A 57,671-nucleotide genomic window follows, 5' to 3' on the forward strand; every position below is an offset into this window, starting at 1 on the left:
TCAAAATCGACTCTACAAGCTGATCCAGCCGCTTCTTATGCTGATAGCCAAACACATGCCCCGCTGATACACCAATGGCGAGACTAATAATGAGTAAAATACAAAAAAACGGGATGCCGAACCACCGCGTAGACAGCAAAATCATGGGATCAAGCTGGTAATAAAAAAACATTGGGAGTGTCGTCATGATGACAACACCAAGCGAGATACCGACTGCAAGACGAACAGATTGCCACTGGATGCCTAAATGCAGTTTCCTCATAAGTACCTCACATCCACATCCCCAATCAGGAGAGAAATGGAGATTTTCACTTTTCGCTTGCTCTCATCATAATCATTTGTCATGACATACACTTTACTGCCGAACCCGCTTCTTTTTTCATCAATGATTTTCATATCACCAATCGCAGCCGAAGCACTCACACATACTTCAATATCCTGAGGTACATAAATATCGACATCTCCGATGAGCCCACTAATGACGATCGTGCTCTCTTCCTCAGCAATGATGGCCTTTGATAAGTCGATTTTGACATCGCCAATAAAACCTGAAATGGTCAAATCGCTTAATTGAAATGGTTTTTTCATCAGCCTGACTTCACCGATGAAGAAATCATGTTCTTTGCGCGGCTTTGTCTGGCTTTTTGTTTTCTTCTGATCGCCCTCTTTTTCAAGATTGACTTTCAGTGAAGGCTTTCCATCGTCTGATGATTCCTTTTTATCGACATCAAAAACAGGTTTGTTTTTCAATAAACGATAGCCCGCATAGATCAAAAAGGCAGCAAATAAATACCCAGTCAAACTAAACGTGATATTTAGTAGAAACTTCAAGAAGAGAAAGCCTGCAAAAATATAGGAAACCGAACCGAGCCAACGTTTAGATCGAGAGTGCAGCCAATAACCAGCTAGAGCAAAAAACACTGGCCAAAATAGGTCTGCCCCAATCCCAATAATTTTGAGAAAAAGATTTATACCGAAAATCACCACAATGATGCCTAAAATTTGATTTCTAGAAAAACGCAGTTGACTCGCCTCCTTCCTTTTTACGTTTGTTTACCGCAATTTTAAGTTTCCGCTTGTCATCTCAATATCGACTAAGTGTGTCCCTTTCCCATGCGTGCCTGTAAAACCTCGGCCTTCACTATCCGCTTGGTCAAAATCATACGAATGATCAATACGTCCACTCGTTTTTTTCACTTGGACTTTGAAATCTCCCTCATCTGGCAAGTTAAATTTCGCACTGCCTGATGTCATGTGAAAGTCGACTGGTGAATCAATTGTATCAAAGCTTGCTGTCAGCCTGCCGCTTGTCATGCCTAATTGCAGCTTTCCTTTTACATCTTGAATATCAGCACGACCAGAAGTGGCACCAATATCACTTTCCTTCGCATCAATATGAGACACTGAAAGTCTGCCAGAAGTCGCTTTGATTTCCACACGATTTGCTGAGAAGTTCTCAGCTGTGAGGTTTCCGCTCGTTGATTTGAGCGTCACATCTTGAAGAGACAGCTTTCCTTCGCCATTTACTTCGCTCACGCCGATTCCACCTGTTATTTTCACATCTTTATGATAATCTGTTGGAATTTTGACTAAGAGTTCTCCTTTTTCAAATGCAGAGAAAAACAAAAATCCTTTATTTTCAGCACGGACTTTGAATGTTCCGCCTGTTTGTTCCGCATACATTTTCCCTTTTCCATTCACAACCATCACAGAAATATCCGAACGATCTTCCGGCTTCACCTTGATGCGAAATCCAGAAAGAGAGATATCTAATTGTTCAACCTCATCCTTTTTCGCTGAAGCTGTTGTGACAGCTTTATCACGAGAAAAGCTCAAATGAAAGAGATCTCCATTTTTGAAAAGCATCCCAATCATCAAAAAAACACCAACAAGTATACAAATTAGACCAATGAACCGTTTCATTTATATCATCCCTTTATCCTTTGACCTTTTTATTATAAGGAAAAGCGAAACAGAAAGAAATCAAATAACGGAAGAAAAATCCTGTTTTTCTTCCGTTTTGACACATTTCCATTAGTTTGCCGGCTGTTTCTCAAGCTGCTTTGATCGCTTAAGCTTTTGCCATTCCTTTTCAACCTCATCAGCGTAATCAAGATGAGCATAAGCACCCTGATCGGCAAATTGTGCATAACTACCCGCTTTTGTCTCCATTTCCTCTATACGGTTCTCCATGCGTAGAAATTCTTTATAAGCACTTTCACTATCAACCTTATTCATAGATTCATTCATATGCTGCTTTGCCTGTGCGGCATTGGCTCTTGCAATCAGCGCTTGCTTCTTGTCTTTAACATCACGCAGCTTTGTTTCTAGATGCTGCAACTGTTCTTTCAGCTCTTTCAGCTGTTTAACAGATTGCTGATAGGCTTCTTGATATTCGTTGTGCTTTTCTTCAAAATACTTCATTTCAGTCAGTGCTTTCCGTGCAAGTTCTTCTTCTCCTGCATGAAACGCCAGCTCCGCCTGTTTCTTTCGCTTATCAGCAAATTCTTCTGTTTCTTCTGCTTTTCTCAAGAAACCTTGCTGAATGGTTTGCTGTTTAATGATCGCATGCTTCGCTTTGGCAATATCGTCCTCCATATCACGAACATATTGATTCAGCATGACACGCGGATTCTCCAATTTATCTAAGCCTTCATTGACTGTTGCAACAAACATATCACGTACTCTTCTTAATACCATTTCATATTCCTCCCTTTATTTTTTCTTTAAAAAGTCTTCCCATTCTTGATCAAATGACGTGTGCATAGATTCTTCCATGTTCGGTGCCGTGTTTGGCTCCATATATGTTGTTCTGCCGGATGATTCCTTTGCAGATTCACCATTGATCATCTTCCAACCAAAGTAGAGAAGTACTCCAGCAAATGCGATTCCGAGTAAAAATGGCAGTGACTGTGCGACGAGCAATACACCGATAATAGAGAGTATGACCCCTGTTGTTTTACTGCCTTTATCATATTTTTTGACACCTACATAAATGAGCCACGCCCCAATCAAAGTCGGGATCAGCCCGCCCAATGAACCACCAAAGAAGATGGATAAACCGATAAACATCAGGATTGAACCGATGATGGTTTTACTTGTGATTTTCATCTTCATGCCTCCTTTCTTGCTCCTTGCTTTAACTATAGTCAAAAAAGGAAGCCGACAAAACGTGTCGTAGATTGATCTTTGATTGCGACCAGAGTCGTAACATGGCTCAGACTGAGCGGTTGAATCTATAGAAAAAGCACTCTTCGACTAGAAGAGTGCTCAGATTATTGACAAAGGGCTAAAATGAACTTGATTTTAGCCCTTTGTCTTCTTTTCAGCGTGATAGAAAACCTTTGCAGTCTAGGAAGAACGAGTACTGGCGCGGAGCGAATTGGACATTCGTGAGCACCGGCACGCAGGACTGACAAAGAATGCGAGGGTTTGCCTACACGCTGAACACTCTTCGACTAGAAGAGTGCTTTTCCTCATTAAGAACGAAACACGTCTGCACTTCGTTCATATTCAACATCCGCTTCACCAAGCCGATGATTCACAATACGGGCGGCAGCAAATAAATAATCGGATAGACGGTTCACATATGTGAGCGTAACTGCTGGAATTTCCTCCTGCTTTGCGAGTGTCACAATATGCCGCTCGGCTCTCCTGACGACTGTTCGCGCTACATGTAAGAGGGCAGCACCTTCCTGGCCGCCAGGTAAAATAAATTTAGTCAGCGGCGCGGCTTCTTCTACATACACGTCCATTCGCTTTTCAAGGACTGTGACAGATTCTTCTTTTAACTTGCCTTCTTTCGGTGGTTTCACCGCTGCTAAATCACCGCCGCAGTCAAACAGTTCATGCTGAATGACCATCAGCTCAGATAGAATATCTTGAAACAATTCGCCATGCTGCCTTAAGTTTGCATGGGCTAGTCCAATCAAACTATTCGCCTCATCTAATGTACCGTACGCTTCTACTCTTGCGTCATCTTTATCAGCCCGCCCGCCAATCAAGCCTGTTTGACCTTGATCTCCGGTTTTTGTATAAAGTTTCATTGAGGTTCCCCCTTATCCATTGCTTGTTCCTTTTAGTATACCCTGAAGTGAACAGGATGTATTTGTTTTACTAAAGTCACTGATTTAAATATAAAATCATGAATCCCTAAGCAAAAAAGTGAACCAACCGGTTCACTTTTTCATGGCATTCAATGTATGAAGAAGATGCTTCACTTTCAGTCTGACTCTTTCATGTAAATGAGCAGTATGCTCCTTTTCTTCTGCATTGGCAGCAGCGATACAAAGATGATGTACCTGGATACTTGTCTCTTGTTTAATGAAGTGCATCAGCTCGCCCATTAGCTGGACAGACGCACCATCTGATATCGTTCCTTTCAGCACAAGCCAAACGGACAGCTCTCCTTCTTGATGCATCCCATAAAGAAGGACATCTTCATCATCATCTTCAGCGGCGTATTGCTTCGGCCCATCAGATTGACCAAGAAATAAATTCCCTTCCTCATCATCCAGCATGTCATGGAGTGCTTCAGTTCCAGTGCCAAGGGATCGTGTCCAAAAGAAACCCCCGCTTTTCTCATGTGATGAAAGGATGCGCAATGGCTGATGAGTAGAAAATGTCATTCCGTTTGCGCCATATGTTTTCCACCCATCCGCTAAGTTCAGCCTTGAATGTTCAGAGATGGACGCAGGTTCAATTACCAGCTGAGGGTTTGCCCGCAGTGGATGTTGGAGAGGTGTTACATCCGTTTCATACACCCGGTTCACCCGTTCGGTGGTCAACACATGATGCGGTTCTCCCAGCATGTCCGTCTTTCCTTCATTCAGCAAAAGCAGACGGTCACAATACAAACTGGCAATGTTCACATCATGAAACACACCGATCACCGTTAAGTTAGAGGAAACCGTCTCTTGTTTAATCAAATCGAGTAACTCTTTTTGATAAGCTAAATCAAGAAAACTGGTTGGTTCATCCAGCAATAAATAGTCAGGGCACTGAGCCAGCGCTTGAGCTAAGTAAACCCGCTGCTGTTCTCCACCGCTTAGCTCATGGATGGATTGATCCTTAAATTGAGCAATATCTGTTTGGTCCATCACCTTGCTGACAATCTCGATATCTTCTTTTGTAACAGATTGTAGCCACCCTTTCTGATAAGGATGACGCCCAAACTGGACCGTTTCTTCCACTGTAAATGAAAAAGCTTGATCGGTCTTCTGGGGGAGAACCGCCAATTTTTGCGCAAGTGCCTTTGGCCGGTAGGATTGAACTGGATGGCCACTTAGTGTTACTTGGCCGCTCTCAGGTGCTAAAATACCTGCGATCATTTTAAGTAGCGTCGTCTTACCGCTCCCATTTGGACCAAGGATGCCGAGGAATTCCCCTCGCTCCACTTCAAAACTCACGCCATGAATGACCTCTTTTTCACCATATCCTCCTCTAACTTCCTTCACTTGAATCATAGATGCGTCCCTCCTCTATATCTGCGGATGAGGATGATGCCAAAGACAGGAGCACCAATTAACGCCGTAATGATGCCAATAGGCAATTCAGTCGGTTCAATGATCGTACGGGAGAGCACATCTGCTAAAACGAGAAAAGAAGCACCATTCAGCATCGACAAAGGCAGCAAATGACGATGATCCGTAATGGATAAAAGACGGATAAAATGTGGAATCACCAATCCTACAAATCCGATCGTTCCTGACACAGCCACCGCACTTCCAGTCAGAATCGAACCAGCAAGCAGCACCACATATTTGCTCCGTTTCACATGAACCCCTAACAGTTTTGCCTTTTCTTCGCCATATGTCATCACATTTAAATCTCTTCCCATCAAGATCAATGCAAATGTACCAATGAGGAAAAAAGGAAGAAAAAGAGCAATATATCGCCAGCCTCTCATAGACACACTGCCTAGAAGCCAATGAATAATCTCTTTTAAATCATCACCTGTTAACGCAATCATTAATGAAATGAGGGCTCCTAAAAAAGAGCTAAAGATGACCCCCGTCAAAATTAAAGAAGAAATGCTCATTCCTCGGTGAACCATACGGGCAAAAAAGAGGACGAGACATAGTGTGACAAGCGCTGTTGTCATACTCAAAAAAGGCAGTGTAAAACTGCCAAGCAAAGGAAACTGCAAACTGAAAAACAATGTGGCTACAGCCCCCACAGATGCCCCTTGAGATACCCCAAGTGTATAAGGGTCAGCGAGAGGATTTTTTAATAAACCTTGAAAGGCTGCACCAGATAACGCCAGAGCTGCTCCGACTAACGCCGCTAATATCACTCTCGGCAGCCGGATATTCATCATAATATTGCGGTCAATTGCATCAATGGTTCCGGCCTGAATTCCAAATACTTCATGAACAAAGATCCGAAGTATAGAAGGAATGGGAATCCCTAAACTGCCAAATGAGATTCCCATTCCAATGCTCACCACAAGAAGTAAAACACTTGCTGTGTATGCGATGATGATTTTATTTGAACGTGTCAGGATAGATGCTTTTCGCAAGAGCCTCCACTCCTTCAACCAATCGCGGTCCCGGTCTTGATGCCAGATCCGTATTCAATTGAAAGACTTGTTTTTCTTTGACTGCTTTGATCGCCTTCCAGCCGTCTCTTTTTTTCAGATCAGCTAAACTTGCGCCATCAATCGTAACGATAGCATCAGGATTTCGTTTAATAATTGATTCTTCCGTCATTTGCACCCAGCCTGTTTGGTCGCCAGCAGCATTTTTTGCATGAATGACAGACAACATTTCGTCCATAAACGTTTGTTTACCTGTTGTATAAATTTCAGGCGCACCCGATACTTCGACAAAAACTGTTTTTTGTTTGTCTTTGGAGATGGATTCTGCTTGTTTTTTGATGTCATTCAGTTTTGATTTCATCTCATCTACAAGCTTCGTTGATGCCTCTTTTACGCCAGCTGCTTCACCAATCATATTAATAGACTTATACACATCTTTGAAAGAGGCTGCATCATTAACAGTCAGCACTTGAATACCTGCATCTTCAAGCTGTTTAAATCCGTCTTTTGAACTCATTTGTGATGCATGTGCTAAGACAAGATCAGGTTTTAAGGAAATAACCTTCTCTACATTGAAATCAAGACCGCCAATCTTCTCGACCTTTTCTACTTCCTTTGGATAGTTGTCAAAGTCTGATCTACCAACGATTTTATCTCCAAGACCAAGGGCATAGGCAACCTCTGTATTACTTGGAATTAACGAAACAATTCGTTTAGGCTGTTCTTTGATTTCAACTGTTTTACCAGCTGCATCTTTGATGGATACAGGAAATGCCGCAGCCGCTGTCTCTTTAGGCTTTGAACTGTTTGTTTTTTGGTCCGTTTCCGCACCTGCACACCCTGCTAAAACACCGATCACAAGTAATAATGATAGCCAAATACCAGTTAACTTCTTCATCAATAAACCCCCTGCTTTATGTACTGCTTGACGTCATCTCTTTCGTCAATTCTTTTCTAATTTCGGGAATATTATACTACAGTGCAGATAGGTTGTATATGTGATTCCGAATACGTCTTGTCTGTCCTTATAAAAGAAAAACAGCCTTTGACGTGGCTGTTTTCACTTCCGCTATTGGTTGATATGTTCACCATTAATGACAACTTTCTGAAATGAAGGAGATACTGCATGTTCCAATGAAAGAGGGTACGTGACATCGTCAATGACACAGCCTTTCATTTTAAAGTGTGTGACCGGGGAATGTGAGTATGCGGCGATCTTGACACCATATCGTCCTCCGCTGCTTTTTAACCCTTCTACTTCAATATGACGGACTACAGGCCTATGCGGACCGGCATCCCCTTCCTCATACATCATGTCGATACAGACCACCTCATGCTTTAAGCTTTTCACTAGATTGTTTTTAAAATAGATGTGTTCAATGGTACCGCCCCTGACAGAGTTGGTCTTAATGCGCAATGCCCTGTCGAGGTTCGGACTGTCCATGACATTATCCTCTGCATATACATACTTGACGCCTCCAGAGATTTCACTCCCGATCGTTACTCCGCCATGACCATCACGCATCGTATTTCTTCGAATGACGATGTTTTCAGATGGAACACCGATTCTCCGGCCGTCCTCATTTCTGCCCGATTTAATGGCAATACAATCATCGCCATTATCAAAATAACAATCTTCAATGAGCACATGTCGGCACGACTCTGGATTCACACCATCTGTATTTGGGCCATGACCGATGATATTCACCCCACGGACGATGACGTTTTCACTTAACACCGGATGGACTTGCCACATCGGTGAATCCTTTACTGTTACTCCTTCAATGAGAATGTTTTGGCAATTGTATGGCTGGATAAAGCTTGACCTTAAATAATGTCCTTCGCCAAACACTCTTTCTTCCACTGGTATTCTTTTTTCAGCCATTTCAAAAAGAAGCTGACGATCCCGATCTTGAGAGGGTTGACCATTTGTTCCATACTTCCAAGGCCACCAGTGGTGTTCATCCCCCCTCCCGTCCAGCGTGCCTGCTCCTGTAATCGCGATGTTTTCTGCATGATGGGCATAAATAAGTGGTGAATAATTATAAAGCTCAATTCCTTCATATCTTGTTAGAACAAGCGGGAGATAATCACGTGTATCTTGGCTGAAGGTCACATAGGCGTTTTCATGAAGATGAAGCTCTACATTGCTTTTCAATTCTAGAGCGCCTGTCAAAAATGTCCCTTCAGGAATCAGCACACGCCCTCCTTTCAAACGATGTGCATCATCGATGGCAGACTGAATAGCATTTGTCGAAAGCTCTATCCCTTTGTTATCTGCACCATAATGAATGACATTGAATTCACGATCTGGGAACTTTGGCGCTTTTATCTGCTTTAACACATGATCTATGCCATTTGTTTCCTTGTCTTTTTTCCCTTGCTTTGCTAAACGTGCGAGTCCAATTCCTGTTAGTACTGTTCCTGCTGTCACATACATCAAATTCCGTTTTTTAGACATTTCCTTATCCCCCAGACGTCTTAAAGTGTCACACCTGTTTTAAAAATGGCCAGCTCTCTAAAATTGTTTTTTTCATGATTTAACAGCTTTCCACTCGCCACATCAATCACCGTGGCAATGAATTTCTCTAGCACCACATCTTCTGGTACATCTTCAAGCAATTCCCCCGCATTAAAGTCGATCCAATGTTTTTTTGTTTCATATAAAGCGGTATTGGTCGATACCTTCATCGTTGGAACAAATGTGCCAAACGGTGTGCCTCTGCCTGTTGTAAAGAGGACGAGCTGACAGCCAGACGCTGCGAGAGCAGATGAAGCAACCAAATCATTCCCAGGCGCACTTAATAAATTCAATCCTTTTCGTTTTAGCAGCTCCCCGTATGTTAAAACATCCTTTATAACGGAAGTACCCGCTTTTTGTGTGCAGCCGAGAGATTTATCTTCTAATGTCGAAATTCCTCCTGCTTTATTTCCCGGGGAAGGATTTTCATATACTGGCTGTCGATGATCCATAAAGTATTGTTTAAAATCATTGATCATCTGCACAATATTGTCGAATGTCGCTTTTGATTCCGCTCTCTCCATTAAGATCGTTTCAGCCCCGAACATTTCCGGTACTTCTGTTAAGACGGTGGTTCCACCTTGAGCCACAATGAAATCGGACAGTCTACCTAAAAGTGGATTTGCGGTAATGCCTGAAAACCCATCTGATCCTCCGCATTTCAAGCCAATTTTCAGCTCAGATAACGGAATGTCTTCACGCTGATCTTCTTTCGCTGCGTCATAAATTTCTTTGAGCAAAGCGACACCTGTCTCAATCTCATCCCCTACTTCTTGGCTTCTTAAAAATTTCACCCTCGTCTGGTCATACTCCCCTAATGTAGCTTTAAAATCCTCAATATCATTGTTTTCACAGCCAAGCCCTAGAACAAGAACCCCTCCAGCATTTGGGTGCTTTACGGTATTTTGTAAGATGGTTTTTGTGTTTTCATGATCATCCCCAAGTTGTGAGCATCCATAATTGTGTTTTAATACTAACGCCGTTTCAAAAGGATGGATGCTTCCCCCCATTTCAGCGGTAAATATTTGAATGATTTGATCGGCAATGCCATTGACACACCCAACTGTTGGGACAATCCAAAGCTCATTTCGTATACCACTTGCGCCATTTTTTCGTTTATACCCTTTGAATGTCAGATTCGTTTTTTCATAGGGGTTATCTGTTAAAGAAGGGCGGTATTCGTAATCGAGCTTACCTGATAGATTCGTTTTGATATTGTGCGTATGCACCCATTCTCCAGTCGAAATTGCAGTGGATGCATGACCAATGGGGTAGCCATATTTGATGATATTCTCTTTTTCTTTGATCTCAGCCAATGCAAATTTATGACCTTTAGCAACGGTTTCTTTTAAAATGATTGTATGACCTTGGTGCTGAAGCTCTTCGCCTTGCTCAAGCACTTTTAAAGCGATGCCAACATTATCTGAAGGATGAATCACAACAAAGTCCCTCATGCCTTCTCCCCCTGACTTTCATATTGAAGTATTTGGTGAACAGCAGCTCTCATGCCATTTTCATGTATGCAGGTGAGCTGCTCGGCTACTGCATCCTTCAGCCCTACGATCCTCGTCAAATCCATCCCCCATAAAACTTCGTTTGAAAGAAGTTGATCGACCATTAATTCATAGGAATGGTCCACTTCCTCCCATGCTTCCTTCATGAATGTCATCACAGACTCATCATCCTTTATTTGATCTGCATGGACTTGATAAAAATAAATCAAACTGCTCAGTGAGAACATAAGCTTCGTAGGCAACTGTTTTTTTAGCTCTATATAATCTAGAAGAGACGGGAGAATACGTGCCCGAAATTTAGATACACCATTTAAGGCAATATCGAGTAATTGATGTTTGACAAAAGGGTTGCAGAATCGATCCCACACGGATTGTGTATAAAGAAGCAGCTCTTCTTCAGGAAGTGGCAAACTTGGCAGCACTTCCTCCTCAAGCATGCGGCGAATGAACACACCAACATGCTCATCATCCACCGCTTTTTTGACAGTGTCCAAGCCACACGAATATGCAATCGGCACCATCGCTGTATGTGCACCGTTTAAAATGCGAACCTTGCTCATTCGATAAGGAGCGATATCTTCCACAAAAAGTACGTTTAACCCTGCATCTTGAAAAGGAAGCTCTTTTTGAACAAACGGAGGTGCTTCAATGACAAACAGGTGGTAATATTCTGCCGTGACAAGCAATTCATCGATATACCCCTCTTCTTTTTGAACAGTCTCCGCTGCTTTCTGAGAAAAGCCTGGGACAATCCGATCAACTAACGTATTACAGAACGTGTTGGCTTCCTTGACCCAAGCCACAAAATCAGGCGGAAGATTCCACTCAGCTGCCATTGTGATCACATATTCTCTTAATCGATCACCGTTTTGTTCAATCAATTCACAAGGTAAAATGATCAAGCCCTTTTTCTCATCCCCAGAAAAAGCTTTGAAGCGGTGATACAAGAAGGCTGTCAGCTTTCCTGGAAAACTTACTTGCGGCCGATCTTCTAATCGGTCCTCTTTTCTTAACACAAGTCCTGCCTCTGTTGTATTAGAAAAGACAAAGCGCACATCAGGACTTTCCGCTACATGTAAAAAGGCTTCATAATCTGTATATGTGCTGATTCCCCTGCTGATGGATTGAATGACGATCCGTTCGTTCATTTCTTTTTGGTCATGAAATCCTTGAATACATAAAGTGTACAAACCATCTTGTTCATTTAGAGCGGTCACTGATCCTTTTCGAGGAGGAACAACCACTGCTCTTCCTTTAAAATCTGTACAGTCGTTTAGCTTCTGGATCTGCCAATTCATAAATCCCCGCATAAAGTTCCCTTCGCCAATTTGTAGAATGGTTTCAGGGTATTCAGCCACTGGGTACACACCTTTGGATAATCGTCTCAAACGCTTTTCCTCCCCGCATTTTTTGCACACGTGAACATTTTTATTTAAAAGATGCTGATTACTGCACCTTTTTTACTGAATCTCTAATCATCAGCTCTGTGTGGACATACACTTTTTCCAGATGATCGTCTTCTTGCTTTTCACCGTTGATGACTGAAAGGATGGCTTCTGCTCCAAGCGCACACATTTTTTCAATTGGCTTTTTGACTGTTGTGAGGGCAGGCGTTGTATAAGATGAAAATGAAATATCATCAAAACCGATAATAGAGAGATCATCAGGACACCTTTTACCTTTTGCAAACAATGCATTCATCGCACCAATCGCCATGTCATCGTTTGAGCAAAAAAGGGCAGTTGGCGGATCATCAAGAGTGAGTAAGGCTTCCATTGATTCATAGCCGCTCTTCATATGATAGTCGCCTGTGATCATGTATTCTTTCTTCATGGGTACATGATGGTCAATGAGCGCTTGCAAAAAACCAGCTTTTCTTTCCTGTGTGGATTTAAACCCTTCTTTCCCTTCAATAATGGCAATTTGTTTATGCCCTTGCTGAATGAAATAGTGTGCAGCTTGGTATGCACCTTCACCATCATCTGCTAATATATTCATCACTTGATTACTTTCTACACGGCGATTCAGTACAATAATGGGAATGCCCTGCTTTTTCACATGATGGATAAACGCTTCATCATGCTCGCTTTGACTCATGAGCAAAATACCATCATACCGCTGTTTATGAATGGTTGTGTAATCGTGAAAATCGTCAATTCCTCTTACAACCAAATGATAGTTTTCTGTTATCACACTGTTGACGCCTTTTAATGCATCAACAAAGAAACTTGAGGATGTGCCTTCTGTTAAACTCGTAAAAAACAGACCAATTGTAAATGATTTTTGCGAGACAAGGCCTCTGGCATGGACATTCGGTGAGTAATTCAGCTGTTTTGCAATCGACAAGATGTTTTGTTTTGTTTTCTCTTTAATAAAAGGACTATTATTCAAAGCCCTTGATACTGTGGTATGAGAAACGTTTGCCAATTTTGCTATATCTTTGATTGTGACTGTCATGCTATTCCGCCTTTTATGATTTTTTATCATCTTATCATAAAAACGCTTTCATATTCCTGCTTTTTGTTCATATCATCTTGCTTTTATGCGGAAGCTCATTTGCCCGTTCAAATTGAAAATACTGCTTTGCATTTTCATAGCTGATTCCTTTTACCATTTCCCCTAGCAAATTGAGATCATTAGGCGCTTCACCTTTTTCCACCCAATCTCCAATGATGTCACATAACAGTCTACGGAAATATTCATGTCTTGTGTAAGACAGGAAGCTTCGTGAATCTGTCAGCATCCCAATAAATCGGCTGATCAGTCCGATACTGGAAAGTGCCATCATCTGCTCTGTCATTCCCTGCTTTGTATCATTAAACCACCAAGCTGTTCCATGCTGCATTTTCCCAGGAGTCTTTCCATCTTGAAAACTTCCAGCTATCGTTGAAATCACCACATTGTCCCTTGGATTCAAGGAATAGAGGATGGTTTTTGGTAATGCATGTGCTTGTTCTAACCGATCTAATACGCGGCAAAGAGGTTTTGCAATGTCTTCATCATTCATTGCATCATATCCGGTATCTGGTCCAAGTCGCTTAAACATTTTCGAGTTGTTGTTTCTGAGCGCATTGATATGAAGCTGCATCGCCCATCCCCGCTGTGCATATGCCTGACCTAGTTCAATGAATGTGTGCGTTTTAAATTGAACCTTCTCCTTTTCCGTCAATGGATGTCCAGACATTCTTTTATGAAAAATGATCGTAGCTTCTTCTTCCGTCGTGTCTTCGTACGTCATTTCATTGATGGCATGATCTGAAATCAAACAGCCCTGTTCATGAAAGAAATCGATTCGCATATGAAGTGCTTTTATGAAGTCTTGATAGGATTCGATCTTGATAGATGAAACCTCCGCCAGCTGATGAACATACTCGATAAACAAGTCATTTGTGATATCTAATGCCTTATCTGGCCGAAACCCTGGCAGTACTTGCACAGAAAAGCCTTCTTCCCGCAGTTGTTGGTGATAAATCAGCGAATCAACCGGATCGTCTGTCGTCACAACCGTTTCAACATTTGATTTCACAATGAAATCTCTCGCACCAAATCCGTCTCCTTGCAACTTTTCATTTACTTTTTTCCAGATGATGTCTGCGCTTTCTTCATTCAACAGTTCTTCGACATCAAAATATCGTCTTAGCTCTAGATGGGTCCAGTGATAGAGAGGATTTCCAATCGTCATCGGAACGGTTTTCGCCCATGCTAAAAATTTCTCATAATCTGAGGCATCTCCTGTGATATGTGTTTCAGGTATCCCATTTGCTCTCATGGCGCGCCATTTGTAATGATCTCCGTAAAGCCATGCTTCGGTTATATTTTGGAACGTTTTATTTTCATAGATTTCTTTTGGACTTAAATGACAATGGTAATCAATAATCGGAAGGTTCTTTGCAAACTCATGGTATAGCTTTTCCGCCGTTTGACTGTTTAATAAAAACTGCTCATCTAAAAAGGCTTTCATCAAACTCCCCCATCTCTTATAATGATGAAAATCAATTTGTTCACGTTAACAATTTCATTGTAATCGTTTACAAAATCGATTTCAATCCTAAAACAAGAAAAAACGATCTCCTTTAGAAAAGAAAATCGTTTTTTGGCTATTTTACAGATGGTGTTTTCTTTAGGATAATCGCAATAGTTGTTCCTTGACCTAATTCACTTTCTACTTGAATATCGCCATCGTGCAGCAAGACAAGCTCTTTTGCAATCGCCAGTCCTAATCCTGTTCCATTTGTTGGATCATTCGTATTTGTCCCTCTATAGTAACGATTAAATAAATGATCCACCGTTTCTTGCGCCATTCCGCGTCCGTTATCTTTCATTTCGATCCGAACTTCATCATTTGTTTCAGATAGAACAGCTTGAATAAGAGTACCTTTCTGGTTATGCTTCACTGCGTTTGCCAGCAGGTTCTCAATGACTCGTCTAAACCAGGCTTTATCGATCTCAAATATGACACCCTCTGTTTGATCTTCAAAGGATGACATATAATCTTCAGAAAGCGTGCTTCTTGAAAACTCGTCCATAATGGAGGCTAAAAATTCACCAAGCTCAACAGGTTTTCGATTAATAGGCAATGCACCATTTTTCAATCGATACGTGAGGTTTAAATCCTCAATCAAGGTCGACATGTATTCTGATTTCTCACGAATGACTTGTCCCATTTCCATGACTTCTTCCTTGGACCATTGGTATTGATCTGATTCTAGCATTAATCCATAGCCGTAAATCGTGCTAAGAGGCGTTTTTAGATCATGAGACAGCCCTGCGATCCATTCTTCCCTTGTGGTTTGAATTTTTCTTCGGTTTGCTTCATTCTCTTTTAACGTATTGGTGAGCTGATCCATTGTTTTGAGGATATCCTCAAACAGCCGGTACTCCCGCTTAATACGGCCCTTTTTATTTTTACTTACTGGAATACCTTTTCTATTTGTTGGCTCCTGCAATTTATTTCTTGATAAGAAAATCAGCCAGCGGATAATGTGATAGATCGGTAGCCCATAGCGATACGAGTACCATAATGTCATAACGATAATAATCGTAAGCGCAAGACCTGCAATCAAAAGCGTTGTATATTGGTTTAAAGCCTCTGTCTCTTTATCATAAAGCTCGTCTGGGCTGTATACTTTGTTTGGCACCGAAACAATCATATACAGATCTTTATTCACTCTGATATAAGACAGGTCACTTCTAAACTCCCAAGGCTTTGATTGATACTTGAGCAGTTCAACATCCGTTACGTTATTTTTCAAATTATTTTTGGCTCGGATACCTTTTAAGTATTTTCCTTCTTCATTAAACAGATGCACCGATCCATTCATTCTTTTCAAAAATTCTTTTGTTTCAACTGAATATTGAGACAATGCAGCCAGATTTTTTTCATGCTGCTTGAGATAATTGGCTACCTTTGTGCTGTTCGTTTTAAATCCATATAAGACGATAAAGCTTTCTTGATCAATCTCAATTGGCCAGAAGTACATCTTGTAATCTTTAAATTGTCTTTTTTCAAAGATCTTGATCATTTCATCCTTTTGATAGGATGTTGGAATGTTTTTAGGAAGTTGATAGCTATAGACGTTGCGTTTTTTGGAATCAATCACTTGCAGCCAGCCATCACGTTTTTCCACTGCTTGTTTGAGCTGATCATCGGCTTCCATTTTTCCATCCTCGTTAAAATAAAGCCAGCTCATGAGTGTATCTCCATCTGCCTTCGTTAAACCAGTTTCAGTCATATTCTCATAGCGCTTTTGAAAATAAAGATTTTCAGAGAATGTTTGCCCGATCGTTAGAATGACGATGACAATAAACATTTGTCCCACAAAGTGAAAGAAAAGTTTTGTTCGTAAATTCATAAACTATTGAAGAACCTTCACAGGTTGGGGAATGAACTTATAGCCCATACCACGGATCGTCACAATATATTCAGGCTGACTTGGATCTAACTCTATCTTTTCTCTCAGCTTTCGGATATGAACCATGACGGTGTTGTTGTCACCATATGACGGAACACCCCATACTTTCTCATAGATTTGATCTTTTGAAAGTACCACATTCGGATGGTCACAAAAATACTTCAGCAAGGACAAAAGCTGAGCTGAGCAAGCCGTCACCTTTCCCCTTACTTTTAACTCGGCTGCATGAGGATGGTACGAGAAATGAGCATATTCATATTGACTGTGCGCTTCTTCCTGCTCCTCCTGTAAGGAGATATAAGTTCGGTTTAAGTGCGCCTTAATTCTAGCTACTAGCTCTAACGGATTAAATGGCTTTGTGATGTAATCGTCTGCACCTTGTGCAAATCCAGTCAATTTGTCTACATCAGACGTTCTTGCTGTTAAATAGAAAATCGGTGCCTTCGTCATTTTCCTGATTTCAGGCAGAACATCAAAGCCTGACTTACCGGGCATCATCACATCTAGAAGTAAGAGGTGGATGTCCTCGTTTTTGACAATATCTAATGCTTCATCTGCATGATAGGCTTTATAAATATGTTGAAACCCTTCTTTTTTTAATACGCGTTCAACCATTTTTACAATTGCTTCTTCGTCATCTGCAATCAATATTTTTGCTGTTTCCACGCATCTCTTTCCTTTCTAGCTATGATCTCTAACCGTATATTACCATTGTCCAAAGTAAAAAAGTACCTCTTTTCTGCATAAAAGCGAAAAAAGATCAACTGGAGAAAATGGCATAACAAGGTAATATCAAAAAATGCAAAAAAACCCGGTCATACATACCGAGTTTTTGTCCATCTATTATCCGTTCACAGCTTCAAGCTTTCTTTCATGATTCATTAAGTCATATGTTAAACAGATCGGCTTATTCGTTCTCGGATCAAGCACAATTTCTGCATCGATGTGGAACACCTGACTGAGCACCTCTTTTGTCATGACCTCATGAGGCGTACCATCTTTAATGACTTTCCCTTGATTGAGGGCAATCATGTAATGTGAAAAGCGTGCAGCATGATTCAGGTCATGAATCACCATCAACACCGTTCTGCCCTGCTCTCTGTTTAAGCGTTCTAATAGCTGAAGGATTTCCAGCTGATGAGCAAGATCTAAATACGTCGTTGGTTCGTCTAATAAAAGCAGCTCTGTTTCCTGAGCGAGTGCCATCGCAATCCATACACGCTGACGCTGTCCACCGGAGAGTGCTTCAATTGGCCGGTCATGAAATGCAATCATTCCCGTCTCCTCAAGTGCCCATCTGATGATTCGTTTGTCCTCATTTGATAAACGGCCAAATCCATTTTGATGCGGGAAACGTCCATATGACACAAGCTCATAAACGGTCAGACCACTTGGTGCTTCAGGCGTCTGCGGTAAGATGGCCATTTGTTTTGAAATTTCTTTTGTTGGTGTTTGATGGATAGCCTGGCCATTTAAATAAACAGCACCTTGATGGGATTTCATAATACGAGACATTGTTTTTAAAATCGTTGACTTCCCGCACCCATTCGGCCCAATTAATGTCGTTACCTTGCCTTTTGGGATGCTGATATTTAAATCGTCTACAATCAAACGGTCATGATAGCCAATACAAAGCTTTTCTGTTTCAAGTGATTTCATCTGTTGTACTCTCCTTCCTCATTAGTTCGTTTTCATCAATAAGTAAATGAAGTAAGGTGCGCCTAAGGCAGAAACGACAAGTCCAACGGGCACCTCTGATGGAGCAAGTATGACACGCCCAAGTGTATCTGCAAGTAATAACAGCAGTGCACCAATCATAGCGGACGCCGGTATCATTCCTTGATGTTTCGGTCCAACTAGCTTTCTTGCGAGGTGTGGTGCCGCTAACCCTAGGAACGATATACTCCCTGCAACAGCGACACTTGCACCGGCTAATGCAACTGCAATCAGCATGAGAAAACTTCTTTCTTTATGAACTGAAATCCCTAATCCATAAGATATCTGATCACCCAAATTCATGATATTTAAGTAGCGTGCCCTCACCATCGCTAATACAAGAAAAATCAGCATCCACGGCACGACTGATAAGACATATGTCCAGCTTGAGCCCCAAATACTTCCTGACAGCCACACAATGGCTTGGTTAAAATCATTTGGGCTCATCTTTAATTGAATGACCACAATTGCTGCAGAAAATGCAGCATTGATCCCAATACCAGTTAAAATCAATCGAACAGGCGTAATGCCCTTTTTCCACGCTAGCACATATATGAGAAATGCAGCAAAGGCTGCCCCTGCGAAAGCGAAAAGCGGCAGTACAAATATCGTAAAATCACCTAAGTTCGACATCGAGCCCTGAAAGGCAAAGATAAACAAAACAACCGCAAAACCTGCACCCGCATTTACACCTAATATGCCGGGATCAGCTAAACCATTTTGAGAAACACCTTGCCAAATGGCTCCTGATACAGCGATAGAAGCGCCAACAAGTAAAGCGATGACCATCCTTGGAAGTCTGAACTCGAATAATACAAGCTCATCCATTTCACTTCCGAGTCCAAAAAATGTTTTGAATGTATCCATCGGAGAAATCCTTATCTCTCCGGTATTTAAACTAATCAGGAACACAGCCACGATGGCTAAAAAGATCATGACCATCGTTCGTTTGTATTTCTTTTTCTTTGCCTGCTGCACCATTTCCATTTAAATTCCGCTCCTTTCACGTCTCGCTAAATATAAGAAGAAAGGAACGCCTATAATGGCTGTAATGGCACCAACTGGCGTTTCAAACGGCGCATTGACAAGCCTTGCCGCAATGTCTGCATAAATAAGCAAAATAGCCCCTAAAATAGCTGAGCAAGGGATAATCCAGCGATAGTCAACGCCGACCAAGAAACGCGTAACATGAGGAATCACAAGCCCGATAAAGCCAATAGAACCTGCAACTGACACGGCTGCACCTGTTAAAAGGATCACGACCAATATGCCAAGTACCTTTACTGTTCGTGTATATTGTCCAAGCCCTTTTGCTAATTCATCACCTAAGCTTAAAACCGTGATGGAGCGGGCAAGAATCATTGCGATGATCAGTCCTACAGCCGCAACTGGAATAATGATCTTAATATTGCTCCAATTCACACCAGCCACGCCGCCTGCGTACCAAAAACTCATATCTTGGGCGACGTCAAATCGAATGGCAATCGCTGAGGAGATAGAGCTTAAAAGTGCGCCAACAGCCGTACCGGCTAATGCCAGCTTCACAGGAGTAAGTCCCCCTTTTGATAGGGTTCCAACCCCAAATACAATAGAGGCGCCAAGTGCTGCACCCAAAAATGACCAAAGAATTAATGTAAAAGAAGATTGGCCTGGGAAAAAAGCAAACGCAATGGCAATCGCAAATGCAGAGCCATTTGTCACACCCATGATTTCAGGAGACGCAAGCGCATTTCTTGTCATGCCTTGCATGATGGCGCCCGATACTGCTAAAAAGGCACCGACAAGTGCGGCACCAACTGTACGCGGCAGCCTTAGTTCCCTAATGATTTGATGTGAGGTTTGTTGTGAGTCAAAATGAAAGACGGCTTCCCATACCGTGTGTAAATGAATGTTTGCCGCTCCTAACGATACTGATAAAAAAAGACCGAATGCTAAAGCAATGATTCCTATGATGACAACAGCTGCTGTACCAAAAGGCTTTGTCACAATATCTATGGCATCATCTTTAGCTGACAGCTGTTTATTCGATTGTGAGCCCAAAACCAGTCTCTTCCTTTCCGTTCATATCTATTCGTTATTAGTGATAATGATTATCAATCTCGGAGTCTAGTATATCACTTTCTTCACGTTTTGAAATCCTTGTTCTGATAAATTTCTTTATTTTCATCAAAAAACCGGGAGAATTTCACCATTTTCATTTTGGTCATAAAATAGCCGATGCATTTTTTCTTCTATCATGTTAAGATATAATCGCGAATGAGAATCATTATCACAAACAATTGAATAGGAGCGAACTTTTGTGAAAAAACGAACTGGACTTCTTTTGATTTCCTTCATGACCCTTATGATTTTTACTGCTGCTTGTGGCAGCACTTCCAATAAAGAATCGGGAGCCAAAAAAAGTGACACGATCACCTATCAAGATGTAAAGGGTGAAGTGAAACTGCCTCAAAACCCACAACGAATTGTGCTTCTGGCGGAAAGCTACTACGGGGATCTCGTCACACTCGGCAAAACCCCAATTGCTGCCACTGCGCCCATCTTTAAAAACCCTTTCTATAAAGGAAAAACAGACGGAGTGAAAAATATTGGAAAATCTCCCTCTGTTGAGAAAGTAGCCTCATTGAAGCCGGATATGATCATTGCTTGGGGAGAAGATGAGAAATTTGATCAATACAAAAAAATTGCACCTACAGTTGCCATTCAATACAATCAATATTCGTTTAAAGACCAGCTAAAAGAATTCGGTAAAATGACAGGCACATCAAAAAAAGCAACGGATTGGATCACAAAATGGGATGCCAAAATTGCTGAAGTGAAACCAAAAGTAACAAAAGCTGTAGGAAACAAAACCGTTTCGATCGTATCACCATTCGATAAGGGCATTTACATTTTCGGTAACACTTTTGCACGCGGTGGTGAAATCATTTATGACGAGCTGAAATTAAAAGCTCCGAAGGCTGTCCAAAAAGAAGCCATCGACAGTGGTGTCGGTTATGCAAACATTTCTCTTGAAAAGCTTCCAGAATTTTCAGGTGATTATATTTTCACAAGCCCATGGAGCGGTTCAAAAAGTAATGGCGATCAAGTGTATAAAAGCAGCATCTGGGCATCACTTCCTGCTGTACAAAACAAACGCGTATTTGAAACAGATACAGTCGGTTACTTCTTTAATGACCCTGTGTCACTAGAAGGTCAGCTCGAATTTATTGTGGATCGATTAACATCTGCCTCATAAAAAAATACGTTTCTCCAATGCTGGAGAAACGTATTTTTTAAACTGTACCTTTGGCAAATTTTTTGGACATGAATGGGTAGAGTAAAATGCCAACTAAGAACAATCCAATACCAAGACCAAATGTTTTGAAATCAGCTGTGCCTGAAATAATGACCCAAGCGGAATACCCCATGGCCACAAGCGCAATGATCCCGTCTCTTGTCCGGTTTCCTTTTTGGAGCTCATATGTGTCACCTTGCATGATGACCTTAAAGCTGTAGATCGATGACACGATATACGGAATGAGATACGCAAGTGTCGCTGATGTTGTTAAGAAAGTAAAGGCTTCATTAATCGTACGTGACATGACTGAGAAAATAAACAGCTGTGACATGATATTTGTGACAGTCAAAGCAAAAACAGGACTGCCTTTTTTGTTTGTTTTTGCAAACACTGCTGGGAAATCGCCAGCTTTTGCTGCTTGATAAGGGACTTCAGAACCAAGCAAAATCCAGCCAAGCATCGAACCAAATAAACAAATGATCGCAAGAAGTGCCATGACAATGCCGCCAGCCGGTCCGATAATGAGCTGAAGCACGTCTACGAATGGTTTATCAGAACCTTGCAATTGATCATGCGGCAGAACGCCCATTGTAATCAAGGTAATAATCATATAAATAGACAGTGCAATTAAAAGTCCTGTAATCGTCGCACGTTTGACATCACGTTGCGAAGAGGCTCTTCCTGATAAAATGACAGCAGATTCGATGCCGATAAATGCCCATAGTGTGGAGATGGCCGCATGATGAATTTGGCCTCCAAGTCCGAGCACTCCTTCATCACTTGCTGCTTCAACAGGGAAGTAATAATGTTCAAATAATGCGGTTTGGAATGCAAATAAGCCTGCGACAATAAAAAGGACGAATCCAAGCACCTTTGAAAAGGTCGTAATAAAGTTCAACTTACTTGCTGCGCTTAAGCTTGTAATTAAAATCGTATGAGTCCCCCATAGAAGGATTGTACATACGATAAACGTAGTGAGCTGACCAAGTGTGATCGCTTCTTTTCCAAAAGTAAAGATCTCCGTTTTCACGGTTAAAATTGGGAAAAAGGTTGTTAAATAACCAGCTAGGCTTGTGATAATGGCGACATTACTAATCCAGCTTGCCACCCAATATCCCCAAACCATTGTAAAACCGGCTGCTTTTCCTTTTTTCGGATCTTTAAAAAGCGCTCTTGCATAGCTTTGTGGTCCAGCTGTCAGCTGCGGTTTATGAATGGACAAATGTCCAAACACAAAGGCAATCATCAGTACGCCGCCACCTGTGACAAGCCATGCCATCGTCACACCTAAAGGACTTGCATGCTGGGCAAGTGTACTAGGCAGCATAAAGATGCCTGAACCCACCATATTTCCGACGACAAAAGCCGTCAATAACCAAAAACCCCATTTTTTTGTCTGTTCCATTTTCGTACCTCCGTTATATTCACTTTGGACCAGACCCGGCAGTATCTTCATTGATATATTTGTGAAGCAATGACTTGCATTCTTTATGTTCATGTTGGGTCACTTTCTTACCAGCATACCCTTTTCTTAGGCAATCAGAACATAAAAAAAAGCCTGAACAAAAGTCCATGCTTTTCAAAACATACACCTTGATCTCCGGATAGCCCTCCACGCTTCAAAGACGTGGCAGTCCTGCATTTGTTCAATGCAGACCCAGCATAAAGAAAGTTGGAGCTCTCTCTACACTTCGGCGCTGATGCCTTTTTTCTCATGATCAACGATTCCATCTCTCCCATGAGTGACTCATCATCCGCGCAACCTCTACCTCACTGAGACATAGCGTGAGGATTTCTATTCATTTTTACTACACGAAGGTTATCAAACATTCTCATATCTGTCAAAGGGAAAAACATAGAAAAAAGGCAGAGAAATGATTCTCCGCCTTTTTGTCAGCTTATTGATGGTTGTTTTTCTTCTTTTGGACAGCTTCCTGAAGCGGATCGCCTGCTAGTTCTTTACTTGCTTCTTCTAACAGCTGATCAACCTGCTGATGGTCTTTCTCGCTTTTCGCCTTTTTATCCTTTTGGAAAAATGACATCGCTATTTCCCCCCTTTTCATAAAATGCCTTTGCCTGTTTAATTTGTGCTACAGCGCTCAGCATTATACAAAGAGGAGCGGTTCATTCATCGTGAAAGGTCTGTCTCATTTTTTGCAAATACGTTAGAAAGGTCTTTAAGTCTTCCTCTGTGAAGTCTGACATCATATGCTGAATCACCTTTCCAAAAAGACGTGTATGCTTTTCGTAAATAGCCAGCCCTTTTTCCGTGGCTTCTAGCCGGACAAGGGAATGATCGTCCTTGTCCCGTTCTCTCTGAATGTAGCCTTGCTCACATAATTTATTGAGAGCTATGGAAGCGGCACCTGGGTTGAGAGAGAGTCTTTGTTTGAGCTCTTCAGCATGTGATACTTTTCCTTGTATCAATATAGAAAGAGCATATATCTGTGGAGGCGTGATGTCTTTTTCTAACTCAAGTAACTTGCGGTTTAATTTACGGCTGACTTCATAATGTACAAGAACAATTTCTTTTAAAATGTCTGCATTACTCATCCGAATCGCATCCTTATCGTTAGTGTCAACATGACTTCCTTCTTATTATAGAATGTTTTTCCAAACAGCCAACTATTTTATCCCATTTTCTTTAGAAATAAGCCTTGCTGAATGGATTCACCCTTGATATAGTGAGTACTTGAACAAAAAACAGAACAGGAGTACGCATCATGACAGGAAAAACACATATTATGGGCGGAATTGCCGCCTCCACAGCCGTCGCCTATTATTACGGATTCGAACCAGTGACGATGGCTGCTGCTGGATCAGTAGGTGCCCTCATCCCAGATCTATGTCATACGAAAAGCAAAATCGGCAGGAAATTCCCGCTCCTTTCCACACTGATCAGTAGTGTATTCGGTCACCGCACCTTTACACATAGTTTATTATTTCTGCTGATCATTTATTTTATTGCGACAACATACATTCCAAATGACAGCCTCAGTACCGGGTTACTAGTTGGGATGGCAAGCCACCTCATCCTTGATGCAGGCACAGTGAACGGTATTAAATTTTTGTTCCCTGCAACCATGAAAGTACGTCTCCCCTTTTATGTCAAAACAGGCAGCACAGGAGAACAAGTCGTACTAGCTGCTCTGACCATTGTCACCTGCTATTACATGGCTGTCATTTGCGGGATATCCATCCCATTGCCGTTTTAGAAAAAGAAAAAAGAGTTTTGCAAAAAAGCAGGATATGAATTGATCATTCCTCATTTTTTTAGTAGTTTTAAGATAAGTGTTTTTGCCTTGCAGCTGAATACAGAATGGTGAGGAGTTACATAAATGAAAGCGTTTTTCAAAAATCACTGGTTTTTAGTGTACTCCATCCTCTTTATGTGGATGAAAACATACATCATTTATCAATTCGGATTTCATATACGAACGGCCAATCTGTTTCACGAATGGCTGCTTTTGATCAATCCACTTAGCTTTTTGCTCCCTTTGTTTGGGATTGCTCTTTTCTTAAATGAAACGAAACAAAAGGTCTTTTTATTGACCACAAATTTTATTTTGACAGCCATTTTGATATCGAATACGATCTTTTACGGTTTTTATATTGATTTCATTACCATTCCTGTCTTATTTCAAGCAAAGAACATGGGAGATATGGGCAGCAGTATGACTGAATTGTTTCATCCGCTATTTATACTCATGCTGATTGATTTTGTGGTGCTGGCATGGCTCTTAAAACGGAAACCGCTATCACCAAAAGCGTCTTTTAAGACGATCAAAACATACTATATGGTTTGCTGCAGCTTGCTATTGTTCCATGTCAGCTCAGCCATGATGGACCACCCTCGATTTTTGACAAGCTCATATGATCGAGAAGTCATTGTACGAAACCTTGGGCTGTTTCAATTCCATTTGTATGACGGTGCCGCTCAAACAGCACGAATTGGACAAAAAGCCTTTGCTGACGAAGATACACTTTCAACAGTGGCAAACTACACAAAAGCTGATTACAGTGCACCGAATGAAGACTACTTTGGACTTGCTAAAGGCAAAAATGTCGTGTTCATTTCACTTGAATCAACGCAGCAATTTGTCATGAATCAAAAGGTGAATGGACAATACATCACACCATTTTTAAATGAACTTGCCAAAAAAAGCTTCAATTTTGATGAATTTTATCAGCAGACAGAGCAAGGCAAAACGTCGGACTCAGAGTTTATCGTCGCAAACTCCCTCTATCCATCTAGCAGTGGCGCTGTCTTTTTCACAGCGAGTGACAACGAATATGACACACTGTACAAGCAATTGAAAAAAGAGAATTATCAATCCGTCCAATTTCATGCGAATAATAAAACGTTCTGGAATCGTGATGTGATGTATGAATCTCTTGGGATTGACCGCTTTTATGATGTCGATTCATTTGATGTCAATGAACAGAATTCGACTGGCTGGGGCTTAAAGGATATCGACTTTTTTGACCAATCCATCGATTATTTAAAAAAGCTGAAGACGCCTTATTACAGCACGTTTATTACCTTAACCAATCACTTCCCATTTGAAATTGATCCAAAGGATCAGTTCATTGATGAATACGATTCGACTAGCACCATTTTAAACCGCTATGTGACCACCGTCCGCTATCAAGATGAAGCCATCAAAAGGTTCTTTGAACGAATGAAAGAAGAAGGACTATATGAAAATACAATGTTTGTCCTGATGGGAGACCACTATGGCATTTCAGAAGCACATCATGAGGCAATGGCAGAGCTGCTAAAGCAGGATGAAATCACACCGTTTGATGCGGTTAAACTGCAGCGGGTCCCTTTTTTGATTTACATTCCTGGGGTGACAGACGAGGCCCCTCAAACCATTTCTGAAACAGCCGGTCAAATGGATGTCAAACCGACACTTCTTCATTTACTCGGCATTGAATCAAAAGATTCTATTCAATTTGGGAATGATCTTTTCTCCAATGAACGGACACCGTTCGCTGTGCTGAGAAATGGAAACTTTATTACGGATGATTATCTTTATACAAAGAACACGTGCTATGATCAAAAAACAAAACAACCTGTTGAAGAAGATGAAGTATGCCAGCCTTATATAGAAAAAGCCAATAAAGAGCTGTCTCTATCAGATAAAGTGATCAACGGGAACTTACTACGTTTTTATCAGCATTAAAAGCTGCCCTCTGGCGGCTTTTTCTTTTCTCTTTTCCTGAAAGCCTATGAATGGTCAAATAAGTTTGATTATAATAAAGGATACACATGATGTTGAATGATAAAGAGGTGTGATCATGAAATATTTATTCTTAACCTACGTCACCATCTGTTTGCTCCTGACTGGGTGTCAAACGGAGTCGACGTCATCAGATCAAAGCAAAAAAACAGAACTTGTGATTTCAGCGGCGGCAAGCCTGCAGGATGCTTTGAAAGAGATTGAATCTGCCTATGAAGATGATCATCCAAGCGTGACACTCACGAATAATTTCGGGTCATCCGGCGCATTGAAACAGCAAATCGCTCAAGGAGCAAAAGCGGATCTCTTCTTCTCAGCAGCTGAAGAGCCTTTTGATGACCTTGTTCAATCTGGCGACATTGATCAGGATCATACAAAGGATGTCATACAAAATGAGCTTGTCCTCATCGTGCCAAAAGAAGGTTCCTCTTCTATCAAAACCTTTCGCGATGTTGATCACACAAAAGGAAAGATAGCGCTTGGCACACCTGAATCTGTTCCTGCTGGTACATATGCAAAAGAGATTTTCACAAAACTGAATATATGGGACCAAGTGAAACAGAACGCTGTCTATGGAAAGGATGTTCGTCAAGTATTAAACTATGTCGAAACAGGAAATGTGGAAGCTGGTGTTGTGTATAAGACGGACGCGCTCGTTTCTCGCAAAGTAAAGATAGTAGATGAGGCAAATCAAGACATGCATTCCCCCATCATTTATCCTGTTGGCATTGTTAAACAGACCGATCACATGAAAGAGGCGAAAGCATTTTTTCAATATATCCAATCAGATCCAGCCGCAGCGATTTTTAAAAAGTATGGCTTTCAAGTGAAATAATGCCGATGCTGACCGAAGATTTTCTTTCACCTATCTGGCTGTCCGTACAAGTGGCTGCTTTCAGCGGGTTATTGGCTGTCGTTTTAGGAACGTCCATTGGTTTTTGGATGGCCCGTACATCTTTCAAAGGGAAAATGATCGTGGAAACGCTCCTCATGATGCCGCTTGTCCTTCCGCCAACTGTCGTAGGATTTCTGCTGCTCGTTGCGTTCGGGAAGAACAGCGTGATTGGACAAGCGATTGAATGGATCTTCCATCAGCCTGTCATCTTCACTTATTGGGCAGCGATCATTGCATCGACAGTTGTCGCATTCCCGCTCATGTATCAATCAGCGAAAGCTGGTTTTTCTACGATTGAGTCAGACATTGAAGGTGCTGCAAAAGTTGATGGTGCGCATTCTTTTCAGGTTTTTGCCTATATTACCGTCCCACTCGCACTGCCATCTCTTCTCTCTGGTGCAGTTTTAAGTTTCGCAAGGGCGTTAGGAGAATTTGGAGCGACTTTAATGTTCGCTGGCAACATTCCTGGGAAAACGCAAACCCTCCCAACAGCCATCTATGTGGCGATTGATTCTGGACGAATGGAACTTGCGTGGGCTTGGACCATTTGTATTGTGATCCTGTCTTTCCTCATGCTGTTGGCTGTGCGCCGAAGCAGGAATTAAAAAATCCCCTTCTCAAAAAGAGAAAGGGATTCAGATTGTTGACAAAGGGCTAAAATGAACTTAATTTTAGCCCTTTGTCTTCTTTTCAGCGTGATAGAAAACCTTTGCTAGTCTAAGAAGGACGAGTACTGGCACGGAGCAAATTTGACATTCGTGAGCACCAGCACGCCCTGACAAAATATGCGAGGGTTTGTCTACACGCTAAGGGGATAATTTTATTTATTCAAACCCAACCGTCATCGTTTCTGGATTAGACCCGACACGTTCGTTATTATTAAGTGCATTGATTTTTTCCATGTCTTCTTGTGAAAGCTCGAAGTCAAAAATGTCGGCATTTTGTTTAATGCGATCTTCATTGATTGATTTTGGAATGGTGACAACGCCGCTTTGCAGATCCCAACGCAAGATCACTTGAGCCACAGATTTGTTGTATTGTGCTGCAATTTCCTTTAATACGTCATGATCCAAAAGCTTTCCTTGCATCAGCGGAGACCATGCTTCAATTTGAATGCCTTTTTCTTTCGCATATTGTCGTAATTCTACAAGTGTCAGTTTTGGATGAAACTCCACTTGGTTCACCGCTGGAACAACCTCCGCATCTTTTAACAGCTCTTCTAAATGCTGCACGTAGAAGTTGCTGACACCAATCGCTCTTACTTTTCCATCTTTATAAAGCTTCTCAAGCGCACGCCATGTCTCTTTAAATGTATCTGCATTTGGTCCAGGCCAATGAATCAAATAGAGGTCTAAGTAATCAAGACCGAGCCGGTTTAAGCTTGCGTCGCATGCAGCGAGTGCTTTGTCATATCCTTGATCTGTGTTCCATACTTTTGACGTAATGAACAATTCTTCTCTTTTTACGCCAGATTCTTTAATGGCTTTCCCTACGCCTGTCTCGTTTTTATAAACGGCAGCCGTATCAATGCTGCGATAACCGTTTCGTATGGCTGCTTTGACGGCATCAACCACTTGGTTGCCGTCCTCCACTTTGAATACACCTAAACCAAACCATGGCATTTCTACTCCGTTATTTAGTGTTACGGTATCATTCAAGCTTTTGACCATGTTAACAACCACCTTTTCATAGATTCCATCTTTTTCATTATCTCATGTTGCGTTTGAAAACTCTATTATCAGGCGTTTCTCTTCGCTTCAATCGCTAGCAGCAAAGCACCTGTCATACCTGCCTTGTCCTCAAGTCCAGGAGAGACAATGTATGTATCAAGCGGCGGCATGTCGACATAATCATTGACATACGCAGCCAGCTTCTCTCGAATGAGCGGAAATAGCTGTTTTTGCTTCATGACGCCTCCACCCATGATGATGCGTTCTGGGCTTAATATCAGCGTGTATTGCATTAATGCCTGTGCTAAATAATCTGCTTCAAGAGACCAAACTTCATCTTCTTCGGTAAGCTCTTTAGCCGGCTTTCCCCACCTTGCCTCAATAGATGGTCCTGCCGCCAGTCCTTCTAAGCAAGTACCATGCGCCGGGCAGACACCTGCAAACTGATCTGATTCATGCTGCCTGACCAGGATGTGTCCCATTTCTGGATGTGAGTGACCGTGGAGAAGCTCATTTTTCACAACAGCCCCGGCACCAATCCCCGTACCGACCGTGATATACAGACAGCTGCTTAGCCCTTTTGCGGCCCCTTTTGTCAGTTCACCTAATGCTGCGGCGTTGACATCTGTCGTAAAGGACACTGGTACGCCTAATTGTTTCTCCAGCTCAGGTATCAACGGGTAATGCTTCCATTCAACTTTCGGCGTATTCATGATGTAACCGTAAGAAGGATCGTCTTTCTGGACACAAATCGGTCCAAAGGAACCGACCCCTAATGCTGCAATTTCATGTTGCTGAAAAAATGGAATAAGTGATTGGATGGTTTTTTCCGGGTGCTCTGTTGGAATGGTTAATTCCTCTATGATATCCCCATGCTCATTGCCAATGGCACAGCAGAACTTTGTCCCCCCAGCTTCAATCGCTCCGTAATATGTCATCCTGCCTCTCCCCCTGCTCGTCTCTTTTTTTCATCATAAAACAAAGGGGAGAAGATGACAACATCATGTATTGGTCAGTAAGACTGCTTCCATGTCATTGATATATTCCCTTAAATGATGGGCAATATCACGATTGATTTCGCCATTTTCATATAAAGTTTGGATTTCATTACGAATCGTCTGTACGGCTTGGAAGTTAAGCTCTTTCTTCTTCCGGTCAAACGTACGATCCTTTTGCTGGAAGAAAGAAGGACCATGTTCACAGCGGAAAATCACTTGATTGTAAAACCCAATGACTTGATGACACGTTTGTTGATTGTCTTCGGTCATATGGTGCTTAATAGAATCCACCGCAGCTTCAGCCGTTTTCTTGCGGATTTGTTTATACGATTCCTCGTTTTCTAATATGCCGCTCGAAATACGCTGATGCGGACGCCACAATTGAAGCCATTGTAGTAAGCGCAGAAATTTCACTTTTGAGAAACGAATTTTAAAGGAGTTGGAATAGAGCATTTCCAGCTCATGAAATCTCTCTTGCAGCTCATATGCTTCTTCTTTGTCGATTTTCTCTTCCTCAATCAACTGCTGAAGTTTCATCTGTTCTGCTTTAATACCATGCAGTCTGATTTTTCTCTCTTGTTTTCTCATACCAAACTGGTACGGTTCCCGCTGAATATTTCGTAGCTTCATTCGGAAATCATTGATGAGTGCAAGGGAGACTTCTCGATTGTCCTCATTCATTCCTTCTTTTAACGTTTTAATGGCACTTCTCAGCAGCTTCCGTTTTGCGTGCTGAATCTTTGTATCTAAGTCCACATCCACTTGCTTATCTTTTTTCTCCGATAAAATAGGCAGTAGCACACTCGCTAAAATGAGTGTACATAAAATGACGCCTGCTGCGAGGAAAATAATTAAATGACGCTCAGGGAATGGTGAGCCGTCTGCAAGCGTAAACGGGATGGAGAAAGCACCCGCTAATGTAACAGCACCACGAACACCAGAGAATGTCATCAGCATGGAAGCACGCAGCTTCGGTTTTTTCGCGTTCTTCTTTTTCGATACACTCCAGTTCCCTGCCCAGAACAGCCATACCCATAGGAATCTGAGAATCATTAGACAGAATGTAATGATTAAAATGTAACTGATGACCTGCATATTATTAAAGGCTTCATCTTGGAAAATGACGGTCGATACATCAGGAATTTGTAACCCAAGTAAAACGAAAACAAGGCCATTTAAAATAAATAAAATAATATTCCACGTGTTTGAAGAAGCAATTTGCAGTTTTGCTAAATTCGCTTCCATTCGGTCTTGCTCGATGGCATGTGTCACACCACCGGCAACAACGGCTAAAATGCCAGATACGCCAATTTCTTCCGCTGCTAAATAAATCACAAACGGCGTGAGGATTTGCAGGATGATGTGCATTGTGACATCGTCCATGCCTAAACGGCGGAGAAAATAGCGGAAACGAATGATAAAAAACGACAGAATAAATCCGGTCAATAATCCGCCAGCAGCAATCAGAACAAAGCTAAAGGATGCCTCTGCAATGGAAAATGCCCCTGTAACCGTTGCTGCAATAGCAAATTTAAAAGCAACAAGTCCTGACGCATCGTTCATCAGCCCTTCGCCTTCCAGCAGTCTCATGATCCCCTTCGGCATATTCACACGGCTGGAAAGTGCACTTACAGCCACTACATCTGTCGGTGATAAAATCGCTGCAAGCGCAAATGCAGCTGGAAGTGGTATGCTTGGAATCATCCAATGGATGGTATATCCTGCGACAATGACTGTCGCAAATACGAGCCCTAAAGCTAATAGAAGAATGGGCGCTCTTAATTTCCACAGCTCGTCCCTTGGGGTACGCTTCCCATCATTAAATAACAGCGGTGCAATGAATAAAACGAAGAATAGCTCAGGATTTAAAGAAATATGTAAACCTGAAGGAAAAGCTGCGACCAATATCCCTAAACCCACTTGGATTAATGGAACTGGAATAAAGGGCAGAAAACGATTGATAATATTAGATGATGCAATGAGTGCTAGTAGTACGAGCACTGCCAAAAAAATCTCCACTAGTACATGTCCCTCCCATTTCATTTTTTCCGTCATGTTTTGCTTACATGCAAAGATGTGTTCATTTCTTTCTGATCCATCCGTTCGGTCATGAGCGTTTTTTTAGTATCCCGCAAAAAGCGAAACCAACACATAACAATCCATCTAGGCAAAAAAAGACTGAATCTACATATTCAGTCAAATGACAATATTTTCATCTCGTGTATTGTTCCAATGATGAATAAAGAACCTACTTTTATTTTACACGAAAACAGCTTGACCTGCTGACATCAAGCTCGAATAACACATAAAAAAAAAGAGCGACATCGCCCTTTTCTTTACCCTTTATTTAAAAAATAAGACCTAGCGGGAAGCCGCCATTTGAATAAGTAGGAACAAACCCTGCATATGACGAGGATGACAAACAGCAGATATAAAGCAAGCTCTCCTTGCGCTAAGCCGAGTCCGACGAGTAAGCCGCCAAGGGCTGCCCATACTGCGTAAATCTCTGCTTTTAGCACAAGTGGTTTTCGTCCTGCTAATAAATCACGCACAATGCCGCCGCCGCTTCCAGTCAAAATGGCTGCCACAATGACCGCACTGAGCGGGAGCTCTCTTTGTACAGCAAATAATGCACCTTGAATCGCAAAGGCTGCTAAACCGATCGCATCCGAGAAATTCCCCCATGTGCTCCAGTGCTTGAGCAAAAGCTTTGGAAATAGGAACACGATCGTAATGGATACAAGGGCAATGGTAAACATTTTGCCCTGTGACCATAAAGCAGACACCGGAAGACCAATTAATAGATTCCGAATCGCTCCCCCGCCAAATGCTGTGACAATCCCTAAAATGTACACACCAAGAATATCGTACTCTTCTTCCATTGCGACAATCGCACCACTAATGGCGAATGCCACAATGCCAATAATACTTAACACTTCCCATGCCATTTTCCGCTTATCTCCTTACCATTGTCTGATCATCTAACACTCTCCCCTTAATGTATATCTGACACAAATGAAAAGCAATACAAATTTTCTTTAAATTTTATCTTTTTGCAAAAATAAAAAATAGCCTGCTTTTAAGCAGGCTATCTCCTCAATCTTCTTTTGCATTTAAAAGCAGCATACTAATGATGATCAGAATAAATGCAATGAGAGCTAAGAGTGGAATGGTGATAAAACCAAACCAGTTCAGATAATCAACGGAACAAGGAATACCGCTTAGACAAGGACGAATCGATGCAAAGCCTGGAATCTTTTGTTCCATATAATGATAGATGGAAAAGCAAGCACCAATCCCAGCCAAAGGGAGAACGTAGTACTTCACTTTGACATCGCCACGGAATGTAGCAATTCCAAGTAAAAGCACAAGCGGATACATGAAAATGCGCTGAAACCAGCACATATCACATGGAATAAACTTCTTTACTTCGCTTAAATACAGGCTGCTCATCGTCGCCACAATTGAGACGATCCAAGCGCTGTATAAGTAAATCAGTTTATTTTTCATGATTTTTTCCCTTTCAGCTCTTGATCAATTAATTCTTTGATTTCATCATAGTCATAAAAGTTTTGGACTTGTTTATTGTTAATGAAAATAGTTGGTGTTGCATTTACTTTGTATTGATTCACCAACTGATCATCTGTGTTCAGCTGTGGCTGATATGTTTTCTTTGATAGGTTATCTTTCAGCTTGTCCGTATCAATTTTCGTTGTCTTCTTCGCCAATTCGGTGAGCTTTGCTGGCGTTACCCATTCTGCTTCACTATCTGGTTGTGCGTTGTAGACCGCTTCATGAAATGCCCAGAAGTTTTTCGGATCTTCTTTCCACACTTCTTCAGAAGCCAGTGCTGCTAATACCGCACCGTCCCCATGAACAGGCAGTGGTAAGTTAATAAATGAGAAGGATACATCGCCATTATCTATGTAGTCTGCTTTCAATTTTGGGAAAATGTCAGTCTCAAATGATTTACATGATGGACATTTGTAATCCCCAAACTCAACAACTTGCACTTTTGCCTTTTGATCTCCCATGACAGGCTGTCCTTTAATAGACGGCTTACTGTCGACTGTTTGTGCTTCTTGGCTGTTGTTGTTACCGATCACAACGAAAATACCGATGAGAAGAGCTGCAATGATGGTTAATATAACTGCAAACTTGATGGATGAAGATTGATTATTTTTTTTACTCACAAAAGCACCTACCTTATCTTTTTCATTCATTCCTTCACAAAGAAAAAGGATAACAGCTCAGGAAAATGCCATTATCCAACTTCTTCTATTTTAACAAGAGGGGGTCTATTATGAAAGACGCTATTCATGAATTTTTCCTTACAATTTTATTTCATGACCCTCATCGCATTTAAAACAGCCAGTACAGTGACACCAACATCCGAGAAGACGGCTTCCCACATCGTTGCAATACCGAATGCACCAAGAATGAGAAAGACGGCTTTCACCCCAAGAGCAAACGCAATATTCTGCCATACGATGGCTCTCGTTCTTTTAGCGACAGCAATAGCTTCTGCTACCTTCGATGGCTGATCTGTCATAATCACAATATCAGCCGCTTCAACTGCTGCATCTGAACCAAGTCCACCCATGGCAATACCTATATCCGCTCTTGCCAAAACCGGCGTATCGTTTATGCCATCACCAACAAACAATAATTTGTCTTGAGATGCTTTTTTCTCATACATGTCTTCGATTTTGGCGACTTTATCCTGTGGCAATAATTCAGTGTGAACTTCGTCAATGCCGATCTGCTGTGCGACTGCATTTCCTACTTGCGAAGCATCCCCTGTAAGCATCACGGTTTGAATGCCCGCAGCTTTTAGAGAAGATATCGCTTCAACTGCATCGTCTTTTACCTCATCTGCAATCAAGATAGATCCCGCAAACTCACCGTCTATTGCTAAATACACAACCGTTCCGCTTCGTTTTTCTTTTTCAAAAGCAATGCCCTCTCGTTCCATAAGGCGATGGTTACCTGCCAATACATGGGCTCCGCGAATTGTCGCTTTGATCCCATGCCCCGCAATATCCTCGTAAGATTCGATCTGGCTCTCATCAAGAGACGCTCCGTAAGCCGCCTTAATCGATTCTGCAATCGGATGCGAAGAATGCGCTTCTGCCAGCGCTGCAAAAGAAAGCAATTCCTCTTCTGACCATTTCTCATTCGCTGCTTCGATATGAGTGACTGTAAAGTTCCCTTTTGTCAAAGTACCTGTTTTATCAAACACCGCATAGCGGACAGAGTTCAAGGCTTCTAAGTAGTTACTGCCTTTCACTAAAATGCCTCGTTTTGATGCGGCACCAATTCCGCCAAAGAAACCTAATGGAATGGATACAACGAGAGCACATGGACACGAAATGACAAGAAAGACAAGTGCCCGGTACACCCAATCAGACAATTGAGCTGATGGGATGAGAAGCGGTGGTACAAAGGCAAGCAATAAAGCTAGCACGACCACAGCAGGTGTATAATATTTAGCGAACTTTGTGATAAAGTTTTCTGTCTGCGCTTTACGGCTGCTTGCATTTTCGACTAAATCCAAAATCTTCGTAACCGCTGACTCACTGAGCTCTTTTTGCACTTCAATTTCAAGAATGCCGTTTTGGTTCACAAATCCAGCAAGCACTTCTTTTCCTGCTTCCACATCTCTTGGAACAGACTCCCCAGTTAGTGCAGAGGTATCCACAAGAGAATAACCGTCTATCACGCGTCCATCCAAAGGAATTTTTTCACCTGGTTTAACGACAATACGGTCACCAGCTTTGACTTCTTCCGGCTTTACCTTTTTTGTTTCTTGCCCCACTTTGAGGTTTGCGTATTCTGGACGGATATTCATTAATTCGCTAATTGATTTTCTAGAGCGATTCACAGCTGCCCCTTGGAACAGTTCTCCAATTTGGTAAAACAGCATGACTGCTAGTGCCTCAGGATACTGCTGAATCACAAAAGCACCAACTGTAGCTATGGTCATTAAGAAGTTCTCATCAAATACTTGACCGCGCACAATATTTTTCAGTGCTTTCAAGACAACATCTCCGCCAACTAGTAAATACGCGGCGAAAAACATGATGAACTTCAGTAAGCCATTGTCAGGTATAAAATAAGCCGCCGTTCCAATGATTGCACCACCAATTAATTTCAGTACAATCGTTTTTAAATTCTTTGTTCCATGATCGTGATCATGGTGATGTCCTTCTTCTTTTGGTGATACACTCACATGAGGTTCAATGGACTGAACGGTTTTTTCAATACGCTTTGACATCGTTTCTTGTGCATCAGCATGTGTCACAGTTAATGTACCCGTCGCAAAATTAATTGAGCAGGCTTCCACTCCTTCGAGTTTGCTGACACCTGTTTCAATTTTACGTGCACAGTTTCCACAATCGAGACCGCTTAATACGTATTCATCCTTCATCTTTTTCATGTTCTCACCTTTTTTCTATATAAGTAGCCTTCCCTGATTCAATCAAACCTATCAGCTGCTGTAGATATTATATATGAGCACATATTCATATATTGAATTACCCTTATTATATGAGGAGTTCTTACAAACTGTCAATCATTTATAAGCAAATGTTTGAGATTTTTCGTAATCAAGGATGTCACGTGAATTTTCAATAATCCATGCTCATGTCCCCTCTTCGTTGCATAACATAAAAACGATCGCTTGATGGGAATATTTCAGCATTTCTCTTTACAAAAGAAGGACATACGATTAGAATAAGATAAAAGTTTCCTTAAGGAAACAAATTAGCGTTAGAGAATCATTTCATCCTTTAGTCAAAATTATTAAATGTATGCATATATTTTTAGGAAACGCAATTGATGATCGAAAGGGGCCTTAAGAGATGTCATATGCTTTAACAATCGACCGCCTGTATGTCTCATACCACGGACAGGATGCACTAGAAAACGTCTCTCTTTCCATACAGGAAGGAACGATGACTGGAATCATTGGTCCAAATGGTGCTGGTAAATCGACTTTATTGAAAGCATGTTTGGATTTAATTGAAAAGGATCAAGGCGACATTCGTTTTTTTGAACAACCCTTTAAACAAGTGAGGAAACAGATCGCCTATGTACCGCAAAGAAATGATCTAGACTGGACGTTTCCTATCCATGTACTGGATACCGTACTGCTTGGCACATACCCAAAGCTCGGATTGATCAAACGACCGAAAAAAGAAGACCGTGCCTATGCGTACCATTGCTTAGAAAAGGTCGGGATGCAGGACTTTGCCAAAAGACAGATTGGGGAATTATCCGGCGGTCAGCAGCAGCGTGTCTTCCTTGCGCGAGCACTCGCTCAAAACGCACAGCTCTTTTGTTTAGATGAACCATTTGTCGGAATTGATATGGCAAGTGAAGAAACGATGATCGGCATTTTGAAGGAATTACGAGATGAAGGAAAAACCATTCTGGTCGTCCACCATGACTTAAGTAAAGCCGATGATTACTTCAGCCATCTCGTTCTTCTAAATAAGAAGCTGGTCAAAGCAGGGCCTGTCCATGATATTCTTCGTCCTGAGGTCATGCTCCAAGCATACGAAACACAGCTGCCATTTTTAAAATCAGCAGGAGGAGACGCGTAATGGAATTCTTAACCGGACTTTTTGAATATGCGTTTTTACAAAAAGCGTTATTTACATCCGTTATGGTAGGGATCATCTGCGGCGTCATTGGCTGCTTTATCATATTACGGGGAATGGCTTTGATGGGAGATGCGATTTCACACGCTGTACTTCCAGGTGTCGCCATCTCTTATATGCTCGGCATTAACTTTTTCTTTGGTGCGGTTCTAACTGGTGTACTGACAGCCATCGGCATAGGATATGTCAGTCAAAACAGCCGTATTAAAAATGATTCTGCCATCGGGATCGTATTCACTGCTTTTTTTTCCATTGGGATCATTTTGATTACATTTTTAAAAAGTTCCAGCGATTTATATCATATCTTGTTTGGAAACGTACTAGCCGTTCGTTCATCTGATATGTGGATCACGCTTGGCATCGGCATTTTCATTTTGCTGGCTGTCATTGTTTTCTACAAAGAACTGCTCATTAGTTCATTTGATCCAGTGATTTCTTCCGTTTACGGTTTACCAAATCGCATGATCCATTATTTCCTCATGACCTTATTAACCTTAGTGACCGTGGCATCCCTGCAAACTGTAGGTATTATTCTTGTTGTGGCAATGCTTATTACACCAGCTGCCACCGCTTATTTATTGACAGACCGGCTATGGATCATGATTTATTTATCTGCTTTTTTTGGAGCAGTTTCAGCCGTCGTAGGACTTGGGCTCAGCTTTACGTATAACTTGTCGTCTGGTGCTTCCATTGTGCTGGTCGCGACTTTATTATTCGGCAGTGCCTTTATCTTTTCACCGAAACAAGGGATATTGTGGAGATCCTTAAAATCGAAGCGAAAACGAACACAGTTAAAAAAGGAAGCGTCTATGTAAAAGGAGGACATATATGAAGAAGGTATTAGCAATCCGTTTGACCGCAGTATGTATTGCCCTTTTGGTCATCGCAGGCTGTTCTACTCAGCAAAAGAGTTCCGGAAAAGATGACGGTAAATTAAAAGTTGTCACGACCTACTCCATTCTTTATGACATTGTGAAGGAAGTAGGAGGACAGCATGTCTCTATTCACAGCATTGTTCCCATTGGTACAGACCCACATGAATTTGACCCACTGCCAAAGGATGTTCAGTATACGACGGATGCAGACCTTGTTCTATCTAATGGCTTGAACCTTGAAACAGGGAATGGCTGGTTTCAAAAACTGCTTGAATCGAGCGGCAAGGACGGGGATGATGCACCTGTAGCCGAGCTTAGTAAAGGTGTCAAAGTGAAGCATTTGTCTTCAAAAGGGCTTGAAAGCCAGCAGGACCCACACGCATGGCTGAATGTCGAGAATGGGATTCTTTATGCGCAAAATGCCAGAGATGCGCTCATTCAAGCAGATCCTGAGCATAAAGAGGATTACGAGAAAAATGCTGAAACCTATATCAAAAAGCTTCAAACGCTTCACGATGAAGCAAAAGACAAGTTTGATCAACTGCCAAAAGACAAAAAACTCCTTGTCACAAGCGAAGGGGCATTCAAATATTTTGCGGATGCGTATGGACTGAAAGCCGCCTACATTTGGGAAATCAACACAGAAAGTGAAGGAACACCTGGACAAATGAAGCGCATCATTCATTTTGTCAAAGACCATCAAGTTCCTGCCCTTTTTCTTGAAACAAGTGTAGATAAGCGCAGCCTTGAAAGCCTATCTGAGGAAACCGGAGTTCCGATTAAGGGGAAAGTATTTACGGATTCTATTGGCAAAGAAGGTGAAGATGGGGACAGCTACTATAAGATGATGAAATGGAATATTGACACCATTTATAAAGGACTGTCATCATAAGAAAAGACAGGTGGAGTAAATCCGCCTGTCTTTTTTGTCATCCTGCTATATTCTCCGGGTGTTTTTTCGGCCAAATGACGTAGCTGATGCTAATGATGAAATCAATGGTTAAGACCATCCCCCACACACTGACAAGCTGCATCAGAGATTCCGTTCGTTCTGGTGCTTGGATGAGATAGGTCAATCCATATAACAGCCCCGCTCCGATGACATAAGAGATGAAATGACGCGTCCAGCCCACCATTTCATACAAAGACCGCTCCTTCCCGTACTTTGGTTTCCCCTTTGGCTTAGGGCCTCCTGCAAAACGATAAGCAAACTTAGCATCCGCCCATTTCACCATTTGATGTCCAAAGGCCAGGCTCACACCAATATAAACAGCCGCAAGCCCGTGAATGACGCTCGCCACAGCCCCTTGCTTTAAATCTATATAAGTAGCCGCAAGAAGGATGAGATCTAAAACCGGCGTACAGACAAGAAAGAAAGCACCCCATTTTTTCTGTTTAAACACATAACGCAGTGTTAAGCCCATAAGAATAAACAGCCAAAAACCAATTTCACATGCCACAATCAATAAACCGACCAATTTCCCCACATCCTTTTTAACACGATTGTATTAAATAAAAAATAACACAACTGTGTTAAAAAAACAATAGCTGTGCTAAAATCAAGGTATGCCAAAAATCGTCGATCACCATAAACAAAAACAAAAGGTCGCTCAAGCTGCTATGAGAGTGATTAAACAAGAGGGATTGGAAAGCGCTTCTGTACGAAAAATAGCCGTAGAAGCTGGCATTTCAGCCGGCTCTATGCGTCATTATTTTTCCACACAGCAAGAATTATTTCTATTCTCCATGAATTTAATTCAGGAAAGAGTGAAGGAGCGAATTGCTAAGCTTCCATTAAACGGTTCAACAGAGGAAAATGTATTCACTTTATTGGAGCAGGTTCTTCCACTAGACGAAGAACGAATATTTGAAATGGAGGTGTGGCAAGCTTTTACAGTCAAAGCACTGACTGAACCAGATTTACAGCCGCTCAATGCAAAGATGTATGACGAGCTTTTTCAAACCGTTCAATTTTGCTTAATGAAATTGAAAGAGGATGAGCTACTGCTAGATCATATCGATCTTTTATTAGAAACTGAGCGGCTTTATGCGGTCATCAATGGGCTTGCATTGAATGGAATCGTACAGCCCCATCGTTTACCGCCTCAGCTCATGCGCTCCGTGCTGCAGATGCATCTTCAATCCATCACAAAAAAAGACATGCCCTCCTTATAGAGAGCATGTCTTTTTAATCTTCCATAAAAATACGTTTCGCCTCGTAATAGAGCACCTGTACAAATTTCTTCACATTGATACGTGTGTGCTCTTCTCTTCCACTTGTCTCTTTTGTGAGTTCACTCATTTTCTTACGCACAATGGTAAAATCGAAAAATTTTGATGCATAGTTTTCAAAGGTTGGGTGAGAAAAATCGGTTAACCCGAGCGAGGCAATGTGTTTCAATGATTGGTTGATCGCACGTCTTACCCGCTGTTCCGCTGCTTTTGCTTCTCTTGCGATGTCTGCTGATGTAAAAGGTTCGTTTAATTTATCCTCTGTGATGCCAGTAAAAATCACTTTTAATGAAGGAAAAGAGTCGTGCTGATCGGCATGTAACGCTAAATACTGATCTGTGAAAAGAATCATATCTAGTAAATCCTTAGACCCCTTTTCACCGACAATCCCAAGCTCCGCGAGCAAAAACTGACCTGCCTCTGCAAGACTTTTCCCGCGCTGCTTTGTTTTCGTCTGTCCGCGCTGCTGGAACTGCATGACCGATTTGAGCGAATGCTGAATATTTTCAATTGAGTGCTCTAAATGCAGTCGTTCAATCATGAGATGGAGCACACTTAAGACCTCTACCCGATTGATCGGCTTTGTCACATAATACTCAACACCGAGCGTATATGCCTGGCCAATGAGTTCCTTTGTTTCTACCTGTGACAGCATTAAATATTTCCCATGAAATTCATCCTTGATCGCTCGAATCGTCTCAAGACCGTCCCTTTCCGGCATCAGAAGATCAATACACAAGATATCAATATGCAAATCATTTAAGTAGCTCGCTGTTACTTCAGCACCATCCTCTGCTTCCCCTGCCACAATGCCAAGCTCTTCATCTTCAATGAGCTGTGCCAGTGAAGAACGAACAGCTTCATCATCATCAACAATAAAAAATCTCATCTCCCATTCCCCTCTTTTCTGCTGACTTGATCAATTGGTATCGTTAAAGTGAACATCGTTTGTTGATTTGGGATACTCTTCATTTCAACACTTCCGCCAAGCTTCTCGGCTGTGTCTTTTACATAGGAAAGACCGATGCCGCTTGATGGGTTCCCGGCTTGGTCGTATTTTAAAGTGAAGCCCGGTTTAAAGATCACATGATGGTTACGCTCTTTAATGCCTGGCCCGTTGTCACTGATTTGAAAAATCACATCATTCTCTTTCCGTGAAATGGATAGTGATACCTCTCCATTCACCGGAATGGCTTCAACGGCATTGGATACAATGTTATTTAATAAAGATAGAATGGTATACACGTGATAAGCGGGATGCTGCCCATCTTCATCATAATGAAAAACGATTTGTTTTTTAAGAGATTCCGCGTAATTTTCATGGATGCGGATCACAAGTCCAGCGATATGAGCAGGACTTGCATACTCCTGAAAGTTTTCCTCATGAATCAGTTTTGATAAGGCAGAAAAAATCCGCTGATTATCCTTTTTGATTTCGTGTACCTCACCTGCAATTTGCAGGGCTGTTTTTCCGAGTTTTTTCAAATCTAATGATTCCGTATCCTTTGCATGATGCAGAGATTGATACAATTGATATGAAGTAGCTGTAATGTGCTCAGCATGTGCAAGGGTTTTATAAAAATATGTAGATTCCGTATAAAGATTCGACAGCAGCATCAACAGGTGTTCCTTTTCCTTCTTCATTTGGCGCTCTCTCGCCTGTTCTTCGTATAATCGAATCATCGTATAACAAGCCAATACGAAAAAGCTTCTGAAAATCGCCAGTACAAATAGTTGAAACAGCGTTCTCACTGTTAAAATTTCATCAATGGCTCCCCTGAGTGCAATCATTTCGACTACACTTGCACATAGTTCCATGATAATCCCTGTCACTCCAATGAGCCAAGGCTTATCACGGAAACGTCTGACCTGTAATACATAAAAAAGCGTACCATAGACGACGTAATACAGCAGGGAAGGAAATCTTAAAGAAACGGCTTCTTCTAGCGCTAAGTGGCCTGACACAGCGGTATCAAGAAGCACCCGGAATGCAAACACTGATCCCCCCGCAATGATGCCGCTTGCCCATGCCGGGAATTTTTTCATTTGAAGCAGGATAAAGAAAAAGACAACGGTTCCAAAGCTGACCCGAAAGCTATCCTCAAATGGATAAAATTTCAGTTCTCCCCCAATCGGAGTCAGAACAATGAGCATGATAATTAAATAAGGCTCTGTATTCAACCATTTTTTCAGTAGATTCAAACGCAGTCACATCCCTAATAATTGACGATAGTATACTATGTGAGCTTCAGAAAAACAAACAGTCCATGAAAAAACGCACACCGGACATTTGTCGGTGTGCGCTTCTCATGATGCTGCTTAATCTTCTAAACGATCCTTTTCTAAAAGTGATGCACCAGCAATACCTGGTTTCGTCATTTCAAAAGGATTTAAGATGACATCAAGCTCTTCCTCTGATAACACATCATTTTGCAGACAAAGCTCACGTACAGATACGCCTGTAAGAATCGCTTCTCTCGCAATTCGTGCAGCAGCTTCATAACCAATATGCGGATTGACCGCCGTCATGACACCAGCACTCTTTTCTACATATTCTTTTAATCTAGATTCATCTGCTTTTAGGTCACGCAAGCAGTTATCGACAAAGGATTCAAATACATTTTTCATCATGCTGAGAGACTGTAGTAAGTTGAATATTAAAACTGGCTCCATGACGTTCAGTTCAAGCTGACCAGCCTCTGATGCAAGGCAGATCGTGTGGTCATTTCCAATGACTTGGAATGCCACTTGGTTCATGACCTCAGGCATCACTGGGTTGACTTTCCCTGGCATGATAGATGAACCTGGCTGTCTCGGCGGCAAGTGCAGCTCACCAAAGCCTGCTCTAGGACCTGAAGCCATCAAACGAATATCGTTTGCCATTTTGGACATATTCATCATACATACTTTCAGTGCAGCTGATACTTCTGTATAAGCATCTGTATTTTGCGTAGCATCGACCAAATCTTCTGCTCCAACTAACGGCAATCCGCTAATGTCAGCTAGATAACCAACTACCTGGCGAATATATTTAGGATCAGCATTCAGTCCTGTTCCAACTGCTGTTGCGCCCATATTGACTTCATATAAATGCTGTCTAGACTGCTTGATTCGTTTAATATCACGAGCAAGAACCTTTGCATATGCACTAAACTCTTGACCAAGTCTGATTGGAACAGCGTCCTGAAGATGCGTACGTCCCATTTTGATGACATGATCGAATTCTTGCGCTTTTTCTGTCATGACTTGATGCATGTTTTCCATCGTATAAAGTAGTTTTTCAATCATATTCAATGTTGAAATATGAATCGCTGTTGGGAAAACGTCGTTTGTTGACTGCGACATGTTCACATGCGTGTTTGGACTTAGCTCAGTATAAGCGCCTTTTTCCTTTCCTAGTAGTTCAAGCGCTCTGTTTGCAATGACTTCATTGGCATTCATATTCATTGAAGTGCCAGCCCCGCCTTGAATTGGATCGACAATAAATTGATTGTTCCATTTTCCTTCAATAACCTCATCTGCGGCTTGAACAATTTTTTCTCCAAGACCAGCATATAGTCGCTTTGTATCCATATTTGCAAGTGCGGCTGCCTTTTTGACAATCCCTAATGCTTTGATGAGTTCCTCATGAACATGGTAGCCAGTAATTGGAAAGTTCTCTACTGCACGTAATGTTTGAATTCCATAATACGCTTGAGTGTCTACTTCCTTTTCACCTAGAAAGTCTCGTTCGATACGAACTTGCTTGTCCTGTAGCTTCGTCATTTGAAAAGATCTCCTTTTACGCTGCTTTTGTTTGTTGTTTTAATTCCTCAATATACTTCTTCGATTTCTCTTGATCAAACACTTTTTCCCACTTAGACATGACAATGGCTGCAAGTGAGTTACCAAATACGTTAACAGTTGTACGAACCATGTCAAGGATACGGTCGATCCCAACGATGAAGGCAAGTCCTTCAAGTGGAAGTCCCATTGCTCCAAGTGTTGTGATCACAACAACGATCGATGCACCTGGTACACCAGCCATTCCTTTTGATGTGAGCATTAAGATTAATAGTAACGTAATTTGCTCATAGATGGAAAGAGGCATGCCATACATTTGTGCAACAAATATGGCGGCAATGGATTGATAGATGGCACTTCCATCTAAGTTAAAGGTATAGCCTGTTGGGATAACGAACGACGTGATCGCTTTCGGGCAGCCGAACTTCTCCATTTTATCCATTAGTCTAGGCAGTACAGCTTCTGAACTTGCTGTTGAGAATGCAAGAATGATTTCTTCTTTTAACACTCTAAATAGTGTAAAGACGCTTGTTCCAGCTAATTTTGCGATAATGCCAAGTACGACAATCACGAAGAATGCCATTGTACCGTAAACGACAAGTACCAGTTTACCTAGCGGGAGAAGCGCTCCGACCCCGAATTTGATCACCGTCACACTGATGAGCGCGAATACACCAAATGGTGCAAACTTCATCACTTTATTGGTCACCCAGAACATCGCTTCGAGGATGCCCTCAAAAAATCCTAACACTGGTTTTCCTTTGTCTCCAACTGCTGCAATTCCTAATCCGAATAACACTGTAAAGAAGATTGTTGGTAATAGATCACCTTCTGCAATGGATTGGAACACGTTTGTTGGCACAAGATGCACAATCGTTTCAGAGAAACTAGCTTTTTCGGCAGAAGACTTAGATGTCTCTTCATATTTAGAGATATCGCCTTTCTCCATGTTACTCATATCAATTCCTGTACCAGGATGGAAAACGTTTGCTGCAAGCAGTCCAACTGCTAATGCAATCGTTGTCACAATTTCGAAGTAAAGAATCGTTTTCCCACCGAGTCTTCCGATGGTTTTCATATCGCCTACACCAGCAACAGCTACAATCAATGCAGCAATAACAATTGGAAGAACGATCATTTTAATTAAGTGGATGAATATATCGCCAATCGGCGTTAACACATTAATAACGGTTTCATTTTGATAAAACAGCGCTCCTACGACAACACCCAAAACAAGTGCGATGAGTATTTGAGAAGCTAACCCTAACTTTTTCATACGTGGACCCCCTTTTTTTGATAACGCTTTCTTTGTTGCCTAATCGCATCTTAACGATGAACCTACAAAAAACGACAAAAAGGAACAAAAAGAAGTGAATTTTTTATGAAAAATCTTTTAAAAGGTGGGTTTTTCCACAAAATTGTTAAAAAAAGACTTCGCTTTTGGCGAAGTCTCAGGTTGTTGAGAAGAGCTAAAATGAACTTTATGTTAGCTCTTTGTGAAAGAAATCCATTGAAGTCTAGAAAGGACGAGCACCGAAGCGCAGGACTGACACCGAATGCGAGGACTTCGCTTCTGATGAAGTCTCATGTTGCATATGATCAGCTGGCGGCTCTTGAAGAGGAGAAAGTTCGACATAAACCGCATAGCCTATCAGTACAATGGCTACATAAATCACAGCACTCAACGTCCACACCCATCTGACATTCAGCTTCATTTTGCCACGCCCTCTCTGACAGGTTTCAATCGCTGTAATCTTAGTGCGTTCAGCACAACCGATACAGAACTAAAGGCCATTGCCGCTCCTGCAAGCCATGGTGCCAGGAACCCAAATGCGGCGACTGGTATGCCAATACAATTGTAAGCAAGTGCCCAAAATAGATTCTGTTTAATGTTTCTCATCGTTTTTCTGCTAAATTCAAGTGCATCTGCAATGGCATGGAGATCTCCAGTCATGAGCGTAATATCTGCCGCTTCCATGGCAACATCTGTACCTGTTCCGACAGCCATCCCGATATTTGCTGTTGCAAGGGCAGGGGCATCATTGATGCCGTCTCCAACCATCGCCACTTTTTTTCCTTGTTTCTGAAGCGCTACAATATGAGCCGCTTTTTCCTCTGGAAGAACTTCAGCGATGACATGATCTATGCCTGCCTCACTCGCAATCGCTTCTGCTGTGCGTTTGTTATCTCCTGTCATCATCACGACGTGAATCCCTTGCTCTTTGAGACGAGCGATCGCTTGAGAAGAAGACGATTTGATTGTATCAGCAACGGCGACAATACCTGCTGGCTCGCCGTCAATGGCGATGAGCATCGCCGTTTTTCCTTGTTCTTCAAGCTCAGTCACAACTGCTTCTAGTGCTTCGCAGCTGATATGATGTTTCTTTAGGAGTTTCCGTGTGCCAATCAAAAGCTCATGTCCTGCAGCTCTTGCTTCAATTCCATGACCAGGATCTGCTTGAAAGGCTTCTACCTCGACCGCTTGGAGACCCCGGTTCTTCATGCCTTCTGTGATTGCTCTGGCAAGTGGATGCTCTGACTGCTGTTCTGCCGATCCTGCTAACTGAAGCAGCGTATCTTCTGTCCAATTGGCAGACGCAATCACATCTGTAAGACTCGGCTCCCCTTTTGTTACAGTCCCTGTTTTATCTAGCACTACTGTATCTAGTGATTGCGTTATCTCTAAATGCTCTCCGCCTTTAAACAGAATCCCTGATTCAGCTGCCCGGCCGCTGCCTGCCATAATAGAGGTCGGTGTAGCAAGGCCAAGCGCACAAGGACATGCGATGACGATGACCGCTATAAAGGTTTCAAGTGCAGATGTCACATTTCCTGGATCAACAAAGATATACCAAATCAGAAAAGTGAGCACAGCCAATCCTACAACAATGGGGACAAATATCCCTGAAATTTGATCTGCCATTCTTTGAATTGGTGCTTTTGAGCCTTGCGCTTGTTCGACGACTCGAATAATTTGTGAAAGAGCCGTTTCTTTTCCTACTTTTGTTGCTTTCACTTTCACAAATCCATTTTTATTGATGGTTGCCCCGATGACTGTATCTCCTATGGTTTTATCAACTGGCAGACTTTCTCCTGTAATCATCGATTCGTCGATCGCTGTTGTTCCTTCGATGATTTCTCCGTCTACCGGGACTTTTTCACCCGGCTTGACGAACACAAGATCATTCACTTTCACTTCAGAAATAGGAACGGTCATTTCTTTCCCATCTCGCTCTATCACAGCTTCTTTCGCTTGTAAGCCCATCAGTTTTTGAATCGCTTCTGATGATCTCCCTTTCGCTCTTGCTTCCATTAACTTTCCGAGCACAATCAACGTAATCAGCACAGCGCTCGTTTCATAATAGAGGGCCGCTTCATGTGTGCCTTGAACCGCTGACTGAATACTTTCATATAAACTATAGAAAAAAGCAGCCGATGTCCCTAGTGCCACAAGGACATCCATATTGGCACTTTTATTTTTCAACGCTTTATAAGCACCTACATAAAAAGGCCAGCCGACAATGAACTGGACGGGCGCTGCTAATGCGAGCTGAACCCATGGATTCATAAACGCTTTTGGCAACCAAATAAACGATGTGAAAGAAAAATGACTGACCATTGCCCAAAGAAGAGGCAATGACAAAATCATCGAGAACAAAAAGCGTGCCGTTTGTTTCTCAATCGCTACTTGGCGATGGTCTTTTTTCCCTTCCTCTGCATGCTCTTCGGCTGGTTCAATTAATGAATACCCAATGGATTTCACAGCCTCTTTTATGTCACTTGGAGATACTTTCCCTGGATGATATGTCACCTGAAGTGACTCAAGCGCAAAGTTCACTGATCCTTGATCAATACCATCCATCCGGTTGACTTTTTTCTCAATTCGGTTTGCACAAGCCGCACATGTCATTCCCTCTATATCAAATTCGGCTTGCTCCATCACCACATCATAGCCAAGAGATTGAATTTTTTGTTTTAGATCCTCTGTTGTGAGTTGTTCTGTTTCATACACAATGTGGGATGTTTCAAGCGCAAAATTCACACTGGCGTCGTCCACACCTTCCAACCTGTTCAAGCCCTTTTCAATGCGGCCTGCACAGGCGGAGCAAGTCATTCCCGTAATTTGAAAATCAATTTCTTTTTTCATTTATCTCACCTCTCCACATACTCCATGGGGGTATTGTTATTTTTAAAAAAATACGTGCTGTCTTATGCAGCACGTATGCTCATTTTATACGACATCATATCCCTGTTCTTCAATGACATCAGAGATCTGGTGTAACGTGATTTGATCTGGGTGAAAGGAAACCTCCACCTGACCCTTATCTAAATGGACTTTCACAGATTCAACACCTGCTAATTCTCCTACATTTCCTTCGACTGCTTTCACACAATGTCCGCAAGACATGCCTTGCACTTGTAGTGTTGCTTGTTCCACTTCTCATCGCCTCCATCAATCATTTTCTATTTTTACTATACCCTAGTAGGGTATCAATGTAAACATAAATGATCCGCTTTTTGCTACGATTTTGTCAGCTTCGTGAAGACATTCATTAACTCCTCAATGGCTTCATCCCCATTACCGCTCTTAATGGCATCCGCTACGCAGTGATGTGTATGCTTTTCCATTAATTGAAGACTCACTTTTTTTAAAGCTGCATTGACAGCAGAAATTTGATTCACGACATCTATGCAGTAACGATCGTTTTCAATCATTTGCTGAATCCCTCGCACTTGACCTTCCACTCGTTTTAAGCGATTGATTAATTGCTCTTTTTCCTTCTCAGCTCTAGGCGAAGCGATATGTCTTTCTTCATGTTCTGTCATCTGATCACCTTTTTTCTATCATACTTGTGTTACATTCAATTAAAGCATATCTTCACCTGAAAAGGCAAAGATATGCTGTGATCACCGTTTGCTTATCCTAGTTTGTTAGTTGTTCAATATCTTGCAAAAGGCTGACCGATTGCTGAAGCTGCTTCATGAGGCCTTGCTGATCCTCTAAAATAGCTGCAGCATCGAAGTTGTCCATTTTCAATTGCTGTAAATAGGTTTGAATCTCCTCTGACAGCACTTTATTTTTCTCTATGATTTGTGCATGAAGGTCTTCTGCTATTGATGGGGCTGTGAGTTCACTAAATTCTTGAATGTCTGCTTTCAATGATTCCAGTTGCTGCGTCAATTCTGCTCTTTTGGCAGCATCTTGTACAGCTTCTTCCGCAAGCTGTGGAAAATCCTCTGTGAATTGCTGAATATCTGTCACATACTCATTTGCCTCTGTGACATATGTCGTTGTATCGTTTACTTGGTCTAACAGCCCTGAACATCCACTTAACAAAAACGTACCGGTAAATAGAAACGCCAACACATATTGTTTCAAGATCCATCATCCTTTCATCTGTATGTTGAAACCCCTCATTTGTCCAGCACCCAATCACACAGATGCAAAAAGACCTTAAAAAAAGCCAGACCTTTGCCTCATGTGTGATAGGCAAAGGTCTGGCTAACATGTTCATGCCGGAATGGCCGAGAAACAACGGATGTTTCTGTAATGACGACCAAACCGTAAAAGCTACTCCCCTTTAGGAAACCGTTCAAATGTTATGTTTATCATATCTAAATGAAGGACAACAGTCAATGAGAAGCAGGCGGAAGATCCTGCTTTTGGTATAGCATATAGTCCGAACCAGTTGATGCATAAATCCGATTACGTCCTTGGCGTTTTGACATATACAAGGCTTGATCTGCCTCAAATAGAAGCGTTTCTAATATAGAGGGATCATTCGCAGTATGGGCGACGCCAAAGCTTGCTGTCACTCTTACTTTTTTCTCATCTGTCTGAAAGAAACTCACTTCAAATGAATGTCTCATCTGTTCCGCAATATGACATGCCTCTTCAAATGAATGATGCGGCAGACAAATGGCGAACTCTTCTCCACCATATCGGCCAAATAAATCATCCATCTTCAAATGCTGCTGACAAATGGACACAACATGACGCAACGCCTCGTCTCCAATATGATGTCCATGCGTATCATTGATTTGTTTAAAGAAATCAATATCAAATAGCAATATCGCAGTATCCTGCGCATCCTCTTCCAATAACATCTGCGTTCGTTCAATAAAGGAAGACCGATTGAAGATATTCGTCAAACCATCAATATATGCTCGACGCTCCAGCTCTTCCTGCAATAGTCGCTGCTCCGTAACATCGCTGATCACAATTTGCCTGCCCTCGACTTCGCCTCTTCTATTAAAAAGAGAAGAAGCAGTGAGATGATAATAGAAGGGCTGCTCTTTTTCCCACATTAAATCATACTGTGAATGATCCTGCGGTGAACGCAGCCACTGTATAAACGCTGGCTCTTTGATGATCCCTGAGAATATATCATCGATTTTATAGCCGATTCCCTTTTTAGCAAGCACAGGAATGATCAATGCAGCCGCAGGGTTATAATCAATCAGTGTTCGGTATCGATCCAATAGAAGAACACCTTCTGACATATGTTCAAACACACGCTCCATCGCAATGGGAGAGAGCTTAAAGAGATGAAAAGACATAATCGCCCATAAGTAGAGTGCGTTGGTTAAAAACATCACCACTGGTACTGGGTCAATGTGAAAAGGCGTGACACCTAATAAATAGATAAAAGAGGTCGTGATCGGCAATAATATTCCAACGAGCAAGATCAGAACCTGTTTCAAATATTCTTTCTTCACACGTAAAAACCAAAGCAGCATAAAAATAGCGAGCATAGAACAGCCAAATGTATAGACCCCATGAATGATATACCAATAACCAATGGTAAAATCAGCTAATAAAAACCCGTCTACTGTATTCATCGTGATGCTTCGGTAAAAGAGTGAATGAAAAGAGTTGGTGAACACCAGAATGGTGGTTAAAATTGGAATCAACAAGAAGAGAAGCACGCGGCGCTTTGTTACATATTGATGGAAACCAGTAAACTGCAGCACAATCATCAGGCTGAACGGTGCAATAAACGGAAGACCTATGTATTGAAAACTAACCCAAAATGTAATTTCTTGAGGGGTGCGCGCCAATAATTCAAATGTATGTCCAAAAATATAAATCGCAGTTGCTCCAGACATATACATAAACAATTGACAGCCAATATACCGATGGCGATTTGCATGAGCAATGATTGATAATATTACGGACAGAATGCCAGAAACACTCATGATCACAATAAAATGTAAAACAATCGAATCCATGTAAACGCCCCAATTTCAGTTATTTAGAACTAGTCTAATCTTACTATATATGAGGACGTCTCAAATGGGAAGATGTGATTTTGAATTGGTTGGCGGTTTTTTGGAAAGCGTTCGTCATTTTACTAGTCGTGGCGCCCCATCTATTCATTACTTCTTACTTAATTTAAGGATAAAGCATATTGTTGCAAGTGAAATATCTGTACAATGTGGAGATGAATGAAAAGGAGGCTTGAAAGGAAATGACTTTTTTGATCATCATGGCAGGTTTGTTTATGCTGATTCTTTTAGAGAAGCCATTTCAGAAGAAACGATCTGAGCTGTTATTTTTAATGAGTTATTTGCTGCTGATTGCGGTTTATGTGATTCAGACAACATTTGTGGAGATCATGTCGGATGGACTTTTGATGATGATGGCGGTGATTGTGGTTTGTCCTTTGTTTGTTCGAATGATCCGTCTTTTCAGAGGAACGCTTGACTTAGTAATAGAAAAAACCTCTACTTGCCCCATCGCAAGTAGAGGTTTAACTTTAATGATTACGAGTAAATACTTCCTTCACCACTCGTTCACTTGCTTTTCCATCTTCTAGTGAACAGAATCTTTCATGGAATACATCGTATTTTTCCTTGTAAGCATCTTTTACGCTTTCAATGTTCTGAATGCTATGAAGCACTTCTTCAGACGTATACAATAACGGACCTGGCAGATCTTTTTCGACATCAATATAAAAACCTCTCAGCACATCTTTGTATTTATCAATATCATACGTAAAGAAAAGAATCGGCTGCCGTAGGTTTGCAAAATCAAAGAATACAGACGAGTAATCCGTGATAAGGATATCACTTGAAATATATAAATCATTGATATCATTATATTTAGAATAGTCAAAGGCAAACCCTTCAAATCCTGTTAAATCAATATTATCCGAAATGAAATAATGCATTCGTAAAATGATGACATATTCTTCGCCTAACTTTTCTTTTAACAAATTTAAATCTAAAGTGAGATTAAATTTGTATTGCCCTGCTTTATGAAATTCATCATCTCTCCATGTTGGAGCATATAAAATGACTTTTTTATCAGCAGGTATACCAAGCTTCGATTTAATCTTCACTTTATCTGCATCTGTAAAGTTTTTCAGAATATCATTTCTTGGATAGCCATATGTTAATATTTTTTCTTTCGGATACATAAATGCACTTTCGAAGATTTTTTCAGAATATGGGTTTGCTGCAATTAGGTAATCCCATTTTCGAGATTGTAAATAAAATTCTTTTTTATAATCGGGATTTGCAGATACTACATTATCCATATCAAATACTAATTTCTTAAGTGGTGTACCATGCCATGTAGATAAGATAATTTGTTCATCTTTTTTATAAAGTGACTTGGGCTGTCTCATGTTTAAAACAAAATATTTTGCCACTGTGACATAGTAAAAATAGCTCCAGCTAAATCGCTTAATTACTTTAACGTTCTTGTGCTGAAATTCTTCTTCATTTGCCACCATTTCTTTATCATTCAGAATCCAAACATGCTTCCATTGATTTGGCTCATGCTCAAGAAGATATTTAAATATAGCCTTAGGGCTATCCGAATAGTTTCTTCCTAAAAAGCTTTCATAGACAATGGTGTTAGGTTTAATAGGCAATCTTGAGAAGAACAATTGTTGAACGATTCTTTGTCTTGCTCTCTTCTTTTTCGGTTTTATGCCCTGATACAGATTATAATAGAGAACTCTCTTTTTACTTAGACGATATGCCTTATGATAATTCCCGACCTTAATTGCATTAATTTCTTTTGAATGTCTTCTCTTCAGTTTGATTGGATTTGACTCTGCATTCAAAATGGTCTGACAGGACTGATAAATAGGCGTTAAACGTTGAATGCCCTCTTTAAACAATGGGCTTTTTACAACCTTATATAAATATTGGCTAATCGCTTCAAGCTTCACTTGTTTCACTAAAGCCAAATCGTCACATTGTTCGATTGATTTGCTTAATGTTCGGAACATTTCTTCAAATCGATGATCCTGTTCTTCCTGGGAAAGTGAAGGGAAATTGATAGGATCGTTATGGATCAGCTTATAGTATAGACAAATTGATGTTTCCAAAATAGAGAATGCATCTTGATAAATTTTCATTAAGAACGGAATATCACTATACAATGGTGCGCTTTCATCAAACTGTATTTGATTGTTCAACAAATATTTCTTTTGAACAACGAACCCATGTGATTTTAATTGATAAGAAATCTTCTTAAAGAACTTTTCTTTTGCAATTTCATGATAATGAGCTGATACAACATTCTCCTCAAAAAGCATCTGCATGACTTCGTTTTCATTTGCATCAACATTTAATTTTTTCAAAACATGACTTAAATTATCCAACGTATCATGCTGATACAAAGCCTGCTTCTTTTCCTTTAATGTTGTGTTTCTGTCTACAATTGTCTTTTTCACTTTCAGCTTAAAAACATTCAATTGTTCTTGATCAATGATTTGCTTTGCATATATCAGCGCATTGGGATGTAAGAAATCATCAGCATCTAAAAATAAGATGTACTCTCCTTGAGCTTCTTCTATGCCTTTATTTCTACTAATGCCTGCATTTGTATGAGGTCCCATATTGATTGTTCTATAATTAAAAGTATAAGGCGCTAAAATTTCTTCTAGGTGTTGACTATCTTGATGGACCAAAAGTACTTCGAAATCTTTAAAAATTTGATCATCTAAACTTTTCATGCAGTTATCAGTATACTTTTTATTGGTATCCTTATAAGGAATAACAATAGTAAATAACATAAGATCCCTCTTCCAAATTTTATATAAACAACAATGTTTGATCTTTTCATCACTTAATATGATTTAAAAAACAATAAATATTATAACAAAAACGTGTTTTTATTCAAAAAAAAGATTCGTCTAAAAAGACGACTCACTAGAAATTCGTTTATCCAAAATGTTTTCATCTATACTTCTATGATACAACAATTTATCATACTTAACATAAAAAAACCACTGTTCTAGCCGACTTGAAATAAAAATAATAAGAACGTATTTTGTCTGTATGATAACATCCAGTTTTGTTTAAAATTCAGATTGTTTAAGTTTCTAATAGCAAAGAAAAATGACGCTGTGATAGCGTCATTTCATATAACCATTCATTTTTTAAAGATACCAGACCCACATCAAGAGCTTTCAAACCCTTGATGTGACTGCATTCTAAAAGTTTTGATGGAGACGGTGGGAGTCGAACCCACGTCCAGAGACATCGATTACTTAAGCGTCTACGAGCGTAGTCAACATATTTACGTGTTCACTCATCCTCAAGCCTGCTGACGGGCGCTTGGAGAGCTAGTCTGATGGATCTCTTCTTACGTCCTCAGACGAAAACGTAAGCGTAGCCTACTTCATTGGGCTCCTCACAGACACATAGGCGATGTCAGGAAGAGCTCGCTGCGCTTATTAGGCAGCTAGTGCTAAGTTTTGGTTAAAACTTTTAGTTTTGCCAGTTACATTTAGGTGCGTGTTAACGAGATCGCCTCTCGGCTCGCAGCCTAAGCTCGAACCATCCCTGTCGAATCCGTAACGTCCCCTTGTAAAAGGGATATACGGGATGGAAACGTTCTTTCGCTTAACTGCTTCCGTATATGACTATTATAACAATCTCATCGCTCGAAACAACTGGTGGTTTCTGTAAAAAACGACGATGATTGTTTACTGCATAACATATTGTAGCATAATGCTTCCGCTCTCAGCAAGCCATCTGCATGCGTCTAGAATTGCTTTTGCCGGTCACGGAAAGCACGCTCGATTTCACGTTTCGCATCTTTTTTCTTCAGATCTTCACGTTTATCATATTTCTTCTTCCCTTTACCGACTCCAATTAGCACTTTGGCAAAGCCATTTTTCAAATAGAGTTTAATGGGAACAAGTGAGTAGCCCTCTTCCTTTGTCGCACCAATCAATTTACTGATTTGTTTGCGGTGAAGAAGCAGCTTTCTCGTTCTCAGCGGATCATGGTTATAACGGTTTCCTTGCTCGTATGGGCTCACATGCATGTTATGAAGGAACACTTCTCCTCGTTCGATTTTGGCAAAGGAATCTTTTAAATTCACTTTTCCAGCACGAATGGATTTGATTTCAGTTCCTTGTAATACAAGGCCGGCTTCGTATGTTTCTTCTATAAAATAATCATGGTTGGCTTTTTTGTTTTGGGAAACAACCTTTCCCTCTCCCTTTGGCATTGGCGTACACCCTCCTTTTGACACAGACACGGTCCAAATCGTACGGATTATTTTATCAAACAATCCAGCTTTCGACAATGCTGCTGCCACGTGGTCAAAAAGCAAATAGAGCGTGATGCCCTATTTGCTTTTTGTCACGTTACTTTTTCTTTTTGCGCTTTTGTTTCGGTGCGTTATCAAATACGCGTTTTTTCTTTTTCTTCTTTTTACGACCTGTAAACCAGTCGCCGCCTTTATCCTCTTTGCCTTTTTCCGCAGAGGCCTTTTGACCTCCGCGTCCTTTTTTGGCTGGTGGATCTGTCCGTTTTTTGAACTTGAAGTCTTTTGGTGATTTACGGCGAGTGCCTTTCATCCCGACGATTTCAAAATCAATGGAATGCTCATCTTTATTCACACTCACCACTTTGACAGTAATTTCGTCACCGATACGGTAGACATTCCCTGTCCGCTCACCGATCATGGCAAAGTGCTGTTCATCAAAACGATAGTAATCGTCTGTCATGTAGCTCACATGGACAAGACCTTCTATCGTATTCGGCAGTTCAACGAATAGTCCGAAATTCGTGACGGAACTAATCATACCATCAAACTCTTCACCGATTTTATCAAGCATAAACTCTGCCTTTTTCAGGTCATCTGTTTCGCGCTCAGCATCAACAGAGCGGCGCTCCATTGTAGATGCATGATCTGCGATTTCTGGCAGCAGTTGGCCCCACTTTTCAAGGGTCGCTTCGTCTGTCTTTTTCTCTATTAAATAGGTTCTGATCAGCCTATGCACGATTAAATCCGGGTAACGGCGGATCGGCGACGTGAAGTGTGTATAGAATTCGGTAGATAATCCAAAATGGCCAATGCTTTCTGGATCATACTTCGCCTGTTTCATAGAGCGAAGCATCACAGTTTGAATGACGACTTCTTCCGGCTGATCACGGACGGCATCAAGTACACTTTGAAGTGCACGCGGGTGAATGTTCGTTGACGTTCCTTTCACAATGTAACCAAACGTCGTCACGAACTCTAAAAAGCGCTGAAGCTTCTCAGGATTTGGTTCTTCGTGAATTCGGTAAATGAACGGAACATTCATCCAGTGGAAATGCTCGGCAACTGTTTCGTTTGCCACCAGCATGAATTCTTCAATTAGTTTTTCGGCAACAGAACGCTCACGAATGACTACGTCTTTTGCTGCGCCTTCATCATCTACAAGCACTTTTGCTTCCTTGAAGTCAAAATCGACTGCTCCACGCTCCATTCGCTTGTCACGCAGAATTTCTGCAAGCTTCTCCATCTCTTGGAACATTGGTACTAACGGCTCGTATTTGTCTAAAAGCTCTTCATCTTGGTCAACTAA

Annotated in this window: 53 protein-coding genes, 1 other RNA gene and 1 riboswitch (2 of these 55 only partly in view); of the genes, 10 read left to right on the top strand and 44 right to left on the bottom strand. The window is 41.4% G+C overall.

Translation table 11 applies throughout. The features are described 5' to 3' along the window. The 19 genes from liaS to MHI58_RS16110 form a co-directional block, all read right to left on the bottom strand. Window positions 1–262, bottom strand: partial view of a two-component system sensor histidine kinase LiaS gene (liaS, locus tag MHI58_RS16020; protein ID WP_007500303.1) — the 5' end (the start) only. 803 nt of this gene lie to the left of the window's left edge; the window shows 262 of its 1,065 coding nt (coding positions 1–262); its start codon is at window positions 260–262; its stop codon lies beyond the left edge, outside the window. Then, window positions 259–1,023 carry a cell wall-active antibiotics response protein LiaF gene (liaF, locus tag MHI58_RS16025; protein WP_007500301.1) on the bottom strand — a complete coding sequence of 255 codons (765 nt, stop codon included), beginning with the start codon at window positions 1,021–1,023 and terminating at the stop codon, window positions 259–261. Before liaF ends, liaS begins: the two co-directional genes overlap by 4 nt. Window positions 1,024–1,053: 30 nt before the next feature. Then, window positions 1,054–1,923, bottom strand: coding sequence for a DUF4097 domain-containing protein (locus MHI58_RS16030; protein WP_045034575.1), 870 nt, complete (start codon window positions 1,921–1,923; stop codon window positions 1,054–1,056). A gap of 111 nt (window positions 1,924–2,034) precedes the next feature. Then, window positions 2,035–2,700 (bottom strand): stress responsive protein LiaH, encoded by a 666-nt coding sequence (gene liaH, locus MHI58_RS16035; RefSeq protein WP_039168185.1) that lies wholly within the window; start codon window positions 2,698–2,700, stop codon window positions 2,035–2,037. 15 nt (window positions 2,701–2,715) lie between these two features. Continuing rightward, window positions 2,716–3,111, bottom strand: a complete 396-nt coding sequence (locus MHI58_RS16040) for a hypothetical protein (protein WP_024719792.1) — start codon at window positions 3,109–3,111, stop codon at window positions 2,716–2,718. A 368-nt stretch (window positions 3,112–3,479) separates the two neighbouring features. Next, complete coding sequence (locus tag MHI58_RS16045) at window positions 3,480–4,046, bottom strand: cob(I)yrinic acid a,c-diamide adenosyltransferase (RefSeq protein ID WP_045034576.1); 567 nt, start codon at window positions 4,044–4,046, stop codon at window positions 3,480–3,482. A 132-nt stretch (window positions 4,047–4,178) separates the two neighbouring features. Next, window positions 4,179–5,465: a heme ABC transporter ATP-binding protein gene (locus tag MHI58_RS16050; protein WP_045034577.1), complete on the bottom strand. Its 1,287-nt coding sequence runs from the start codon at window positions 5,463–5,465 to the stop codon at window positions 4,179–4,181. Beyond that, window positions 5,462–6,520 (bottom strand): iron ABC transporter permease, encoded by a 1,059-nt coding sequence (locus tag MHI58_RS16055; protein WP_045034578.1) that lies wholly within the window; start codon window positions 6,518–6,520, stop codon window positions 5,462–5,464. The genes MHI58_RS16050 and MHI58_RS16055 overlap by 4 nt, the downstream gene beginning before the upstream one ends. Beyond that, window positions 6,486–7,436 carry an ABC transporter substrate-binding protein gene (locus MHI58_RS16060; RefSeq protein WP_045034579.1) on the bottom strand — a complete coding sequence of 317 codons (951 nt, stop codon included), beginning with the start codon at window positions 7,434–7,436 and terminating at the stop codon, window positions 6,486–6,488. The genes MHI58_RS16055 and MHI58_RS16060 overlap by 35 nt, the downstream gene beginning before the upstream one ends. A gap of 171 nt (window positions 7,437–7,607) precedes the next feature. Then, window positions 7,608–8,999 (bottom strand): glycoside hydrolase family 28 protein, encoded by a 1,392-nt coding sequence (locus tag MHI58_RS16065; RefSeq protein ID WP_045034580.1) that lies wholly within the window; start codon window positions 8,997–8,999, stop codon window positions 7,608–7,610. A gap of 20 nt (window positions 9,000–9,019) precedes the next feature. Continuing rightward, a complete protein-coding gene (locus MHI58_RS16070; protein ID WP_045034581.1) occupies window positions 9,020–10,513 on the bottom strand; it encodes a UxaA family hydrolase in 1,494 nt (497 codons plus the stop codon). After that, window positions 10,510–11,961 carry a tagaturonate reductase gene (locus MHI58_RS16075; protein ID WP_045034582.1) on the bottom strand — a complete coding sequence of 484 codons (1,452 nt, stop codon included), beginning with the start codon at window positions 11,959–11,961 and terminating at the stop codon, window positions 10,510–10,512. Before MHI58_RS16075 ends, MHI58_RS16070 begins: the two co-directional genes overlap by 4 nt. Before the next feature lie 58 nt (window positions 11,962–12,019). After that, window positions 12,020–13,030, bottom strand: a complete 1,011-nt coding sequence (locus tag MHI58_RS16080) for a LacI family DNA-binding transcriptional regulator (protein ID WP_017359253.1) — start codon at window positions 13,028–13,030, stop codon at window positions 12,020–12,022. 67 nt (window positions 13,031–13,097) lie between these two features. Further along, window positions 13,098–14,534: a glucuronate isomerase gene (gene uxaC, locus MHI58_RS16085; RefSeq protein ID WP_045034583.1), complete on the bottom strand. Its 1,437-nt coding sequence runs from the start codon at window positions 14,532–14,534 to the stop codon at window positions 13,098–13,100. Window positions 14,535–14,670: 136 nt separating this feature from the next. After that, the gene (locus tag MHI58_RS16090; RefSeq protein WP_045034584.1) at window positions 14,671–16,425 is read right to left on the bottom strand and encodes a HAMP domain-containing sensor histidine kinase; all 1,755 of its coding nucleotides are present in this window, start codon (window positions 16,423–16,425) and stop codon (window positions 14,671–14,673) included. A gap of 3 nt (window positions 16,426–16,428) precedes the next feature. After that, entirely contained in the window at window positions 16,429–17,151 is a 723-nt protein-coding gene (locus MHI58_RS16095) for a response regulator transcription factor (RefSeq protein WP_024719803.1), read from the bottom strand. A 177-nt stretch (window positions 17,152–17,328) separates the two neighbouring features. Beyond that, the gene (locus tag MHI58_RS16100) at window positions 17,329–18,144 is read right to left on the bottom strand and encodes an ABC transporter ATP-binding protein (protein ID WP_017368048.1); all 816 of its coding nucleotides are present in this window, start codon (window positions 18,142–18,144) and stop codon (window positions 17,329–17,331) included. Between the two features lie 21 nt (window positions 18,145–18,165). Further along, window positions 18,166–19,188 (bottom strand): iron ABC transporter permease, encoded by a 1,023-nt coding sequence (locus MHI58_RS16105; RefSeq protein ID WP_007500263.1) that lies wholly within the window; start codon window positions 19,186–19,188, stop codon window positions 18,166–18,168. Continuing rightward, the gene (locus MHI58_RS16110) at window positions 19,189–20,241 is read right to left on the bottom strand and encodes an iron ABC transporter permease (protein WP_008347113.1); all 1,053 of its coding nucleotides are present in this window, start codon (window positions 20,239–20,241) and stop codon (window positions 19,189–19,191) included. 259 nt (window positions 20,242–20,500) lie between these two features. On the opposite strand from MHI58_RS16110, the gene MHI58_RS16115 reads away from it, so the two are divergent. Further along, window positions 20,501–21,439, top strand: a complete 939-nt coding sequence (locus tag MHI58_RS16115; protein ID WP_368004339.1) for an ABC transporter substrate-binding protein — start codon at window positions 20,501–20,503, stop codon at window positions 21,437–21,439. A gap of 37 nt (window positions 21,440–21,476) precedes the next feature. Here MHI58_RS16115 and MHI58_RS16120 read toward each other — a convergent pair whose 3' ends face one another. The 3 genes from MHI58_RS16120 to MHI58_RS16130 form a co-directional block, all read right to left on the bottom strand. Continuing rightward, a complete protein-coding gene (locus tag MHI58_RS16120; RefSeq protein ID WP_045034586.1) occupies window positions 21,477–22,886 on the bottom strand; it encodes an amino acid permease in 1,410 nt (469 codons plus the stop codon). 192 nt (window positions 22,887–23,078) lie between these two features. Continuing rightward, window positions 23,079–23,257, bottom strand: a riboswitch (Lysine riboswitch). A gap of 122 nt (window positions 23,258–23,379) precedes the next feature. Continuing rightward, a complete protein-coding gene (gene sspJ, locus MHI58_RS16125) occupies window positions 23,380–23,523 on the bottom strand; it encodes a small acid-soluble spore protein SspJ (protein WP_008347117.1) in 144 nt (47 codons plus the stop codon). 82 nt (window positions 23,524–23,605) lie between these two features. Next, window positions 23,606–24,034 carry a MarR family winged helix-turn-helix transcriptional regulator gene (locus MHI58_RS16130; RefSeq protein ID WP_007500254.1) on the bottom strand — a complete coding sequence of 143 codons (429 nt, stop codon included), beginning with the start codon at window positions 24,032–24,034 and terminating at the stop codon, window positions 23,606–23,608. A 170-nt stretch (window positions 24,035–24,204) separates the two neighbouring features. Here MHI58_RS16130 and MHI58_RS16135 point away from each other — a divergent pair, with 170 nt between their 5' ends. From MHI58_RS16135 to modB, 4 genes are all read left to right on the top strand, one after another. Then, the gene (locus MHI58_RS16135) at window positions 24,205–24,696 is read left to right on the top strand and encodes a metal-dependent hydrolase (RefSeq protein ID WP_008347118.1); all 492 of its coding nucleotides are present in this window, start codon (window positions 24,205–24,207) and stop codon (window positions 24,694–24,696) included. Between the two features lie 123 nt (window positions 24,697–24,819). Then, window positions 24,820–26,670: an LTA synthase family protein gene (locus MHI58_RS16140; protein WP_159159979.1), complete on the top strand. Its 1,851-nt coding sequence runs from the start codon at window positions 24,820–24,822 to the stop codon at window positions 26,668–26,670. A 115-nt stretch (window positions 26,671–26,785) separates the two neighbouring features. After that, on the top strand, window positions 26,786–27,562 hold the full coding sequence (gene modA / locus MHI58_RS16145; RefSeq protein ID WP_045034588.1) for a molybdate ABC transporter substrate-binding protein: 777 nt from the start codon (window positions 26,786–26,788) through the stop codon (window positions 27,560–27,562). After that, complete coding sequence (gene modB / locus MHI58_RS16150) at window positions 27,562–28,227, top strand: molybdate ABC transporter permease subunit (RefSeq protein WP_045034589.1); 666 nt, start codon at window positions 27,562–27,564, stop codon at window positions 28,225–28,227. Before modA ends, modB begins: the two co-directional genes overlap by 1 nt. Window positions 28,228–28,446: 219 nt before the next feature. On the opposite strand, the gene MHI58_RS16155 is transcribed toward modB, so the two are convergent. The 7 genes from MHI58_RS16155 to MHI58_RS16185 form a co-directional block, all read right to left on the bottom strand. After that, window positions 28,447–29,292, bottom strand: coding sequence for an aldo/keto reductase (locus tag MHI58_RS16155; protein WP_041507765.1), 846 nt, complete (start codon window positions 29,290–29,292; stop codon window positions 28,447–28,449). Between the two features lie 68 nt (window positions 29,293–29,360). Continuing rightward, window positions 29,361–30,230 (bottom strand): ROK family protein, encoded by an 870-nt coding sequence (locus MHI58_RS16160; protein WP_045034590.1) that lies wholly within the window; start codon window positions 30,228–30,230, stop codon window positions 29,361–29,363. A gap of 63 nt (window positions 30,231–30,293) precedes the next feature. After that, complete coding sequence (locus tag MHI58_RS16165) at window positions 30,294–32,309, bottom strand: Na+/H+ antiporter (RefSeq protein ID WP_024719813.1); 2,016 nt, start codon at window positions 32,307–32,309, stop codon at window positions 30,294–30,296. A 317-nt stretch (window positions 32,310–32,626) separates the two neighbouring features. Further along, window positions 32,627–33,238, bottom strand: a complete 612-nt coding sequence (locus tag MHI58_RS16170) for a trimeric intracellular cation channel family protein (RefSeq protein ID WP_007500242.1) — start codon at window positions 33,236–33,238, stop codon at window positions 32,627–32,629. Window positions 33,239–33,386: 148 nt separating this feature from the next. Then, window positions 33,387–33,800: a disulfide oxidoreductase gene (locus MHI58_RS16175; protein ID WP_007500241.1), complete on the bottom strand. Its 414-nt coding sequence runs from the start codon at window positions 33,798–33,800 to the stop codon at window positions 33,387–33,389. Continuing rightward, window positions 33,797–34,513, bottom strand: a complete 717-nt coding sequence (locus MHI58_RS16180) for a DsbA family protein (protein ID WP_008347618.1) — start codon at window positions 34,511–34,513, stop codon at window positions 33,797–33,799. Before MHI58_RS16180 ends, MHI58_RS16175 begins: the two co-directional genes overlap by 4 nt. A 116-nt stretch (window positions 34,514–34,629) precedes the next feature. Next, on the bottom strand, window positions 34,630–36,729 hold the full coding sequence (locus MHI58_RS16185; protein WP_047945433.1) for a heavy metal translocating P-type ATPase: 2,100 nt from the start codon (window positions 36,727–36,729) through the stop codon (window positions 34,630–34,632). 424 nt (window positions 36,730–37,153) lie between these two features. Between MHI58_RS16185 and MHI58_RS16190 the strand changes: the two genes are divergently transcribed. Genes MHI58_RS16190 through MHI58_RS16200 form a run of 3 tightly spaced genes read left to right on the top strand, consistent with a single transcriptional unit; the run spans window position 37,154 to window position 39,721 of the window. Next, window positions 37,154–37,897, top strand: a complete 744-nt coding sequence (locus MHI58_RS16190; protein ID WP_024719815.1) for a metal ABC transporter ATP-binding protein — start codon at window positions 37,154–37,156, stop codon at window positions 37,895–37,897. After that, window positions 37,897–38,769 (top strand): metal ABC transporter permease, encoded by an 873-nt coding sequence (locus tag MHI58_RS16195; protein ID WP_268412890.1) that lies wholly within the window; start codon window positions 37,897–37,899, stop codon window positions 38,767–38,769. The genes MHI58_RS16190 and MHI58_RS16195 overlap by 1 nt, the downstream gene beginning before the upstream one ends. Window positions 38,770–38,782: 13 nt before the next feature. Further along, on the top strand, window positions 38,783–39,721 hold the full coding sequence (locus tag MHI58_RS16200) for a metal ABC transporter substrate-binding protein (protein WP_268412891.1): 939 nt from the start codon (window positions 38,783–38,785) through the stop codon (window positions 39,719–39,721). A 37-nt stretch (window positions 39,722–39,758) separates the two neighbouring features. Here MHI58_RS16200 and MHI58_RS16205 read toward each other — a convergent pair whose 3' ends face one another. Next, the gene (locus tag MHI58_RS16205) at window positions 39,759–40,307 is read right to left on the bottom strand and encodes a hypothetical protein (RefSeq protein WP_047945414.1); all 549 of its coding nucleotides are present in this window, start codon (window positions 40,305–40,307) and stop codon (window positions 39,759–39,761) included. An 88-nt stretch (window positions 40,308–40,395) separates the two neighbouring features. On the opposite strand from MHI58_RS16205, the gene MHI58_RS16210 reads away from it, so the two are divergent. After that, window positions 40,396–41,004 carry a TetR/AcrR family transcriptional regulator gene (locus MHI58_RS16210; RefSeq protein ID WP_041507770.1) on the top strand — a complete coding sequence of 203 codons (609 nt, stop codon included), beginning with the start codon at window positions 40,396–40,398 and terminating at the stop codon, window positions 41,002–41,004. 13 nt (window positions 41,005–41,017) lie between these two features. Here the strand turns inward: MHI58_RS16210 and MHI58_RS16215 are convergent, their stop codons facing one another. The 10 genes from MHI58_RS16215 to MHI58_RS16260 all read right to left on the bottom strand — a co-directional run bounded on the left by MHI58_RS16215 (window position 41,018) and on the right by MHI58_RS16260 (window position 52,077). After that, window positions 41,018–41,950 carry a response regulator gene (locus tag MHI58_RS16215; protein ID WP_039168273.1) on the bottom strand — a complete coding sequence of 311 codons (933 nt, stop codon included), beginning with the start codon at window positions 41,948–41,950 and terminating at the stop codon, window positions 41,018–41,020. Then, entirely contained in the window at window positions 41,947–43,263 is a 1,317-nt protein-coding gene (locus MHI58_RS16220) for a HAMP domain-containing sensor histidine kinase (protein ID WP_144666053.1), read from the bottom strand. Before MHI58_RS16220 ends, MHI58_RS16215 begins: the two co-directional genes overlap by 4 nt. 117 nt (window positions 43,264–43,380) lie before the next feature. Next, complete coding sequence (aspA, locus tag MHI58_RS16225) at window positions 43,381–44,826, bottom strand: aspartate ammonia-lyase (RefSeq protein ID WP_035701391.1); 1,446 nt, start codon at window positions 44,824–44,826, stop codon at window positions 43,381–43,383. A gap of 16 nt (window positions 44,827–44,842) precedes the next feature. After that, complete coding sequence (locus MHI58_RS16230) at window positions 44,843–46,120, bottom strand: cation:dicarboxylase symporter family transporter (RefSeq protein ID WP_007500222.1); 1,278 nt, start codon at window positions 46,118–46,120, stop codon at window positions 44,843–44,845. A gap of 241 nt (window positions 46,121–46,361) precedes the next feature. Beyond that, the gene (locus MHI58_RS16235; protein ID WP_268412892.1) at window positions 46,362–46,559 is read right to left on the bottom strand and encodes a hypothetical protein; all 198 of its coding nucleotides are present in this window, start codon (window positions 46,557–46,559) and stop codon (window positions 46,362–46,364) included. Further along, complete coding sequence (locus MHI58_RS16240; protein WP_368004340.1) at window positions 46,556–48,991, bottom strand: heavy metal translocating P-type ATPase; 2,436 nt, start codon at window positions 48,989–48,991, stop codon at window positions 46,556–46,558. The genes MHI58_RS16235 and MHI58_RS16240 overlap by 4 nt, the downstream gene beginning before the upstream one ends. Before the next feature lie 84 nt (window positions 48,992–49,075). Next, the gene (gene copZ / locus MHI58_RS16245; RefSeq protein ID WP_017368060.1) at window positions 49,076–49,282 is read right to left on the bottom strand and encodes a copper chaperone CopZ; all 207 of its coding nucleotides are present in this window, start codon (window positions 49,280–49,282) and stop codon (window positions 49,076–49,078) included. Window positions 49,283–49,365: 83 nt separating this feature from the next. Next, window positions 49,366–49,671, bottom strand: a complete 306-nt coding sequence (locus MHI58_RS16250; RefSeq protein ID WP_017359234.1) for a metal-sensing transcriptional repressor — start codon at window positions 49,669–49,671, stop codon at window positions 49,366–49,368. A gap of 97 nt (window positions 49,672–49,768) precedes the next feature. Next, window positions 49,769–50,224 (bottom strand): DUF6376 family protein, encoded by a 456-nt coding sequence (locus MHI58_RS16255; protein ID WP_368004341.1) that lies wholly within the window; start codon window positions 50,222–50,224, stop codon window positions 49,769–49,771. A gap of 254 nt (window positions 50,225–50,478) precedes the next feature. Continuing rightward, window positions 50,479–52,077 (bottom strand): histidine kinase N-terminal 7TM domain-containing protein, encoded by a 1,599-nt coding sequence (locus MHI58_RS16260; protein ID WP_058336929.1) that lies wholly within the window; start codon window positions 52,075–52,077, stop codon window positions 50,479–50,481. Between the two features lie 239 nt (window positions 52,078–52,316). Between MHI58_RS16260 and MHI58_RS16265 the strand changes: the two genes are divergently transcribed. Continuing rightward, on the top strand, window positions 52,317–52,664 hold the full coding sequence (locus MHI58_RS16265) for a hypothetical protein (RefSeq protein ID WP_368004342.1): 348 nt from the start codon (window positions 52,317–52,319) through the stop codon (window positions 52,662–52,664). Here the strand turns inward: MHI58_RS16265 and MHI58_RS16270 are convergent. The 4 genes from MHI58_RS16270 to rnr all read right to left on the bottom strand — a co-directional run. Then, window positions 52,605–54,878: a CDP-glycerol:glycerophosphate glycerophosphotransferase gene (locus MHI58_RS16270; protein ID WP_144679175.1), complete on the bottom strand. Its 2,274-nt coding sequence runs from the start codon at window positions 54,876–54,878 to the stop codon at window positions 52,605–52,607. The two genes, MHI58_RS16265 and MHI58_RS16270, sit on opposite strands and share 60 nt — an antisense overlap. A 430-nt stretch (window positions 54,879–55,308) precedes the next feature. Further along, window positions 55,309–55,672: a transfer-messenger RNA gene (gene ssrA, locus MHI58_RS16275) on the bottom strand. Between the two features lie 180 nt (window positions 55,673–55,852). Beyond that, window positions 55,853–56,323, bottom strand: coding sequence for an SsrA-binding protein SmpB (gene smpB / locus MHI58_RS16280; protein ID WP_008347658.1), 471 nt, complete (start codon window positions 56,321–56,323; stop codon window positions 55,853–55,855). Window positions 56,324–56,462: 139 nt separating this feature from the next. Next, window positions 56,463–57,671: the 3' portion of a ribonuclease R gene (rnr, locus tag MHI58_RS16285; RefSeq protein ID WP_041507779.1), read on the bottom strand. The gene runs 1,131 nt beyond the window's last position; the window shows 1,209 of its 2,340 coding nt (coding positions 1,132–2,340); the start codon falls outside the window, past its right edge; the stop codon is at window positions 56,463–56,465.

Source organism: Bacillus sp. FSL K6-2869 (assembly GCF_040869405.1).
GTDB classification, from domain to species: domain Bacteria; phylum Bacillota; class Bacilli; order Bacillales; family Bacillaceae; genus Bacillus; species Bacillus altitudinis.

Bases quoted from the DNA above. Each gene is read 5' to 3' on its own strand.
- MHI58_RS16100 (WP_017368048.1), bottom strand. From the start codon at position 18,144: ATGAAATCACTTGAAACAGAAAAGCTTTGTATTGGCTATCATGACCGT.
- MHI58_RS16230 (WP_007500222.1), bottom strand. From the start codon at position 46,120: ATGAAAAAGTTAGGGTTAGCTTCTCAAATACTCATCGCACTTGTTTTG.
- MHI58_RS16105 (WP_007500263.1), bottom strand. From the start codon at position 19,188: ATGGAAATGGTGCAGCAGGCAAAGAAAAAGAAATACAAACGAACGATG.
- MHI58_RS16250 (WP_017359234.1), bottom strand. From the start codon at position 49,671: ATGACAGAACATGAAGAAAGACATATCGCTTCGCCTAGAGCTGAGAAG.
- MHI58_RS16040 (WP_024719792.1), bottom strand. From the start codon at position 3,111: ATGAAAATCACAAGTAAAACCATCATCGGTTCAATCCTGATGTTTATC.
- MHI58_RS16200 (WP_268412891.1), top strand. From the start codon at position 38,783: ATGAAGAAGGTATTAGCAATCCGTTTGACCGCAGTATGTATTGCCCTT.
- MHI58_RS16155 (WP_041507765.1), bottom strand. From the start codon at position 29,292: ATGGTCAAAAGCTTGAATGATACCGTAACACTAAATAACGGAGTAGAA.
- smpB (WP_008347658.1), bottom strand. From the start codon at position 56,323: ATGCCAAAGGGAGAGGGAAAGGTTGTTTCCCAAAACAAAAAAGCCAAC.
- MHI58_RS16175 (WP_007500241.1), bottom strand. From the start codon at position 33,800: ATGAAAAATAAACTGATTTACTTATACAGCGCTTGGATCGTCTCAATT.
- MHI58_RS16195 (WP_268412890.1), top strand. From the start codon at position 37,897: ATGGAATTCTTAACCGGACTTTTTGAATATGCGTTTTTACAAAAAGCG.
- MHI58_RS16170 (WP_007500242.1), bottom strand. From the start codon at position 33,238: ATGGCATGGGAAGTGTTAAGTATTATTGGCATTGTGGCATTCGCCATT.
- MHI58_RS16045 (WP_045034576.1), bottom strand. From the start codon at position 4,046: ATGAAACTTTATACAAAAACCGGAGATCAAGGTCAAACAGGCTTGATT.
- MHI58_RS16065 (WP_045034580.1), bottom strand. From the start codon at position 8,999: ATGTCTAAAAAACGGAATTTGATGTATGTGACAGCAGGAACAGTACTA.
- aspA (WP_035701391.1), bottom strand. From the start codon at position 44,826: ATGACGAAGCTACAGGACAAGCAAGTTCGTATCGAACGAGACTTTCTA.
- MHI58_RS16210 (WP_041507770.1), top strand. From the start codon at position 40,396: ATGCCAAAAATCGTCGATCACCATAAACAAAAACAAAAGGTCGCTCAA.
- MHI58_RS16185 (WP_047945433.1), bottom strand. From the start codon at position 36,729: ATGAAAAAGATGAAGGATGAATACGTATTAAGCGGTCTCGATTGTGGA.
- uxaC (WP_045034583.1), bottom strand. From the start codon at position 14,534: ATGAAAGCCTTTTTAGATGAGCAGTTTTTATTAAACAGTCAAACGGCG.
- MHI58_RS16215 (WP_039168273.1), bottom strand. From the start codon at position 41,950: ATGAGATTTTTTATTGTTGATGATGATGAAGCTGTTCGTTCTTCACTG.
- MHI58_RS16140 (WP_159159979.1), top strand. From the start codon at position 24,820: ATGAAAGCGTTTTTCAAAAATCACTGGTTTTTAGTGTACTCCATCCTC.
- liaH (WP_039168185.1), bottom strand. From the start codon at position 2,700: ATGGTATTAAGAAGAGTACGTGATATGTTTGTTGCAACAGTCAATGAA.
- MHI58_RS16260 (WP_058336929.1), bottom strand. From the start codon at position 52,077: ATGGATTCGATTGTTTTACATTTTATTGTGATCATGAGTGTTTCTGGC.
- MHI58_RS16160 (WP_045034590.1), bottom strand. From the start codon at position 30,230: ATGACATATTACGGAGCGATTGAAGCTGGGGGGACAAAGTTCTGCTGT.
- MHI58_RS16080 (WP_017359253.1), bottom strand. From the start codon at position 13,030: ATGACAGTCACAATCAAAGATATAGCAAAATTGGCAAACGTTTCTCAT.
- MHI58_RS16090 (WP_045034584.1), bottom strand. From the start codon at position 16,425: ATGAATTTACGAACAAAACTTTTCTTTCACTTTGTGGGACAAATGTTT.
- MHI58_RS16180 (WP_008347618.1), bottom strand. From the start codon at position 34,513: ATGAATGAAAAAGATAAGGTAGGTGCTTTTGTGAGTAAAAAAAATAAT.
- MHI58_RS16070 (WP_045034581.1), bottom strand. From the start codon at position 10,513: ATGAGGGACTTTGTTGTGATTCATCCTTCAGATAATGTTGGCATCGCT.
- MHI58_RS16130 (WP_007500254.1), bottom strand. From the start codon at position 24,034: ATGAGTAATGCAGACATTTTAAAAGAAATTGTTCTTGTACATTATGAA.
- MHI58_RS16240 (WP_368004340.1), bottom strand. From the start codon at position 48,991: ATGAAAAAAGAAATTGATTTTCAAATTACGGGAATGACTTGCTCCGCC.
- sspJ (WP_008347117.1), bottom strand. From the start codon at position 23,523: ATGTCATTTTTCCAAAAGGATAAAAAGGCGAAAAGCGAGAAAGACCAT.
- MHI58_RS16030 (WP_045034575.1), bottom strand. From the start codon at position 1,923: ATGAAACGGTTCATTGGTCTAATTTGTATACTTGTTGGTGTTTTTTTG.
- MHI58_RS16265 (WP_368004342.1), top strand. From the start codon at position 52,317: ATGACTTTTTTGATCATCATGGCAGGTTTGTTTATGCTGATTCTTTTA.
- MHI58_RS16190 (WP_024719815.1), top strand. From the start codon at position 37,154: ATGTCATATGCTTTAACAATCGACCGCCTGTATGTCTCATACCACGGA.
- MHI58_RS16050 (WP_045034577.1), bottom strand. From the start codon at position 5,465: ATGATTCAAGTGAAGGAAGTTAGAGGAGGATATGGTGAAAAAGAGGTC.
- MHI58_RS16235 (WP_268412892.1), bottom strand. From the start codon at position 46,559: ATGAAGCTGAATGTCAGATGGGTGTGGACGTTGAGTGCTGTGATTTAT.
- MHI58_RS16135 (WP_008347118.1), top strand. From the start codon at position 24,205: ATGACAGGAAAAACACATATTATGGGCGGAATTGCCGCCTCCACAGCC.
- modA (WP_045034588.1), top strand. From the start codon at position 26,786: ATGAAATATTTATTCTTAACCTACGTCACCATCTGTTTGCTCCTGACT.
- MHI58_RS16270 (WP_144679175.1), bottom strand. From the start codon at position 54,878: ATGTTATTTACTATTGTTATTCCTTATAAGGATACCAATAAAAAGTAT.
- MHI58_RS16120 (WP_045034586.1), bottom strand. From the start codon at position 22,886: ATGGAACAGACAAAAAAATGGGGTTTTTGGTTATTGACGGCTTTTGTC.
- modB (WP_045034589.1), top strand. From the start codon at position 27,562: ATGCCGATGCTGACCGAAGATTTTCTTTCACCTATCTGGCTGTCCGTA.
- MHI58_RS16060 (WP_045034579.1), bottom strand. From the start codon at position 7,436: ATGAAGAAGTTAACTGGTATTTGGCTATCATTATTACTTGTGATCGGT.